Here is a 57,671-nt window from a genome sequence, read left to right as displayed (position 1 = left end):
ACTGTCGCGGCAGATGGGCAGGAGCGTTGCGACGACTAACGTGACCAGTGCGGCGCGAACAGTGAATCCCGGACCAGAAGCAGAACCCGAATCGTTGAGCGGGCAGGATGAGACAGAGAACACCACAGTGTCTGCAGTAACACTTCGTTAGAGAGTTTCTAACGCCATATTACTGCGGACATTGTGGCGTCTGACGGGGAGGTCTGGTGCATAATCGTGAATAGACACCACGATGTCCGCTGTTCTATTGGGGCAGTTGAGAAATCATGCGTCGAGTACTGCGGACATCGTGGTGTTATTTCGCTTGGACCACACCACGATGTCCGCTGTTCTGGTGGGGGTAGACACGAGAACAGCGGACACGGCGGTGTGTGCTTGAACAATAGAAACGCGATAAATTGTTCACAGAGGGTCTGAAGACCGTAAATTAGGCGAGCAATGGGAGAGAACACTCCCACCCCACATTGTCCGCTGTTCTTCGAAAGAGAGGGGAGGGGGGAAGGAAACAGCCACATTTGATTCGAAGGGTAGTCAATTTAGAACGGTCTGGATACTATCTGAACTTTATCTAGATAGAAACTAGACAGCTTAGATGTCACCTAATCTCAACTAGATTGTGTCTGCATACTACCTAGATCTTATCTAGGCTAGAGATAGCGTCAAGTATTGCTATAGCGTCTTTCTCTATAGCTATTAAACTGCACTACGGTCTAGCTCCCAGTACACCAATATAAACTTTTCCTTATTGAATAGCTCTCTGTGTCACCCCCACCTACCGTTTTCTAGTTACTGCGGACATAGTGGGGTGGGAGGGTCCCACCATTCTTTTATAAGCAGCAGAACAGCGGACACTCCGGACACTGCGGACAGGGGTGGTTTTATGTATGTTCCTTCCAATACATCAGGCAACGACTATGGGGATGTTCGAACGCGACACCGAGATCTACTTGGACCGGGATGCCCTCCGGGAAGACTATCAGCCTGAGAACCTCGTCGGGCGTGACACTGAACTAAACCGGTATCGAGCGGCTCTCCAACCCGTAATCAACGGTGAACAGCCCAACAACATCTTCTTGTACGGGAAAACGGGGGTCGGCAAGACTGCTGGTACGCGGTATCTAATTGACCATCTCGAAGAAGACGCAGCGAAATACGAGGATATCGATCTCACAGTGAAGATGCTAAACTGTGATGGCCTCTCCAGTAGTTATCAAATCGCGACCCGGCTCGTCAACGAATTCAGGGACGAAACGAGCCAGATCAGTACGACAGGGTATCCTCGTGCAACGGTGTATGACATGCTGTGGACCGAACTCGACTCCTGTGGCGGGACTATCTACATCGTGCTCGACGAAGTCGACCACATCGAAGACGATAGTATTCTCTATCAACTCCCGCGTGCGCGAGCGAACGACAACCTAAGTTCAGCGAAGATCGGTATCATCGGTATCTCGAACGATTTCTCTTTTCGCGATGACCTCTCCCCGAAAGTCAAGAGTTCCCTTTGTGAAGAGGAGATCCAGTTCCCCGCATACGACGCGAAGGAGCTGATCCAGATCCTGCAACAGCGGGCTGACGTAGCGTTTCACGACGGCGTCCTCGAAGACGGCGTCATCGAGCTGTGCGCTGCGTACGGAGCGAAAGACGCCGGTGACGCGCGGCAGTCTCTCGACTTGCTCATGAAAACGGGCGACCTGGCCCGCGACAAGGATACGGATACGATTTCGGAAGACCTCGTTAGAGAGGCCCGCGACGTTCTGGAACGAGGCCGGATTCAGGAAGGTATTTCGGGACTGACCCAACACGGTCATCTGGTCGTGTACGCAATGGTTACGCTCGACCAGGAAGGGAAGACGCCAGCCCGGACACGGGATATCAGACCTCGATACACGAACTTCGCCGAAAAGGCAGGGATCGATCCGCTTGTCCCACGCCGGATGCGTGATCACCTCGGCGAGCTGTCGATGTTAGGTATCATCTCGGCAATCGAGCGGAACGAGGGACGACGTGGGGGAACCTATCGCGAGTACTCTCTCGAAATGGACCCGGAGATGATTCTCGCAGCGCTTGAGAAGACTGTCGACGATGTTGGAATCCACAAATCCGTCACTAACCTCGTTGATAGCGAAGCGACGCTTTCGGACTTCCAGTCCACTTAGGAACGGCGGACATGGTGGTGTCGAAACCGATTGATACGTAGCGGTTTTCAGGAGATAGAACAGCGGACATGGTGGTGTTGCCGCCGGTGATTGGAAGCTTCCGTCTTCACTTCAAGAGCGTGTAGAACTACGGACACGGTGGTGTCTAATGGTACCGACGCTACCTTTGATGCCATAATAACTACCGCGGAAGCTACCGATATATCTTTTGAGAATCAAATTTGTAGAATATGTTTGCAGCTACCCCCCTCTTTCAGGAGAGCCATACTGGATACTAGTTTTCCGGGTCAAACGATAGCTTGTTCGAAAATCGGGGACTCTCTCGTCCATCACTGGGAACGAATCTCTCATTTAACCTATCTCGTAATCCCCTCCCGGCACAGCCCAATCGGACCGATTATTGTAGACTGTCGTGGTCTGGGCCTCCGGTGGTAAGAAGTATGCAATTCAGGCGGTGGACCTTTTGGGATATATCGGCAGTGGAGTGCATATGCAAGGAGGCTACCAACCCAGACGAGATGTCCTGTACCCCAGCGATTAGTTCTTTCTTGCACGGCTGGCGTCAGTGGCCGACAGCTGGATCACACCGTCAGCGCGAACTGTGACGATAATGTTGCGGTATCGAAAGGTGATGTTCTGGCTCGCTGAGCCGATTGACTGGTCTGGCTGTGTACCGAATAGTAGTGTCTCAATGGCATCGACATCGATGTAGTCGTGCAACGGCGACTCACGATATGGTTCTGTTCCCGACTGATCGGCAACGGCCTGAACAATGACCGTAGCAAGCTCCTGGTCGCTGGTTGGATCGTACTGAACTTCAGTTAGAGTGCCACTCGCTCCCGCAAATCGTCTCTCATCCCCATCAGCCTCGTCGCTCTGGCTGTCGTCAGTCATCTATCTAGTAAACAACTGGAACGTACATATAATACATGTATGAATATTCGGGCATAATCACAACTCTCTTCACTCCAATCTTGAACAAGCAAGTAGCTATTTTGCTGAGCTATGCGGTATAGCTATTTCGTACTGCATTGACCAGTCTATACGCATACGATGAATTCATTCGGGAGCAGAGTAGTATGTATATGATAACAATAGTCATGAAATGGTCGGTAGTATTTGCCCGTTGAGGGTATCCGCCTCCATGCATCAACTACCCAGACGGCAGTTACTCGGAGCCGTGTGTTCGGGATTGACCGTACTCGCCGGTTGCAGCAGCGATCAAAATAGTGGATCAGACGAAACAGAGAGTGGCGGCGGAGGCGAACCGTCTCCTGAATCAGGTGGGACAACCGGCACGGATGCATCGCCGGTCAGCGGAGCCGACGACAGGTCAGCACAGTTCGGACAGGTCACGCGGTTTCCGGAATCGTACGCGATGACAGCTACAATGCAGTCCGGGGGGCAGACCGTCGAGATGACTGGTCGTTTCTATCAAGGGGATATGTACTGGTCGTTTGACCAGCAGGGACAACAGATGGAAATGTACCGTATCGGGAACAGCACGTACACCGTTACTGGAGGGCAGTGTCTCCGGGGAACGATGCAACAGGGGATGGACCGTGACGAGGTTGATCCGGGTCAGTTCTCCGACCAGCCGGAGGAAAACCCAGACATCACGCCGGTCGGCCGGGATACCATCGATGGCGAGGAAGTGTTGGTGTATGAACTCTCTCAGGACGGCTCTCAGGAGCCGGTCACATACTACATCCTCGCGGACTCCGGGTATCCGCGACGCATCGAAGCCGAGTCAATGCGGTGGGACTTCCACTCGTGGGGTTCGGTCGAGCCGATCCGGAAACCCGGAGGAGAATGCCAGTCGATGCCCGGCGGCGGCATGACGGCTGACGGGGGCAGCTAATCTCTCAGCAGGACCTGACTTTGACCGGCTATTCAGAAAGTAAACAGTTCTCGACATACCGCCGAAACTCGGCTCTCACGTCGTCGATAGTCTCCTCGTCACTGGTAATCCGTTCCGCCTGAATGCCGACTAAAACCGTGTGGAACAGCGCGGCTGTCTGAGATGGGTCTTCGACATCAAATGCGCCTGCATCAACACCCGCTCGGATGACACGGGCGATTTGTTTTCGAATAAAGTCATCACTTCTGCGAAAGAGGCGGTTGTAATCGTCGTCGTGTGCCGCTTGCGCTCGCAGTTCAATTACAGCCTGCGAAAACTCGACATCACTGTTGCTGCTGGTGCCAAATATTTCGTCAACGATTATCTCGATATACTCTTCAGGGGACTGGTTGGGCAGCGGGACCTGATTCTCGACCTGTTCCAGCATATAATCTAGGAGGTCTACCAACAACTCGTCCTTATTGTCGTAATGATGGTATATGAGCGATTGGCTCTTCCCAAACTCGTCACCTATCTTTGAAATAGTAAGATCCGCGTACCCGTGCTGACGTAACGCATAGAATGTAGCTTCAAGTATCTCCTCGCGGGTTCCATCTGGGTTCTGGAAAAAGGATATCTCGTTAGTCATCTTTACCTCGACCGTTTCCTGCTTGTCTGCTACGGTTCAAATGGCTCACGGTTTCTCCACTCTCTCTGTAGAGTACTAGACCAATCTGGGTGGTATTTTCTATCATTGAACTGAGTAGCGGGTACGGTTACAGATAACTATATGATTGATTATACATTCAATAAACTTAAGCGTATTGTGGTCCGCTGTCTCAACGGAGCGCACTGGACTGTCTTCACGTTCACTGTACTCGTACATACATTCCTCTGCTGTCTCACCCTCTAATGTCCCACAAGATCTGTAGAACCTGTGTTGACATCGGTGGATAGCGAGGTAGCGGTAGCTTTGACTGGACACCAGTTTCTCTCTGGCCCCGAAAGATACGAAAGCACTATATGTGATTGAACGTTTAGTCAACACCACGAAATGGCTACTCACAAACGAAGAATTCCGAGACGGTTGATCGATAACGACGAGACGGAGCTTGGATGGGCGCTCAATTAACATGGTTTCTACAAAGTCTAAACTGCTACTTTTGGCTGTAATCGGGATTACCGTCACCAGCGGAACGGCAACCGCTGCGGTCGTTGGGAGCCCCGATATTGCGGCAACGCTTGAAGATGATACCGTCGCTCCGGGTGAACAAAAGACCATAGAAATTTCACTGGTCAACAGCGGGGAACTCGATAGCGGCTCCACTCGAAATCCGGCGTTGAACAACGAGGTAACAACGGCAAAGGGGCTTACTGTGTCACTCGGTTCTGGTGACGCTCCCATTTCAGTGAAAAACTCGAAACGAAGCCTCGGCACGCTACAGGCGGGGCCGAAGACGACAGTGCCGTTCGATATCAGCGTGGACGAAGACGCTAGTTCCGGTACGTACGACGCACAACTGAGGCTCAATTACAAACACACAAGCTACATTTCCGAGGGAACAGGGGCACGAGACGAAGACAGAAAAACTCGTTCCGTTGATATTGAAATCGACGTCACCGATGATGCCACCTTCAATGTGACTGATATTGACTCCAATGCACGCGTTGCCTCAACAGGTACGGTGGCAGTTAGCGTCGAAAATACCGGAGAGAGCGCCGCACGGGATGCCGCGGTAACGCTCCAATCACAGAATCAGGACCTCGCTGTCAGTGGCGGCGATGCCACCTCACGATTCGTTGATGAGTGGGAACCGGGAGAAGTCCGGACGTTCAACTACCGTGTGAGTTCTGCCGAAGCCGCGGAACCGGAGTCGTACGGATTTGAGCTGTCGGTTGCATTTGATAACGAGGATGGCCTCCGGACACAATCCGTGGGACAGTCCGTCGCAGTCACACCTGACCCGGAACAGCAGTTCTCGGTTGTCAATTCAAGCAGTTCTGTCGCCGTTAGTAACACAGGAACGTACGAGGTTCAACTCCGCAACACAGGCCCGTTGACCGTGAATGACTCCTCTGTTACGTTTGTCTCAGAGAACGCGGATATAACGTTTGGAAAGAGCTCCTCAACAACCGCCTATGTGGGGGAATGGGAACCCGGAGAAGTTCGGACTGTTCGCGTCGATACAACAGCGAGTCCCGATGCTGAGGAACGAAGCTACGCGCTGTCGGCTAACGTACAGTATGAGGATCAAGAGGGCGATACCAGTACCTATGACGATGTCCGGCTAAGCCTCAGTCCTGCGCCTGAGCAGAACTTCGACGTGTCTAACGTCGAAACGTCGCTCCAGGCCGGAGAGGACGGGTCACTGAGTGCAACCCTCACAAACACTGGAACGCGTGACGTCGAGAACGTCGTTATCGCATGGGAAAGCCAACAGTCGACACTGTCGCCAAAAGAATCACAGTACGCTGTTGGAGATCTCGATGCAGGCGAAACGGCCAACTTCAACTTCGGCGTTGACGTGTCCAACAGCGCGGAGGCAGGCGCTCGGCAGTTTGACTTCGGAGTGAGCTACCGCGACGATAACGGCGACAGGGTTGAAGCAGATACACTCGAAGTTCGCTCACAAGTGGCTGGCAGTCAGGACGAATTCGACATCGAAGTGGAAAATTCAACGCTCGGTGTGGGCCAAGACCGGTCAATTACGTTTACAATAACCAACACAAAGAACAAAACACTGACCAGCATTGAGGGGAAGGCGTTCGTCAATGATCCGCTCAGTAGCAGTGATGATGAAACGTTCATCGCTGAACTGGCCCCCGGAGCGTCAGAAACGGTCTCAGTCCAACTCTCGGCGGGAAGCGACGCGCTAGACAAGACCTATCCGCTCAATCTGGACTTCCAGTATGAGACGCCTGACGGCGAAAAACGGGTTTCGGATACCTACAGTCTCCCGATAGAAGTCACGGACCAATCCGGGGACGGTGGGACGCCACTGTGGCTGGTTGGTGGCATTGGACTCCTTGCCGTTGTTGGCGGCGTCGTCTGGTACAGGCGGCAGTAACCGTCTGAAGCTAACATCTATGTCACAATGCTAGAGTATCAGAAATACATCGACGTATTAGACGATTGGATTGTCAACCGTGACAAGACAGTCGTCGCTGTGTTCATCGTCACAACGCTCATTCTGTCGGCGGGGTTCGGCATGACTGCGACCGACTCAGGGACATCACAGTTCACTGACGGCGTTCCCGCACAGGAGGCGTTCGACGAGGTCAACGACAACTTCGAGCGTGAACCGTTCGGCGAAGGTACTGGCTCTACGACGCTTATCCAGAAGGATCAGAACGTCCTGTCGAAGCCAGCTATTCTCAATATGCTGAAAGCACAGAACCGGCTTACGCAGCGCGAATCACAGGACGTTGTCGGCACGACAAGCGTCGCACAGGCCGTCGCCCAGACGCTGAACCCGGGCGCAGAGACACTGCCCGAACAGATCGATACCGTAGAAGCAGCCTCACAGACGGAGATTAAGTCCGCGACCCGAACCACACTTGAGCGCCAGCCGGCAGTTGCAGGGCTACTCAGCAACGATCTAAACCGAGAGGAGCCGTCGGCATCTGCAACACTGACGACTGTCACACACGAGGTTTCAGGTGTTTCAAGCAGTGCTGGGACAGAAGGGTCATCACCACTGACGCCCATTCAGCAGGAAGCGGAGTTCATTGTCAGCTCGGTTGACGGTGATATCTCTGTCTTCGGCAGTGGACTCATCTCTGCGGAGCTGAGCAGTGTCATCTCCGACTCGTTGGGACTCGTCGTCCCAGCTGCCATTGTCCTGATACTGTTCTTCCTCATTATCGCATACAGGGACCCGTTTGATCTGCTGATTGGCCTTGTCTCCCTTGCGATGGCGATTATCTGGACATTCGGATTCATGGGATGGGCCAGTATCCCCTTCACGCAGATGCTGATCACGGTCCCGCCGTTGCTCCTTGCCATCGGGATTGACTTCGGGATTCACGCAGTGAACCGATACCGCGAAGAACGGATCGAGGACGTCGAACCAACACCCGCGATGCGGACCGCAACTGACCAGCTGCTCCCAGCGTTCTTCATCGTGACAGGAACGACAGTGCTGGGATTCGCCGCAAACGGGACCAGCCAGCTCGGTCCGATCCGTGACCTCGGGTTCGTGGCCAGCGTCGGGATCATATTCACCTTCCTCATTTTCGGTATCTTCCTCCCGTCGTTCAAGCACTTCATGGACCGGCAGCGTGTGCGATACGACCTCCCCGAATTCAGTATCGCACCGATCGGCTCTGAGGACTCCGCAGTCGGCAAGTCGCTAACTGTCGGCGTGACAATCGCCCGCCGTGCCCCGTACATATTCTTTGCCCTCGTCCTGGTGTCTACGGCGGCCATGGGGGCGTATGGAACTGGGATTGATACCCGGTTCACCACTGAAGATTTCCTCCCACCGGAAGAGAACCCCGGATACGTCGAGGTTCTGCCGGAAGCTGTGGCTCCGAGCGAGTACACAGTCACGAAGCAGATAAATTACCTTGAAGACACGTTCGAGAGCGGTGAGAGTGACACCGTAACGATATACGTCGAAGGGTCGTTACAGGACGGAACGGCGCTCGAGGAGATCCACCGGGCGAATCAGGACCCACCCGACTCCTTCGTTACAGCCGGCGGGAGTGCAGATACCACAAGCATACTTACGGTGATTAACCGGTACAAGCGTGCTTCACCCGAGTTCCGCCAGCTCGTCGAACAGAACGATCAAAACGGTAACGGTGTCCCCGACCAGAATCTCCCGACCATCTACAACGCACTGTATGATTCGCCGTACGGCGACCGGGCGGAGTCGTACATGACTGATGACTACGCGCGAACGCGCATCGTGTACTCCGTTGAGTCCGATGCGAGTCAACAGGAAGTGACGGACGATACGAGAGCCGTTGCGGATGAGTTCCGAATGGAAGCGACCGCAACCGGCAGTGTTGTAGTGTTGAAAGCGGTCTCGGACGTAATCGCTGAATCCGCGTACATAAGCCTGGCTCTCGCAATTCTCGCGTCCGCAGCGTTCCTGTTTTTCGCCTACTGGCTACTGGAACGGCGTCCCGGGCTGGGCGCTGCGAACCTCGTGCCGATACTGCTCACTATTGCCGCCTTGGCCGCGACAATGCGGTATCTGGATATCCCGTTCAACGTCCTCACCGGAACGACGTTATCAATCGGAATCGGGCTTGGTATCGATTACTCCGCTCACCTCGTGCATCGGTTCTCCGAGGAGTATCGTGGCGATACCGGCTTGCTTGAAGCACTCGACATTAGTGTTCGAGGAACAGGTGGTGCGCTGGCGGGTAGTATGGTCACCACCACATCTGGAACCGGCGTGCTCGTCCTCGCGGTTGTCCCGATCTTGGGCCAGTTTGGATTGTTAATTGCAGTCAGCGTTCTCTATTCGTTCGTGGCGTCCATACTGGTCCTCCCGACGTCAATCGTCATCTGGGACCACGGTCGTGGAACGCTTGAGACACTGCTCTCATCGCGCTCGACACGGAGTGTGAATTAATGCGGCCCGCTCGTTTCGGTTTCCGCCCACCTGTGACACATGATGATCAAAGTGGGCGGCTTGACCGGAAACGCTCCGAAGCAGAGCCTGAGGAATTGGCACTGTACTGTCAACCTATCCACAACCGGAGCGGAGGACTGTCTGTATGACTACAGATAGTGACGCTCTGGGTACAACTGAAAAGGAGATCATGCACGCAACCCATCGAGCGCTGGTAAACAGTGGATACGCTGAACTCTCCATCTCGCTTATTGCAGACGAACTCGACAAGGCCAAATCGACGATATACCACTATTACGACTCGAAAGACGACCTGCTAATTCGGTTTCTCAGATTCACTCTTGACCGATTCGAGGCGACAATCAACACGAGCATCGGTGACCACCCGAAAGAGGACCTCAATCACATCATTACGACACTCCTCCCGTGCCAGCTAACCGAGGAGAAACGGCAGCTTCACAGCGTTTTAGTTACGCTCTCCCCGCAAGCGCTGGATCAGGAGGTGTTTCGCGAACAGTTCACCGAGATTGATATTCGACTTACTGCAATCATCGAGAACACTGTTCGTCGAGGGATAGAGGCTGACGTGTTTCGCGACGTGGATCCGACACACATGGCCGAGCACATTCTAGCAATGATTAAAGGAACGATGTATAGCCGCCTCACGACCAATCGCGAAGCCGCAACAGGAGCAGCGAAAGCCTCCCTTTTTTCGTATATCGATTCGCATTTGATTTCGTAGCGCCTGTCGCCATGGTCGTCGCCGAATTTCCGCTCTCACACGGTTTGGACCAAGCCGGTCAATAGCTCTTTCCGGCGGAGTGCGGAGCACAGAAACGTACCCCGGGCCGCTAGTTCTTCGATACTGTGCTTAGATCGGCAACGCAAGGCGGCGGAACCGATTACCACCCTCTGTTGTACTGCAGTCAGTAGCCGAGGTGCTCGCGGATGAGGACAACGGTAGTGCGATCCTCTTCGAGCTCCTGGCGGAGGATGAGCTGTTTGGCAATCGCGGAGTCGACGCCGTAGGCCTCCTTCGCGCGCTCGTTTTCGAGTGGGTACGCGACGTTTTCCAGTCGGTCGAGCGCGTCTTCGAGTGTCGGCACGATCTTGTTCACGCCACTGACGATGACGACGTTACTGGCAGCGAACGGATACGCACCGATACGGCTCCCCGAGCGGTCTGCCGCGACGAGTTCGCCGGTCTGGGAAATGCCGTTGATGCCACCGAGGAAGTAGTCGGCCGTTTGCGACTTCCGGCGGGCGGCCTGCCGCTCTGCGTCGTCGTCGATACTCCAGATCTCGTCGGGGAGACTCTCCCACTCGTGGTCCCCGTCACTCAGGTACTCGACGAACCCGATCTCTTCGAGCGTCGTCGAGTGGCCGTTCATCACAGACGCCTCTGTAGGGATGAGTGACTGAAGTTCTGCGAGCGCATCATCAGTCGAGTCAACGACGATGACATCGAACCCGTTTGCCTCGAGGTTCTCGACGGTCTGCTCAATGGTCTCTTCCGAGGCCAGTTCGTCCAGTGATTGGTCAATATCGGCGTCGTCTGCGTACTCTGATTTCTGTTGAGACATATTGTTTCGCGGTAGGTGTATCAGCGTCAACATGAAGGCGTAGCTAGTACAAAAGTGCTCGCGGACACCGATGTCTGGTAGTTACATCGGTGATACCCCGATCACCTGACAGGGTGTGACACATGGCTGTACTTTGTCCGGAAACAGCACGAGGTCTCTGATTGCTGACTGCGATATCAAATGCTGAAAACCGGGGGGTAGCATATATTGCCCTCCATTCATCATGTTACGCTATCAATGCAAATGGCTCGTAAGGAAACTACAGACGCTATCGGGACACCCTCGAAAATGGTACTGTTCTGTCCGGACTGTGATTTTGAGAGTGGTATGATCGGGGGCGACTGGGACGTTTCGAGCACCGGATATACGACAAGCTATCACTGCCCGCAGTGCGAGCACTCGTTCAGCGTTTCCAATCGCCGGTGACGCCTGAGCAGAGTACGGACGACGCATAGCGGCTCGATATTTCACGGCCTGAACATCGTACACACCGTGTTACGTCGAAAGGGAGGAATCACTAATCTGTTTTAGGTCCACCTGAAAAGCGATGACACGTAGACGCGAAGTACTTGCAGGTAGTGTCGGATTGGTGGCTTCCCTCGCCGGTTGTTCCAGTGGGAGCTCCGATGATGGAGGAACCACCGGGGATGGGGCCGCGATTTCCCAAACAGACCAGGCCGAAGCCACGGCAGGTACCGAGCAATCGACTCCGGAAAATTCAACGCCGTACACCGTCGAAATTGAGCCCCACGGCGAGTTCACGTTCGAAGGAGTTCCCGAGTCGTACTCGGTCATTCCTAGCGTCTACCTCGATATCGGGATGGCGCTCGGCATCCAGCCTACCGCCGCGACCGACATGGCACGGGCGCCACGGAAGTTCTACGACATCCTCCCCGACGTTACGTTCAACGAGGACGACATCATGGCGCTGGCGGCCGGCTCCGAGTCCGGCTACGACAAGGAGAACTTCTACGCTGCCGGCCCCGCTGTCAATCTCATCGACCCTCGGGGATTACGACGTTTCACCGACTGGGCGGACTCCGATATTCAGGAGATCGAGGAGGCCACCGGTCCGTTCGTCGCGTCCTCGATCCGCTTCGGCCCCGAACATCCCTTTGGGTACAAGCAGGAAACCTACCACGAACTCTACGACGTTTTCGAGAAGATGGCGGCGGTCTTCCAGCGCCAGGCCCGGTATCGGGCCTGGGAGTCGCTGCACGACGAGTTCATGGCGAACATCAGGTCTGATCTCCCCCCTGAGGACGAACGCCCCTCCGTCATCGCGGTGTGGCGCGGCGTAGACCCGGCTTCCGGCCAATTCTATCTCTCTGATATCCACAAATACCACAACCAGACCAAGCCCCTCTCGCGGCTCGGGCTCAGGGACGGTTACGATGCTGAGATCCCCGGCGGTGGTACCGTCGGTTACGAGGAACTCCTCACCCACGATCCAGATTACATCGCTGCCGTGGGCCGGCTCACAACCGCAACTCACGAAGAGTTCGTGAACAACGTCGTCGAGCCGTTCGAGAACAACCCGAACGGTCAGGACCTCACCGCCGTTCAGGAAGGTAACATCATCCGCATCGGCGGCCAATACCAGGGTCCTATCGTCGATCTTTTCGCCACGGAGGCCGCCGCCAAGCAAGTCTGGCCCGATCGCTTCGGCGAGTGGCCAGGTCCTGTCCGCGACGTCCCCGACGAAGAGAAACTGTTCGACCGCCGGGCGGTCAGTGACATCATCAACGGAAACGTCTAACGCGATGGCGAAGGTATTCGACCGGCTCACGAACCTACGCGCAGGAACGACCGACAGGTACGAGGTCTCAAAGCTCGCCCTCATTATCGCCGGCAGCCTCGCCGTCCTGCTCGGGTCAACGATACTGCAGGTGAGCTTCGGCGCGTACCCGTTCACGCTGGTCGAGGCGTGGCAGACGGTCTTCGACCCGGCGGTATTGTCCAGCCTCGAAGTCTGGCGGTGGGCGTTTCTCGGTGCAGCGGTCCCGGAGTGGTTGACCCGCCAGCAACTCATCGTCTGGAACCTCAGGCTGCCCCGTATCCTCGTCGGCGTCCTGGTCGGCGCGAACCTCGCAGTATCGGGAGCGCTCTTTCAGATAATCACGCGCAACGAACTCGCGAGCCCGTACATCCTCGGTGTCAGCGACGGGGCTGGATTAGTCGTGTTGCTCACGCTAACACTCCTCTCCGGACTGGTGCCGTTCCTACCGATACTCGCGGCTGCCGGTGGCGGACTCGCGTTCCAGCTCATGTATGCTATCGCGTGGAAGAACGGCACCAGTCCCGTCCGACTGGTGCTTGCAGGTGTTGTGGTAGGCACCGTCTTCGGGTCCGTCCAGCGGGCGCTGTTTTTCTTCATCGACGACCTCGGCGTTGCGATGTCCGCGCAGGCGTGGCTCTCCGGGACTCTGATGAACGCTGGGTGGGCTGAGGTACGAATCGCGTTGCCGTTCACCGTCCTTGCGATGGCGCTCGCGTTCGCCGTTACGCAGGAACTGGATGTACTGGCACTCGGCGAGGACCGAGCGGACTCACTGGGGATGCCGGTCGAGAAAGTCCGGTTCGCTATCGCGGGGATCGGCGTTCTCTCGACGGCGGCTGCAATCGCTGTCGCCGGCCTCATCGGGTTCGTTGGGCTCATTGTTCCCCATATGGTCCGTAATCTCGTCGGTAGCGATTCGAAGCTGCTGCTTGCGGGGTGTCTGTTCCTCGGACCGGCGCTGCTGGTCAGTGCAGACGTGGGTGCACGGCTCGCCTTGAGCCCCGTCCAGTTGCCGGTGGGCGTCATCACCGGCATCGTGGGCGGCCCGTACTTCCTCTACCTGATGCGGAAGAAAACCGACCTGGGTGAAGTCTGATGGCTGACGGTCGGCCCTCACAGATGGACGGAGAGACAGTCGAACACGGGTCCGAGGCCGGAACACGAGCCGTCGATAGCGCCAGTGAAACGACATCGGAGTCGGCCGCAGAAATCGACGGGATCGATCTCGTTGTCGGGTACTCTGGACGGGACGAGCCTGTCATCGACGGCGAGTCGATCGCCGTCCCACCGGACGAAGTGACCGCGCTCATCGGCCCGAACGGGAGCGGGAAGAGCACGCTCCTGAAAGCGATGGCGGACAAGATTTCGCCCGACGACGGAACCGTCTTTGTCGATGGCCAGACGATCGACGAGTTCGGGTCCAAGGAACTCGCACGCAAACTCGGCCTGCTCTCCCAGGAGAACGTCGTTCCGACCGGTATCTCGGTGGGTGATCTGGTCGAGCGCGGACGGTACCCACATACTGGGTTCTTCGAGTCGCCGTCCGACGAGGACCGAGCCGCCGTCGACGACGCGATTCAACTTGCCGGCATTGAGAACCTCCGTGACCGCGATGTCGACAGCCTGAGCGGTGGCCAGAAGCAACTCGTCTGGATTGCGATGGCAATCGCGCAGGACACGGACGTGTTGCTGTTGGACGAGCCGACGACGTTCCTCGACCCACAGCACCAGCTGGAAGTGATGCAGATAGTGGAAACGCTCCGGGATGAGAGTCAGATAACGGTCGTCCTCGTGCTCCACGATATCGCACAGGCAGCGCGGTACGCCGACAACATCGTCGCACTCAAGGACGGCTCGATGTACGCCCGCGGCCCGCCAGAGGAGGTGGTCACGAAACAGTTGCTTGCTGACGTCTTCGAGATCGAAGCGGCGGTTCTGGAAACCGAGTACGGGCTTCAGGTAATTCCGATTGACCCGGTCACCGACGCGCAGGCGGCACACACCACTGTTGGTCCTGTTCCCGAGGACGTTCCGGATACTGATCGGGAACCGTGACCGGTGGCAGCACCACCCAGACATCCAGACTGCGTCAGAATCGACATCACTGATCTTGTCGTCAGACGGTTCGGGGGATACGATTACTCTGTTTGTTGAGATAGCCGAAGGGGTCCCCCGCTTCCTGGCTCCTCCATGTCCGTACGGCCTGGTCGCTCACCACTGGATGAGCGGATTTGATAACACCGAAAATCGGGTTACCGTGGGAAGCGAGCCTCAGTCGTCGCTTGGCACAGCCTCGACGGATTTCTGTCCGTCGTCCTGCCAGCTAAAGAAGCTTGCCAGTGCCGGCCCGGTGATGTTGTGCCAGACGCTGAACAGCGCCGGAATGAGTGCGGCTGCAGGCTCGAACAGCGTTGTCGCCAGCGCGACGGCTAAACCGCTGTTTTGCAGCCCCACCTCGAACGCACAGGTCCGAACGCGGTCTTTCGACATTCCAGTTGCCCGCCCGACACCGTATCCCGAGCCAAGCCCGATCGCGTTGTGGGCGACGACCGCCACGAGCACAAGCAGACCAGCCGTGAGGATGTTGTCCACGTTCGCGCCAACAACGCCAGCGACAATCGCAACAATCGCGGCGACACTGATAAGTGGGAACACGTCGGTGCCGATTTCAGCGGCTTTGGGCGAATAGCGGTCCAGCAAGTACCGGATTGTGAACCCGAGCAACACCGGAATGATGACGATCTGAATGATGCTCCGGAACATCTCCGCAAAGGTGACGTTGATCTGTTCGCCGAGGGTAAACACTACCCAGGCCGGCATCACGATCGGCGCTGCAAGGGTGGTAAGCGTCGTGATCGCGACGGACAGCGCCACGTCACCCCGACCGAGATACGCCATCACGTTCGACGCGGTCCCACCGGGAGCGGCACCGACCAGAATGAGACCGATTCCGACAGCGTCCGGAAGATCAAGGAGGACATACAGCCCGTACGCAGCGGCAGGCATCACCAGCCACTGCGTGACAGCGCCGATACCGATATCGACCGGTTCTTCGATTAGCCGGCGAAAGTCCGCCGGTTGGAGCGTCAACCCCATCCCGAGCATGATTAGCCCGAGCAGCGGGGACACGTAGTCCAACACTGGGACGAACGGGTCCGGCCTGACGAGAGCGATCCCTGCCAGAAGGATTACCCAGACAACGAAGTACTTGCTCGCAGCCCGACTCACCGCTCGAAGCGTCGATGTCGAAGTCACATCTCTGGATGATGAACAATGTAGAAAAAGCTTACTTTGGATCGCTGTACTGTCGGACGACGAACACACAATGTGGGACGGCCGCTGGTTCTCTGGACTATAGTACCAATTGAAAATCAATGGCTACTATCGCTATTGTTGGGTCGAGATTGATATCGACGCACAGTGAGTCTGTCCGAGAGCGAACAGGGCCTCCCGTGGTGAACTGCTCACGGAGTGGTATCCACCTGGCCATTGATAGTATCCCCCAACCCGTCTCCACTCAATCTATTCCATGGTCGCTTGCTCAGACAGCGCTTGGATAGATACGAAGATGTTCCGCACGTTTGGCTATACTCTCATCCACGACGAAGCCAAACCAAACTTACTTCGACTTTTGAAGATATTTAATATAGGGTAGGACTTTACTGTATAGTTCGCCGATATTCTACTGCAGCTATGCCGACTGATGCACAAAACCCAGGCAAGCAGCCTGACATAGAGTCCGTGAGGAACCGCTCTTTGATTACAAAACTAGCTACGCTGACGAGACCAGTCAGGAATATATTTCTCTACAGTTCCGTGTATCTCGCAGTTATTGCGATGGCGGAAGCAGTCCTTGTGAGTGAACTACTGGCGCTCCCACTAACGCCGGCTCCGATTGTGGCAGGATTGCTCACGTTCGCAGTGTATGGCAACGACCGGTTGGCAGACTTAGAAACTGATGCGAAAACGTCCCCCGCACGGACTGCCTTCGTGCGCCGATATCAGAACGGCTTCTACGTTCTGGCGGCTATCGCATACGGCCTTGCTGTGGCCCTGTCTGCATTGGGTGGGCCCATCAGCTTTGGTCTATCGCTGTTACCGGGTGTGTGCTGGATTCTCTACGCCTGTGACTGGATCCCTACCCTTCCGAGCGGTACCCAGCGACTGAAAGAGGTCTTCCTTCTCAATTCAACTCTCGTCGCTGTAGTCTGGGCGCTCGTCATTGTGTGTCTGCCGATAACGTACGTTGGTGCGCCCGCTTCTCCGGCGGTCGGTGTCGTGTTCCTGTTTTTCGTATTGGCGACGTTCGTCAATACAGAAATTCCGAATGTGCGCGATAAGGAGGGTGACAGCGAAATCGGTGTCCGGACGCTCCCGGTTGTGGTCGGTGTTCGCTGGACTAAGTATATCCTCTACGGAATCACGGGTCTGACAGCGGTTCTGCTCGGTGTTGCGTTTGTTGCAAATATCATCAATCTCAGGGAAGCAATCGTTCTCTTACTTAGTTTGCTCTTCCTGAATGGCGTCATCTTCTGTCTTAACCGAACCGAAAACGACAGTGCACTTGCGGTCGCAGCAGAGTGTACTCGCTTACCAGCGTTTGTTGTTGTGGTCTTCCCACTGCTCGGCCAGTAGCACTATCATATAAATTACCTTTATTTGTAAAGCACCCTCTCTTCCGCCAGTATTCGCCCCTCTGATGGCGGTTCTGTCAATCTTAGATACTTTCGAAGGCAAATAGGTTATAACGATGGCGCCCGATTAATCTTCAACATAGTTGTGTTCTCACTGACGCTGATGAAGATGGTGTTGGTCGCCACGATTGCGGTCGGCGTTACGGGCGGCCTCCTTGCCTGGAAAGAGCGCCCAGAACCCGGCGCTGACCCACTTATTCTGCTTTTGGCAGGCCAGTGCTGGTGGTCGGCCACGCTGATCTTCCGGATTGATGCAGCGACGCTGAGCTCGAAGGTTTTCTGGGTCGATGTCTCTTGGATCGGTGTTGCAATCATTCCGATAGCGTGGCTGCTTTTTTCGCTCGAATATGCCGGCTATACCGAGTATACGGCCCGCAAGCACATCCTGCTCTATTCGATCGTCCCTGCAATTACCGTCTTTCTGGGACTCACGAGCCACTCCCACCAGTTACTGTACACTAATTCGGTCATCATCCAGGAACACGGAATTGCGACGTTGAACAGAACGCCGGGTGTCTGGTTTTGGATTATAGCCGGCTATACGTATTTGCTGGGCCTTCTCGGGGCACTTCCGCTGTTGAAACTCGTTACGAGTCAAGTGGACCCGTTCCGCGGCCAGAGCTTAGCGCTCCTTCTCGGTCTGCTGGCACCCTGGGTGACGAACGTCCTCTTTTTGATGGGGTCACTCCCATCTGCCGGTGTCGATCCGACACCGATTGCCTTTGCCGTGTCCGGTCTCGCGTATCTAGGTGCACTCACCAGGTTCCAGCTCTTCGGTGCAAATCCGACGCCGATACGCCATGCTCGCAATTCGCTGTTTCAGCAGATGCAGCAAGGGGCTCTCGTGTTGGATACGCACGACCATATCGTCGATATGAACGACCAGGCTACCACTGCCCTGCAGACGACGCCGAACGAAGCCCTCGGCCGACCACTTGAACAAATCAGTCCGGATCTATCGGCGCTCGGTAGCGCAACACAGGCCGGGCAAACGATTTACCGTCCCCAGGGGGCGTCCCAGTCGTACGACGTCTCCGAAAGTCTCGTAACAGATATCCATGATCGGACTATCGGCCGGGTCATTACTTTACACGATGTGAGTAACCTTCTCCGTGACCAGCAACGGCTAGAGGTTCTCCACCGGGTCTTCCGGCACAACATCCGAACGAACGTGCAAGTCATCCTCGGTAACGCTGCGTATCTAGCCACGCACAATAGTGAGTCGAAGGCCGCAACCCTGCAAGAACACGCCGTCGAAATCAATGAACTCGGGGAAAAAGTCCGTTCGGTTATCGATATCTTTGAACAAAGCCGAGAGGAACGAGATACTCTCAGCCTGAACTCTATTCTCGACGAGTGTCTCGATTCGACCAGCGAAGCGTATCCCGAGGTCACGTTCGAGTATGCTCCCGAGCAGACAGATTTCGCGGTGGATTGCCTGTTTGATGTCGTCTGTCTGAATATCATTCAAAACGCCGCTCAACACAATACCTCTCCCGACCCTGTTGTGTCAATCAAGGTCGAACGGGACGGCGAATACGTTCAGGTCACTGTCCGGGACAACGGGCCCGGTATTGACTCCAACGAGCTCGCTCTCGTAGAACATGGCTCGGAAACGCCGCTAAAGCACGGGAGCGGATTCGGGCTGGCACTGGTTGTGTGGGGAACTGATATCGCAGGTGGGACAGTCGATATCGAGTCGAGTGAGACGACGGGAACGACTGTCTCCCTACGGATTCCGATTCTCTCATCAGGATAAGTCACCGAGACGTTGAGAAGGTGGACGATTCTCCCTCTGTGCCTGAGTGAGTACCGTCCCATAGTATTCAGGATTTAGTCCATTATTACGCAATTTAAACCCTCTAAAACTCCAAAACCTATCCCGATTTACCCTCCAAGAATGCTTGTATGTGGCCTATCGCCTTCTGGGACACTACCGTTGTGCTTTTATATGTGGCTACAGTATTGATAGTAGAGAACAATACTATGGCCAACCACGACCTACTCAGATGCTGGGTGTCACAGGGGAGAACTGTCCGATGCCGGTCGTCAAGGCGAAACAAACCATTGACGAGCTATCGTCGGGGGAAAAAACGGGCACGGACGTTCTCAAGCACTACGTCCGCACAACGGAGTAACACGATGACTACGGGACCTCAACAGGTGGCTACTGCAGATATACCCCCTGACTACGACAGGAGCGACTCCGACAATAGTGTCGACTCGGCGATAGCCGCTCAGCACACGACCGAGTCGAATCTCCAGCCGCTCATCTTCCACTCATGACACGGGTCTCAAACAAGGACGTCGACGCGGGCGACTCGACACATCGGGAAGTCGGTGAGGGCCTGCTAGAGGAGGATATGGGTCCGAGTTCAGCCATGGCCCATCTTTACCGCGGCGAGATCCACCGGATGAAGTTCTGGCGCGAGCGCCTCGACCGGACAACCAACTGGGCAGTGTTGGTAATCTCTGCGATCCTCACATGGGCCTTTTCGCGGCCGGACATTCCTCATTACATCCTCTTGATCGGAACGGCCACGCTTGCAGTGTTTCTGTTCATCGAGGCCAGGCGATATCGAGGTTACGACATCTGGCGAAGCCGAGTCAGAACACTACAGGCAAACGTCTTCGCCTACGGTTTAGACCCCGCTGCAGGCGTGGCCGACCCGGACTGGCGCAAGTCACTGAGTGCCGATTACCGCCAGCCGACAATCAAAATCAGCACCGAAGAAGCTATCGCACACCGACTCCGGCGAGTGTACCTGCCGCTTTTCACTGTCTTACTAACCGCCTGGCTCATACGAATTACCGTGTTCAGTTCGGGTTCGTGGACAGATAGCGCTGCTATCGGTATGCTTCCCGGCGTCGTCGTCATCGGCACTGTCGGACTACTATACGCCGCTGCAATCGTCGTCGCCGTCCGCCCCAGAACATGGCACGCAAAAGGAGAGCTTCGGTCCGAAGATCTCCGCCAATAGGGTATTCTGGAATTCACCGAAGTCCCACGGAAATTATGTGACAGTGGTGTATGCTGTGGGTAACGCCGATCACGGACACGAAATAATCGGTCAGTTCATCTAGGTTCTACACCAGTGTCGATGCCCTATTGGAGATTCATCGCTATCCAAATGTAACCAACTGGGAACTACGATTAGTAGCACATACCAATCAGGCAGGGACATGATGACTCAACCTTCGGTACTGTTGCACCGGGACAGGCGCCAGTACAATACTCAGGCTACAGCAGAGGAGTATCACCGGTGACCACGCTTGCACGCAATATCAGTTCCTGGCTACTCGTCGCTACTGTGGTGGCCACCAGTGGGACAGTCGGGACAACAGTTGCATTTCAGGATTCTGCACAGGACATACAAACAGAGAACGAAGCCCTCCACGCTGAAAACGAGGAATTGCGTGAACAACTGAACGAGACCCGGGAAGACCGAAAGGCGGAAAAATCCCGTGCTGAAAACCTCAACAAACAGTTAGAAACACGCAACGAGGACGTAGACACACTTCTTTCGGAACTAGAAAGGAAAGAAAAAATGTTAAATGCCAGCCAAGCCCGGCTCGCGGAGTCCCGTGAAAACCAAGCGGGCATGTCACGGTCCGAAATGGAAAAACGGCTCGATTATCTCTGTGCACAGCCAGAGAACATTGACCGATTTGGTTGCCAGGAGTTCGGTCCCGATGAGTGACAACTGAGAGTTTGGCCCTTGAGTAAGCCACATTTCAGAACCGCTGAGTCTGTTCTATACTGTTGGCTTGGCTATTACACGACATCCCATCCTGTGTGGTTGAATTCTTCACAGATGGCCGGCGATGACAGTTACGGGAGCTACCGCACGCCCGGAATACCCTATCCTGTAGTCGGTCTTACCTGCTCATTGGTACTTTTGGAAGAGGGATGAAGGGGCTGGTCTCAGCACAGACGAGAAATCTGTGCTTGACTCCGCTACAGAGTATACGGAATTTGAATGGAGATGAGCCCTAACCGGATAAAAACTGCAGTGGAACACTTCCACGGGGCCTGTACAACACAGAATTTGATATAGCGTTATATAATTTATGTGCTGTGGTAATCCGACCGTCTGTATTTGTCTTGTTATGGGTTTCTGCATGAGAAAACAATACAAGACAAACTATTAGTCGTACGATGGAAATACGCTACATACGAAAACTCGGTGATTCAGACGAACCAGATAGAACAGTTCGTCAGTTACTGCAGTTCACACCCAAAATCCAATGACTGAAACTCGCTACTCAACGATGGACTTAGCCGACTGTGAGTCTTTCTATCACGAAACCGTCGTACCGACGATGGAAACCGACGGGCTGGACCCGACCGCTGAAGCCCCCACGTACACCTGGCTGAACGGACAGTTCCCGGGATTCGTAAAGCATCTCCAACGGCGATTTGACCTGTCCCCGGGGCAGTTCTACGACGAGATCGGAGTCCCAGAAGCCACGACGACATCGGGATCATTTGACTTCCTCTCTGTCAACACCCAGCGGGCCATCGAGGGGTACCTCGACGAACTTTCGACTCGACGTGGGCGTGCTGACGCCACAATCGATACACGGCGGTCGATTCTACGACGCTACGCGAAAGTATATACCAATATCCACGATACAAAAGATTTGCTCGTACCGCTGGAGAATCCCGACGAACGCGTTGCAGAGATGGATCGGGTGGCGGCGACGTTTGATGCGCTGGACCAACTGGACGATGCCCTGACGACGCTTGCGTCACGGCGTAAATACGTTCAGGACACGCGGCAGTTCTACAAACACCTGGTGATGTTCGGAAACGCCGCGTACAATCCACTCGCTGACCTCGAAATCCGGTTTGGATGGGATAGAACCCCGTCCTGGGACAACAAAGCACTCGATAGAAGCGCCGTCCAACGCTTGTATGGAGCAGCGAGTGAGCTACGGGATCGATTCATCGTGGTCGCGTGCTGCGGTTGGGGGCTTCGCCCGAGTGAAGTCGCATCGCTACATATTCGACAGCTCAACCTCGATCCGGACGATGACTCGCATCCGTACATAGAGTTCGGTGACGGCGAGCGGAAAAACGGTCCTGGGACCGTGGCTCTCTTGGCCGGTCTGGAGACGGTAGAACGCCGTATAGAGACGCTTTCCGATCCAGAGTGGAGTGGCTACCTCTTGCCTTCCCCGTCCGCAGCCACTGGCCATCTAACCGCCGAAACCGTCCGACGACGGTTCAAATCAGTGGCTGAGGCCGCAGATGTCACTGTCGACGGCGACACGCCAACGCCAAAAACCGGCCGTCGATTCTGGTACACTACGTACGGTGCTGCTGTTAGGCGGGTTGCGGAACGGTTCGAAGACGTCGCAGCGGAGCAGGGCTCGGCGTCTGCACAAGTCGTACTCGATAACTACCTCTCGGAGTCTGAAGCCCGGTCTCACCGGCGGGCGGAGATGCGCGAGACGCTCGCAGGGCTGTTCGTCGAGTAGTCCGCGTTTTGCAAGACCGCTTTAGAGATACCAGCCGGCTATACCGTATAGCTATACCGTCTGACTAATCTTTATATCTGTGCGGTGAATGCGATACGGTATGCTGACCTACACCGTGTACAGCGAGGCCGGCGGTGTCGGCAAGACAACGATGGCGGCGAACCTCGCCGTCGCCGACGCCCGTGCTGGTCACGACGTACTGGCTATCGATATGGATCCACAGGAGGGGAGCCTCTCGTTCCTGTTCGACGTCGCGGACCGCCGAACGGACTCGGAGGCCGACAGTTTAGTACGACACCTCGTCGAACGGCCACGCGGCCCGTTCGCTGACCTCATTGAGACCTCAGAGGGTGTCGATGTCCTTCCCGCACACAACTCTCTGGAGGTCCTTTCGAAACATCTGCGGCGTCGTGAGGAGGAAGCGGCGGACTTCGGTGAGAACTGGAACCCGAACGTCCAGCTCCTTCGTGTGCTAAAGGACGCGGGCGTTCCGTCCGAGTACGACACTGTCATCATCGACCCGCCTGCGACCGCGGACGTGAAACTGTACAACGCATTGCACGCGACGCGGAACCTCGTTATCCCGTTTGAACCCAGCGGCAAAGGCCAACAGTCTGTCGAGGGCCTCGCAGACCTCGTGACCGGGCTTGAAGACACGCTAGATATCAATGTGGGCGTATTAGCTGCTGTACCGAATCGGTTCAAGGGGACCAACGATCAAGAGGAGATGCTCAAACGGCTTCGTGCGGAGTCGTACGATATACCTGTCGTGTTCCGGGAGCGGACGTCCTTGCTTGAAGGCTGTTGGCGCAAACAGTGTTCGGCGTTCAAATACATTGAAGACCACCGGAGTCGGGAACGTGACTACGAAATCGAAACGCTGGAGCAGTTCGAAGAGCTAGCTGCGCATCTCCGACAGACTCGCGAACAGGAGGCAACAGCATGAAATCCGGCTCCGGCGACGATCCGTTTGCGGAGACCGATTCGGATCCAGAGCCAGAACCGGACGAGCAGCAGGATGAGGTGATGGATGTTGAAACTGAACCCGCCGACGTAGAAACGGCGGCCCAACCGGATATCCCATACAAATTCCGGCGTGACTCAGTCAAGCAAGACCGCAAGCAACGGCCGATCTTCATACGCCCCGAGGTCGAGGAGCGCGAATCCACTTTCCTCCGTCATCTAGAAGACGCGGTCGGTGAGGATGTATACAAGACCGACGCGCTGGAAGCCGCTCTCGTCGTTGCTATGGACAATCCGGACCTTGTCGCCGAAAAGCTCCGTGAGTGGGGGTACGACTGGGAGCAATCGGCCACGTCCCGCTAAGTACACAACAGTATTGAGCGCGCCCTCGCGCTCCGCCCGTGGTTTTGTCTTTTTGTGCTTGCAGTCCTCTCCCGATACCTAGCCGAACGAAACTGGAACTGTTAACTGTGTCAACTGCCTACCTTCATCCGCTAGCACATATAGCTATCTCGTCCAACTATCTCTTTTGAATATGTGGATGGGCTATACCGTATAGCTATACCGACCAGCCATATTATGTGGTTATACAGTATGGCCAATTCGATTAGCCATGCGGAATGGCTATGGGATGTCGATAGGTCGAATAGCTGACGAGCTCGATTAGCCGCTGTACGTGCTGAGACGAGCTAATACGTATAGTTCTCTCTTCGAGATATCTCGACTGTTCCGACGACAACAATCGCTGTGGCCGATACCTGTTGGACGGTTCACCCTCTCCCCGAAGACGATTACAGATCTGCCGGTGGCGGGTGTCGAGTGCTTTCGAGAGTCACCACCGATAGGTCAAACCGGCACTAGCGTTTTCCGAATCGAACAGGTGTGGCCACCCAGATGCGCCAATAACTGGCTCAATACGCCAAATAAAGGCCCGAACAGCGCTTACAATATCTCCGAGCTGGTGCGGTCCGAAGCTCTCCTGATACTCGATGTCCCCCTTCGATAGACTGGCTATTCCCTCCAGTCCGATGCTGTCATGAATAGGTGAGACCACACCAGTGACAGCTTTCGTCCAGAAGTTCTGGCCCAACGACCTGCGTCTATACGACTTCTGCTGTACGAAGGCGCTCACAGCCGCTCGGCCGGACCGTGCCGCGTGCCCCATTCCGGAGCCAGTCAGGCGGTTCGCCAGTACGATAGCATCACCGGCGATGTGGACCGGACCTGACCCTATATTGGTGATTCACCGTCGTCTTTCCGATTACTCTAAGCAGATTAAACAGATATTGTTTAAGAAGCGATGTTCTATCTATAGAAAAGGGCTGATCTAGATACTCAAGTCAATTCTCTCCATCAAGTTTGAAAAAGCCTTTCTACGCTCTTCAAAGTATTTATATAATCGCGAACTTTGACCTTCGATCTGCTAATCCACTCTTGAATTGGTGTTCGAATATCTAAGATACTGCTAATGAGTGTTATCTAATCACAAGGGTATCGAACCCCGCAAATCGAATTCCGCCTGTCGCGTGAGAATATATAACGATTGTACCCGTGTTATTGTACTCTGGAACGGGTACCTCTGACCGTTCCGACTGCTTGGCCACGCATCACAGTCACATCTATCAATTTGACCGCATACATCGGCTACCCTGAGTCAGAGGTGTTGCTGTTGATGAGTAGGATTGGGACTGCTGACAACGATGACGATCTCGACGTGTGAGTAGCGGTTGACCAATCAGGGCATGACTGTCTGACCCGCTGGCTGGGAATGGAAGTGAATATACAGCCCACGCAGCAGATCTGGTTACCTCCTGAGCCCTGGCGATACTTTGACTATACCGAATGAGATTTCAGTTGCCTTGCTCTCCCGCTGCATTAGTTGATGCGTGACCGAAGCGTACACACAGAGGAGACAAAGTTAGTCGACGGCGATATAGCGCCTCTGGCGTCAGCAAGCAGATTTAGTTCGGAATAAACAAATAAGACTGGAATTCAAGCCGACTAAAACGGCCCAAGACGGTACAACAGCGATTGAAACTGAGCGTATAGTTCACAAGCGGAGATGAGTCGCTGATCGAAGGGGCCTCAAACCGATGCATTAGCCACTCTAACAACGGAATCTGATAGGCGAACTCGACACGAGCGTCAAGCTATCCAGCCATTCAGATTGCTACAGAAGGGAGCGTTTCACAGGGTGTCCCTGAGAAGGACTGGATGCCCGTCACCGCTCGAGTATTCAGATAGAGCGCATCTGAACTACAGTTCCGTATTAATGGGCTTTTTGTGCCATTTCTAGGCTAAACCATATCTCCACAACGTAGTGCAGCAGCGATAGTAGCCTTCGATATATGTGAACACTATTTACTCCGGGCGGCCGCAGACTCTAAATTGACCTCGATGATGTTTGCTGCCTCCATCACTAACTCCGGAAGGTCACTGTTGAGGTATTCACCGGACAGCCGCATTTTCGGTGCGGTTACACTGATCGCACCACAAACTGCTCCGTCCACGTCCTGTATCGGAGCGCCCACGGAGCGCATACCCCGGATTTCCTCCTCATCGTTTATCGCGTACCCCTTCCTTCGAATTTCTGCGAGTCTCTCGCGCAGTTCGTCTGGATCAGTAATCGTTTTTTCTGTCTGCTGAACGAGTTCTTCACTGGCCAGTATATCAGTGACTTGGGCTTCATCGAAATGTGCCAGCAGCGCTTTTCCCGTCGCAGTACAGTGGAGATATTGTGGGGACTCTCTGGTCCGCCGTTGATAATCCATGGCTACCGTTTCTCCTCCATTATGCTCGTACAGTGTTACCTCCCTGTTCCGGTACGCAACTGTGAGGTGGACCCATTCACTGGTCTCTTCGGCTAACCGTTCTACTTCCTCCTTTCCGATTTGATAGAGGTCAACCCGATTCCGGACGCTCTCACTGAGTGGGACGAACCGCAGTCCCAACCGATATACGCCGTCTGATTTGTCAATAAAACCCTCTGCAACAAGTGTCTGTAGATACGTATGCAATGTACTTTTGGCAACGTCTACGTCATCACAGAGGTCCGCAAGTGTCACTTCAGACTGAGACTGAATCTCGCGCAGGATATCGCTCGCAGTCTGAATCGACTTGATCTGTCGAGTTGCAGTCGGCGGTTCGCGTTCAGTCATATGTTGAGTCTCGTTTATCAGGTTATATGATTTTGGTATATCGAACGTACCGTTTGTCGGTGCGACCGCTTTCGACAGCACATACTGATCCGACCGGTATGATCGCTCAGTAAGGTGGACTCCGCAGTCCAGCGCAATCTGACCCAGAAACAGTTTCGCGACCGCTCTCTACATGAACTTTTATTAATGACGCTGTCAATGGAGCAAACGATATGCGCTGTTGGACAAGTCGGCATAGTCGCCAAGCTAGCCGTATACCGACTGAGAAGTCGCTTCAAAGCATACACGTCGGAAAACTGAATGCACACGCACACTGCTGGGAAGAAAACGATACAGACAATAAGTAATCGACTCAATAAGAATGAGCTCCGAATTCGACATCAAGTTGTACGACGATATTGATCCCGAAGACCGACCCTCTCTGGGAGAGGCGCTGATACCGATTATCGGGATGCTAACCGCGCTGGGCATTGGTATCGGCATCTATGGACTTGACCCGCAGTTCCCACTCCTCTGGGGCATTGCATTCACTGGGCTGTTCAGTTACTACCGGTTCGATATATCCTGGGACGAGATGTACTCCGGGATTACACATACGCTGCTAATGGGCATTCAGGTCGTGTTTATCCTGTTTATCGTCTACGCTCTCATCTCGACCTGGATACAGGCCGGAACGATTCCGACGCTCATGTACTACGGGCTTGACCTGCTGCACCCGATAGTGTTCCTGCCGCTCACGGCGATCATTACTGCAGCGATAACGTTTGCCATCGGCTCATCATGGACCGCAGCGGGGACGCTCGGTGTTGCCTTCATAGGCATCGGATCGGGACTCGGACTCCCTGAACCGATGACCGCGGGCGCAATCCTCACAGGTGCATACACGGGAGACAAACAGTCACCACTCTCGGACACGACAAACCTCGCTTCGGCGGTGACAAACACTGACCTGTACGACCATATCAATGCCATGCGGGCAGGGACTTTCCTGGCCTTCTCTATTGCCGTCGTCCTGTACGCCGGTCTCGGCATCCGCGCGTCAGGAGCGATTCCCGTGGACCGCATCGCCGAGATACAGACGGCGCTCACGGGCTCGTTCACGATCTCTCCGCTCGCTTTCTTCCCGCTTCTCGTCACATTTGGGCTGGCGATATACGGTATCTCCGCGATTCCAGCTCTTGGTGCTGGTGTCTTTGCCGGTGCGATTACATCGGCCGTGCTTCAGGGGAACTCGTTCACATCGGTCTGGACCGTCGCACAGAGCGGAACAAGCCCGGAAACAGGGATGGAGCTCGTGAACGGCCTCCTCGCAAGCGGTGGGATGGTCGGCGGTGCATGGGCCGTAACAATTGCCATCGCCGCACTCGCACTGGGTGGCCTGTTCGAATGCACTGGGATTATCGCTGTCCTGGCACATCACCTCGGCCAGCTCAGTGACAGCGTCGGTAGCCTCACCGGAATCACGGTCCTGTCATCAGTCTCGATGAATGTCCTTGCGGCAGAACAGTATATCAGTATCGTTGTTCCCGGCGTGACGCTCGGGAGCCTCTACGAAGAGAAGGGCCTCAAGACCGAAAATCTCTCCCGGGCAATTGAGTCCTCTGGCACCGTCACGAGCGCGCTCATTCCGTGGAATAGCGGCGCGGTGTTCATGGCCGGAACGCTTGGCGTCAGTACGTTCCAGTACGCCCCCTACTACTTCTTGGGCTTCCTTTCGCCGCTTATCCTCATTCTCATGGGAGTTACCGGCTGGCAAATCACGTATACCGAGACCGAGGCTGACAGCCAGACACCGAGTAATATGGCTGCGCCGGCAGATAGTGACTGAGCGCACCGCCCGGCGATAGCGGGTAAGTACCCCGGACCTCACTGCGATTCGGAATCACAGGCACCATTCGAGTCCACCGAACCAGATATACTCACTCATTGGTGACAAGGCCCGACGCCCTCGAATATCTAAACCGAAATAGGTAAGAAATACCTTTAAAAGCCCGGGCACAAATATAAAAATAGCTATTTATATACGTATACTACAAAACTATAAAAAATAACTATCGATACAAGGTTATTCAGCCCAATTCTGGGTGCATACTCTTGCCGACGCTGGGAGACATGGATGCGAAAATCCCTGCATGGGGGCGTACGACTGTCACATCGAAACGGCTGAACACCCGGAATTGGGGGGCGATTGACCACTGAAGCGCAGTTCACGATGTTCTGTAACGCTAGGTCCTCTCGTTAGGTGAGCTCAGACCACTCCCACACGGTCGGTCTGCCAGCAGCCTCGGAACTCGCCGACGGACTGCACTGATAGACCGAACTCGTACGTGGTCGTTCGTCCATCCGGCCCCGTAATCGTCACCCGCTGTTCAGCGTAGTTTTCGTTTCGCTCGACAGGCCCTTGCACAGCCTCTCCGAAGTCGATTATCGGGCGGTACTGCGGTGACTCGACCATGGCTATAAATCGGTCCAGTGGCCCAGTCGAGCGGCGGTTGGCTGGGGAGGCGAAGTTGTACGCCGTCATAATACCCGCGTTCTCAAACGGGTCGTCGTTCGTTTTTAGCGCATCGACTTGGAGGGCAACAGCATCACCAGGGCTGTATGTCTCGCTGGACGTTGGAAGGCCAGTCACCGGATGCTCGTCTTCAGACATTGATATCGTAGGTGCCGTGTGTCTCTGAAACAGGGGCTATACCAGCATGAATGGCACGGCTGATCGGCTACAAACCCGGATATCGACGGGCGTTTGTGTTCCCGGCAGCTAGAACTGGCGACTGCGATCATGGCCGAACTGAGGGACGTACTTATCGAAACCATGTTGCTCGACGAGGAGCGGTTTCGCCAGCGGCTTCCGGGCCTTGTCGAAACACACCAGCTCCGGACTGTCGATCCACACCCTGCCGACGAGTCGCCGGCAGACATTCTTCAGAACCTCGATACGCTCAAGCTCGGCTCTGTGACGCCCTTCGAGCGAGAGATTATCGCGAAAATGGTGCGACTTGGGACGGCACCGATGGGCCTGACACTCACCGGGCCTGCATACCAAGATAATCCGCTCAGATATGCGACACAGACGTTCAGAGAAATGTCGGGCTACTCGCTGACCGCACTCCGCGGCGAGAATCTCCGCCTCCTGCAAGGGCCGGCAACGGACCCAGAGTCGGTCGCGACACTTCAGGAGGGGATCGACATCTGGGAACAGCGGACCGTCGAACTATGGAACTACCGGGCGGATGGCACACGCTTCAAAAACCGAGTGACGATAATTCCACTCACCGGTCCCGACGGCTCCATCACGAACTGGCTCGGTGTACAGAAAGCCATCGGCACGGCAGATAGCTAACCGTCGGTGGCACGACTCGGCGATACGTCCGACCTCGGGTGCCTATTCAGCTTGCAGTGTAGAGGAGATACGCCAGCGTCGCCGTCATCCCGGCAACAATCAGTAACACCCATCCAGTCAGCCGGACACGGTGTCCGTACTCACCCAAATCACCGTCGTCGGTTCCGAGTATCGTGACAAGCCGACTCGGGTGTCTGAACGGACTCGGTGGTTTTGGGTCAGGAAGTCGCCGGCGGAGCTGCCGGTACTCGGTGAACGACCAGACGCCGTACAGACACAGTGAGATGATCATCCCGACCCAGAAGCTGAACCCCACGAGCATCGGGAGCCCGACCGGTCCCAGAAGTTCTGCCTGAATCGCCTGTGGCGAGCCGCCGAAGTCACCGGTGGTGTTCAACAGGCCGAAAACTAACACGACCAGCGAGAGCCAGAAACCGATGAAACAGACACCGAGTCCCTGTTTCGATAGCCGGTGGATTGTCTCGCCGTGGCTGTCAACCCACGTCTCGCGTGGCGCTGGCTGCACCTCGCTTGCCGGACGGAGCTCCTGTTGGCCCGGGTTCTTCGCCCCCAGCCCGGCCAGCACCCCGATAACGGAGAGGAAACCGCCGGCGGCGATGGCTTGCAGCGGCCACGGCGTCCGCTCTCGAATCAGGAACGCGTCGTCCGGGTCGGCTGGTGAAACGTACGCGCGGGCCGTCGTACCCGGCTCGTAGGACTCGACCACCGACTCCGCCCTCGACCGGTCGGAGTAGGTCCGTACGCCCGTACTCGGGAACACCTGCTCGCTGGTGTACGTCTCCCCCTGATACTGGTACGTGTAGCGTATCTCCGGCTCGTAGTCGATTCCACGTCCGCCGTCCATTCGATCGACACTGGAGTCGGTGATGGTTGCCTGCACGGGGACGGCGTTGTCGACCGCCTGTAACTGCTGGACGTAGTCGTACCCTCCGAAGCCGAGAAGCCCAACGGCGAGGAGCAACAGAAGCGCACTCCTCTGTGAGAGGTGGAGGGTCGTGATTCCGAGCGGGACCTTCATCTCAGTACACAGTATCGTGTTGCCCTCGTATGAGAGTCACGCTCGAAACAGAACGCTTCATGGCTCGGTCGCACTTTATCTGGGGCAACCGAACCCGCACGTCATCAGTCGTCTACCTTTCCGTCGCGTCGGTCACGGTCCCTGGCTTCCGGGTCCCGCTCTGCCGGCTCACCGTGCCCGCCACCACCGGGCGTTCGGACGGAGACGGTCGTCCCGGCCGCGACGTCAACGGAGGCCTTCGCGGGGACCGGCTCGCCGTCGACCAGATTCTCCCCTGTCGCGCCGTCTTCGCCGCCGTCGATTCCAGCGGGGGCCGTCCGCCGGCGCTCCGTCAGCAGTGACACGGTAGCATCTGTCTCGACGGTGACGGTGCGTTCGAGTCCCAACCCTCCGCGGTATCGGCCGTCGCCGCCGCTTGACGGACGGAGTGCATACTGCTCGACCCGGAGCGGATACTCGGTTTCCATCGCTTCGACGGGCGTGTTGAGCGTGTTCGTCATTCCGACCTGCACGCCATCCATCCCGTCCTTTTCGGGCCGGGCACCGAACCCACCGCCGATCGTCTCGTAATACGTGAAATCGCCGGTCCGGTCGCCGATGATGAGGTTGTTCATCGTTCCCTGTCCACCGGCGGGAACCCTGTCGGGGACGGCCGTGGCGAGCGCCGCCAGCGTGACATCCATGACGCGCTGGCTCGTCTCGACGTTGCCACCGACGACCGCGGCTGGCGCGTCCGGGTTGAGCACTGACCCTTCGGGTGCGGACACGGACACCGGCTCGTAACAGCCGTGGTTCGGCGGAATCTCCGGGTCGGTTATCGCTCGGACGACGAAGTAGACCGCGCTCTTCGCGACCGAGAGCGGCGCGTTCAGGTTGCCTGTCACCTGCTCGGCAGTCCCGGCGAAGTCGACAGCTATCGAGGCCCCATCGATGGTGACGGCCACCTCGATCGGGATGTTATCGTCGGTCACGCCGTCGCCTTCGAGGATATCCTGCGCTCGATACGTCCCGTCCGGGAGCGCGTCGAGTTCAGCCTCGACCCGCTCGCGGGAGTACTCGATGACGGCATCGAACGCGTCGAGCAGGGTCGGCCCGTGTTCCGCCAGGAGGTCACCGATCCGTTCCTCGGCCCGTTCGTTCGCGGCGCGCTGGGCCCGGAGGTCCGCCTCGCGTTCGTCCGGTGTCCGGACGTTGGCACGGATGAGGTCGTGGACCGCATCGTTGGGCTCGCCGCCGTCGACGAGTCGAACCGCCGGCAATCGGAGGCCTTCCTCGTAAATCTCCTGTGCGCCCGGTGGCATGCTCCCCGGTGAACTCCCGCCCACGTCGGCGTGGTGGGCTCGCGAGACTGCGTACCCGATGATCTCGTCGTTGGGCGCAATCGTCGAGACGAGCGTGATGTCCGGGAGGTGTGTCCCGCCCGCGAACGGGTCGTTGACGATGAACACGTCGCCCGGCTTCGGGTCCTTCTGGAGGACGATATCCACCGCATCGGGCATCGCGCCGAGGTGGACCGGGATGTGTTCGGCCTGCGCGACCATCCGACCGGACGCGTCAAAGAGCGCCGTCGAACAGTCCTGTCGCTCCTTGATGTTCGGGGAGTACGCCCCGCGGATGAGCACATGTCCCATCTCGGTTGCAACGCTCTCCAGTTGGTTCCTGAGGATCTCCAGCGTTACGGGGTCGATCACCTCCTGTTCGTCACTCGGTGTGGTAGCTTCGTCGTTCATTCGTCGCTCACCTCTGCTGTCAGCGTCCCGTCATCGCGAACCCGGACGTTCCAGGCCGGTGGGATGACGATTGTGCTCTCATCGCCCTCGACAATCGCGGGGCCGTCGATTTCGTCCTGTGGTGGCAGTTTCGTTCGCTCGTAAACCGGGGTTTCGCGGACATCGCCGGCGAACACCGCCTCGCGAGACCCCTTCCGTGGGTCGCCACCGGCATCGTACTCGACCGGCGGCGCGTTCCGTTCGACGGTCGTCGTCACGCGACAGTTCACCAGTTCGACGGACTCGTCCGCTCGATAGCCGTACGCGGACTCGTGGGCTGCGCCGAAGCGCTCGCGGGCGTCCGCGGTGTCGAACGGCCGGTCGACGTCCACGGTGAGTTCGAAGCTCTGGCCGGCGTACCGGAGGTCGGCTGAGTGTCGCACTGTCGCCGCCTCGCGGTCGCTGACTTCAGCCAGTAGCTCTTCGGACAACCCCTCGTAGACGGCGTCGACATCGTCGGGGTCGACCGCGTCGAGCGAACGCTGATACGTCCGTACTGCGTCGCGCTTCTCGTCGGCTGCGAGCAGGCCGTAAGCCGATAACACGCCTGAAGCGCGTGGAATCACCACCCGGTCGATATCGAGGCTGTCCGCGATGGACGCCGCGTGCATCGGCCCGGCACCCCCGAACGCAGCGAGCCCGAACTTCCGCGGGTCGTACCCGCGCTCGACGGTCACAGAGCGGATCGCCCTGGTCATGTTCGCGTTCGCGACGCGATAGACGCCACGGGCGGCTTCCAGTGGGCTGTCGAGACCCGCCTCGTCGGCGAGGTTCGCAAGCGTGTTGTACGCCGCATCCGCATCGAGCGACAGTTCGCCACCCAGACTGGTGCTTTCTCCGATGTAGCCCAGCACGAGGTTCGCGTCGGTGACGGTCGGCTCAGTGCCGCCCTTCCCGTAGCAGGCCGGGCCGGGGTTCGCTCCGGCGGAGCGTGGCCCGATGCGGAGTGCGCCCCCGGCGTCGACCCAGGCGATGGACCCGCCACCTGCGCCGACTGTCTCGACGTCGACCATCGGCGTCTTGATCGGCCGCTCGTTGATGACGCCCTCCGTGGTCCGTTCGGCCTCGCCGTCGCGGACGAGACTCACGTCGCTAGAGGTCCCGCCCATATCGAACGTGACCAGCCCGTCCTGTTCGTCGGCCGCCATCGACCCTGCCCCCACGACGCCGGCGGCAGGGCCCGAGAGAACCGTCGTCACGGCGTTCCGCCTGACGGTATCGGCGTCGGTGATGCCGCCGTTGGCCTGCATGATACGGGGCTGTGGGACTCCAAGCTCCCGAGCACGGTCGGTGAGGTGACTGACGTAGTGGTCGATCGCCGGCCGTACGTACGCGTCGACGGCCGTCGTCGAGGTTCGTTCGTACTCGCGGAACTCGGCGAGGACTTCGTGGGAAGCCGAGACGGGAACGTCGAGTTCGTCCCGCAGGATGTCTGCGACGTGCTGTTCGTTTTCAGGGTGCGCGTACGCGTGCAAGAGCGAGACGGCGACGGATTCGACATCTATCTCGCGTAACTGCGCGGCGATTGCCCGGACTTCGGCCTCGTCGACGGGCTGTTCGATACCGTCGGTGGTCGTCCGTTCGGACACTTCGAAGCGTCGGCGTCTGGGAACCAGCAGTGTCGGCTTTTCCGCGGACAGGTCGTACAGCGACGGGCGGTCCTGACGGCCGATTTCCAGCACGTCCCGGAACCCTTCGGTCGTGACGAGCGCGGTCTTTGCGCCGTCCTCTTCGAGAAGTGCGTTGACCGAGACGGTCATCGCGTGAGAGAACTCGCTGACGGTCTCCGGGTCGATGTCGGCCGCCGCGCAGGCCTTCTCGATCCCGGCGATCACGCCCTCGCTCTGGTCTTCAGTGCTCGGGACCTTCGCGGTCACGAGGTCGCCATCGAGCGACAGCGTCACATCAGTGAAAGTTCCACCGACGTCCACACCGATCCGCCTGTCCCCCATCTACAGCACCCCCGCAACGCTGAGAAGTGTTCGAACCCCGAGCCACACGACGATGAGCGTCACGATAGCGCCGAGGGCGTTCGCTATCGACCCGTTCGTGTACTCACCGAGGAGGTCCCGCTGGTTCATCGCGTATATCAGGAACACCGCGACGATCGGCAATAAAATCCCGTTGACCACCTGTGCGAACACGATGATCTGGACGGGACTGCCACCCAGCAACACCGAAAGCACTCCGACACCGAGGATGGTCCCCCAGACGGCACGGAACTGTGTGCTCTGCATATCTGAATCCCAGCCTAACGCACCTGTGGTCGCCCACGCGCCCGCAAGCGGTGCTGTCGTTGCGCTCGTGAACCCAGCGGCGAAGATGCCGATGCTGAAGAACAGTTCGGCGTACGGCCCGGCAATGGGTCGGAGCTGTTCGGCCATCCGGCCGATATCGCTGATCTGTGTTCCGGGCTCGAATGCTGCGGCCGCGGTCACCATGATCGTAATCGTGATGACGCCGCCTGCGACGATAGACAGCACCGTGTCGATACGCGAGTGGCCGATATCCTCGGGACCGCTCCACCGCTCCTGAACGTTACTCGCGTGCAGGAACAGGTTGTACCCGACGATGGTCGTCCCGATGAGGCCGGTGATGAGGTACAGTGACCCCGAGGGGATACCGGGGACGAACCCCATCGCAATCGCACCGGGATCGGGACCGATGAGGATCGCCGACGCCACGAACGAGACCGCCATCACGGCGACCAGCCCAATGAGCGCTCGTTCGATCAGCTTATAGCGCCCAGTGTAGAGCAGGAGTCCGGCGACGAGTCCCATCACGACGCCCCACACCGTCGAGTCGATACCCGTGATTGTCGCGAGCCCTGCGGCACCGCCGAGGATGTTTCCGGCCTCGTAGGCGGCGGTCCCGACGCCGATCGCGCCGACAACGAGGAACATACTCACGTATTCGACGATCTGATTGTCGAACCGCTCCCGGAGTGCTTCACCGAGTCCTTCGCCCGAGACGAGGCCCAGTCGGGCACTCATCTCCTGGAGAACGATCGTCGCAACGATCGAGAAGACCATTGTCCACAGAAGCGCGTAGCCGAACTCCGCCCCGGTGACGCTCGCAGTCGTGACCGTGCCTGGGCCGATGAACGCGGCGGCGACCATCGCTCCCGGGCCGACGGCTTTGAGTCGTTTTGTAATGCTCATGATTGTTGGTTTTGATAGCCACTGTCACGGTCCCAGCAGGTAATCAAAAACATTGTTAAGACCTGTGTGTGACCGGAACATCGGTCGTATGAACTCTGTGTACGCGTCACTAGATGTGTGAACAAGTATGCAACACTCCACCACCGGATTCGAGTCGGTTTGCGTCCCGGGCGGGGGGTATTCACGGTTCCCGCTCTCGCAACAGTACTTTCGAAACGCTCTCTTCGATTTCGATTTCGAACGGGAGGTCGGTGATGCTACCGCGGATGAACCGGATCATCAACCATCGCACCGACTCGGATGGGAAAACAACGTGGAAACTCCCTTTTTCGTCCCGTCGAACGGTCAGGAACCCACACAGCGAGAGCCATTCGAGAACGTCTTCGAGCGAATCGAACCGCTCGGCGTACTCCTGGGCGTGGTATTGGGCTACCTGATCGATCATTTCGAGAACCCCCTCGTCACGTTGTGCTGGATCACTAAACTGGCTCAGGAGTGCGTGCAGCAAGTCGATGTCCAGAAGCACATGTTCGCCCGTCGAGAGCATCTCGTAGTACGTCTGGAGGTGGTCGCTGTCGCTTGCGTGCGCCGAGTCGAAGTTCGCCGCGTAGAACGCGATTGCCTCGCGGATCAGTTGGCTTTGACTTTCCCCAGTTCGGTCGGTCAGCCCCTCTAACGTCTCCTTGGTCTCCTCGTCGAGAGAGACGGTGACGCGGTCGGTTGGCATAGTGCCCCTCGTCGCTGGACGGCCTTAATATCGTGTCGTTTGGTGACAGAGCGCTCTCGGACCCGTCAGCGACGCGTGACTGGCCGTGGTCTGGGACTCGCCTATGGCCAGGTGCCGCTCTGCTCGCCGGCGTTCATGACCCGCTGGAGTGCGACGACGTACGCGGCGGTCCGGAGCGACGGGAGGTTCCGTTCCTCGTAGGCGTCGACGAGGTTCCCGAACTGCTCGACGATGATCGAATCCAGTTCCTCGTTCACGCGCTCTTCGGACCAGTAGAAGCGCTGTCGGTTCTGGACCCACTCGAAGTACGACACGATGACGCCGCCTGCGTTCGCGAGGATATCTGGAATGACCAGCGTCTCGCGGTCGCTGAGAACGTCGTCCGCTGCGGGGGTAATCGGGCCGTTGGCGGCCTCAGAGATGACATCGGCGGAGATGTCATGTGCCAGGGACTCGTCGATGGCGTTCTCGAGTGCGGCCGGGATCAACAGGTCGACGTCGAGCGTGAGCAGTTCCTCGTTCGTGAGTTCCTCCGCTGCGTCCGGATAGCCGACGACGCTCCCGGTTTCGCGTTTGTAGTCCTTGACTGCGACGGGGTCGAACGACGCTTCGCTGTAGATAGCCCCGCTCGAATCGGACACGGCGACGACGTTGGCACCCATCTGGTGAATGAGTTTCGCCGCGATCCAGCCGGCGTTCCCGTAGCCCTGGACCGCGACCGTCGCGCCTTCGAGGTCCTTGTCGAGATACTCGAAGGCTTCACGCGCTGCGACGACCGTCGAACGCCCGGTCGCTTCGACGCGGCCTTCGCTGCCACCGCTTGCGAGGTCCTTCCCGGTGATGACGCCGGGTTCGGTCGTGTTTTCGAGTGTCTCGTAGGTGTCCTTGATCCAGTTCATCTCGCGCTGGCCCGTGTTGACGTCGGGTGCGGGCACGTCGCGGTCGGCCCCAATCAGTGGCGTCAGTTCCTTCGCGAACGAGCGCGTGACCCGTTCGAGTTCGCTCTCGGAATAGTTGCTCGGGTCGATGACGATGCCGCCTTTCCCGCCGCCGAGCGGGATATCGCCCGTCGCCGTCTTGTAGACCATCCACCCGGAGAGCGCCTTGACCTCGTCCCGGTCCACCTGCGGGTGATAGCGGATTCCGCCCTTGTACGGGCCGCGGTCACCGTTGAACTGTGACCGGTACGCACGGAACACCTCGACCGACCCGTCGTCCATCTCGACAGACAGGTTCGTTTCCAGTATCCGCTCGGGAGTTTTCAGCCGTTCCAGCTGTCCCTCTGAAATGTCTAAATATTGTGCTGCTGCATCTATCTGTGTCCGTAGACTCTGGTACGGATTTACATCAGACATATATCCACGGGATTCATCGAGATACCAAAAGCTATCTATTTCTACCAGGAAAATTACTATATCATTCGATATAGTAGGAACTAAAAGAGGGGCTTACAACCGCGCTTGAATCCGAATCTCTTATCCTATCTTCACATTCTTATCAAATTCTGACACAACTACGTTTCCTGTATTGTCCGTCACCCGAACAGCGGTGTTCGTATCGAGTGCCACAGCGTCCGCAACCTGTTCCGTTCCACGTACTGGAACGTCGACCCGGTCGACGTCCGGGATCAGACAGTCACGACGTTCGGCACGTTCGAGCAGGACGTCTCCGCTGGGGAAGTGCCAGACTCGCGTCACGGAACGGAACACTGGCATCGACGTCGGCGCTTCGACGTGCCTGATAGCTCTCTTCTCCGTCAAGCGACGTTGTACGTCCATCATAGCTGAGCTGAATCGGCGGGAGCTATTGTCTCGCGACTGCCCGAACGACGGGCAGGGACCGACCGTGTCGGCGTCTGTGTGATGTCCGTCATGTGTCTCCTCGAGTACCGGCCGTCGACCGATGGCACTCTATCGGAACGACCGCGGGAATAAGCAAATACTAAATTGTTTAGCAACGAAGTCCACCAGACACCAGGTGTTTACTATTGAACCCTCCATACAGAACACGGCAACCGAAACACCCCGTTCCCGACGGGTGGCGACAACTCGAACGAGCGTCCACGCATAGCGCCAGTGGTCTCAGTGATAGCTCTGTGCCCGGGAGAATCAGATGAGCGACGCCGGGAGTCCACTCGACACGGCCCAGGTTCTCGTCGTCGGTTCGGCGAATTGGACCGAGCCGTTCTCAGACGCTCTCAGCGCGAGCACCGAGGCCGCTGTTCGCACCGTTGCGACGACATCGGAAGCCCTGGATACCGTTCGGGAGCGCTCGGTCGACTGTCTCGTCACGGGCGAGACACTCGACGACGGGAGTGGCACTGATCTGGTCCGACAGCTCCGGGATTCGGCTCCGGACCTCCCGGTTGTCCTCGGAACCGCGGACGGCAACGAGGCCCTGGCAAGCGAGGCAATCCAGGCCGGCGTTTCCGACTACGTTCCCCTCACAGGGCCGGAGGGTCTGCAGATAGACGAGTTGATCCAGCGAACCGGGAGCGCGCTTCAGTCCACTCGCCGAGCGATCACACAGCGCGAACGGGCGCGGCAGTTCGACGCCGTCTTTCACGACACACAGACGGCCACCTGGGTCCTCGACCCGGATGGCTCGCTCGCCCGTGTGAATCAGACGGGACGGGCGATGATCGACGAGGACGTGGACGCGGTCATCGGTGACCTGTTCTGGACGCTGCCGTGGTGGGCACAGTCCGAGGCGACCGAACGCGACATCCGGCAGCTCGTGGAGGCCGCACGCGACGGGCAGTTCGGTAACGCAGTCGTTCACCGGCCGACCACGGCCACGGACCGCGTTATCGAGCTTTCGGTTCGGCCGGTCGAGAACGACTTCGGCGACGTCACCTCGATCGTGATCGAAGGGATAGACATCACGGAGCAGGTCACCCTCGACCGTGACCTCCGCCAGTCCGAGGAACTCCACCGGGTCACGCTCAGCAACATGACCGACACCGTCCTCATGACGAACGAGGACGGGGAGTACACCTACGTCTGCCCGAACGTCCACTTCATCTTCGGCTACACCGACGACGAGATCCGCGAGCAGGAAACTATCGACACGCTCCTCGGCGAGGACCTGTTCGACCGTGCTGAACTCGCCGAGAAGGGCGTGCTCAAGAACATCGAGTGTACCGTCACCGACAAAGCCGGCCACGAGCACACGCTGCTGGTCAACGTCCGCGAAGTCGCGATTCAGGGCGGGACACTGCTGTACAGCTGCCGGGACATCACGAAACGGAAACAGCGCGAGGAAGCGCTGGCGACGCTGCAGGAAACCGCACGGAAGTTCCTCTACACGGAGACCGATCAGGAGATCGCCCACCACATCGTCGACGACGTGCTCAGTGTGTTCGACGTCTCCGCGAGTGCCATCTACCTGCACGACGTCGAGACGAACGAGCTCCAGCCTGTCACACAGTCACAGGCGATGACCGACCACCACGGGCCGCTGCCGGCCGTCCGCACGAACGACGACACGCTTCCGAGCCACAGCTTCGTCAACGATGAGACACTCGTGTTCGACGACGTCCACACGTCGGACCGACTGGAAAACCGGGCGACCGACCTCCGGAGCGTCATGTTCATTCCGCTGGGCAACCACGGCGTGTTCGTCAGCGGCTCGACAGCCGTCGGGGTGTTCGACGACGTGACACAGGAACTCACCGACCTGCTCGCAGCGACCGCCGAGGCTGCTCTCGACCGAGTCGTCCGAGAATCTCAGCTCCGGGAACAGGACCGTGAACTCCAGCGACAGAACGAGCAACTGACCGCCCTGAATCACATCAACAACACGATTCGGGAGATAGACCAGACGATCGTCAGCGCCGAAACTCAGGAAGAGATCAACCACACTGTCTGCGAACGGCTGACTGACACGGACCGATTCAAGTTCGCGTGGATCGGGAGCGTCGATCCGGGCGGTAATACCGTCGAACCGCGAGCGTGGGCCGGCAACGAACAGGGGTATCTCGACAGTCAATCAATCGCCGTCGCGGACTCCGAGACCGAGCCCGCCGGCCAGACGGCTGCGACCGGTGAAGTGACGATGATCCCTAACGTCGCCGCCGACCTCCGGAACGCGCCGTGGCGGTCGGACGCGCTCACGCGCGACTTCCTCTCGGTGTTGAGCATCCCGCTGGTGTACAACGATCTCAGGCACGGCATTCTCACCATCTACGCGGACACGAAAGACGCGTTCGACGAGACAACGCGCACAGTGTTGCGCGAACTCGGCGAGACGATCGCCTCGGCACTCAGCGCCATCGAACGGAAACACGCGTTGCTCACGACGTCGGTGACCCGCGTCGAGTTTGGCATCGATGACGAGCGGTTCCTCCTGTCGCGACTCGCCCGGTCGGCGGGGTGTACCCTCTCCTACGAGGGCGGCATCCAGCACGCGCCGGCTGGTAACAGCGTGTTCGTCACGGTCGAAGACGCTGACGTGGAAACGGTCGCGGCGGCTGCGGCGGAGATGACGTCGATTGACGACGTGACACAGATCAGTGACGACGACACCGAGCGCGGCGTCCTGCGGCTGGAGTTGTCACAGCCGTTCCTCGCCTTAGAACTGGCCGACCACGGTGCTATCTTCCGGGAAGCGACCGCCGATCCGGACGGGACGACACTCGTCGTCGATGTGCCACAGAGCGTCGACGTTCGAAACATCGCGCAGTTGGTCGACAGCACGTTCTCCGGTGTCGAACTCAAGCGCAAGGAGACGCTCGAACGGGGTATCGAGCAGGACCGGAGTTCGGAGTTCCTCATGGACCTCACGGAGCGCCAGCTAGAAGTGATTCAGACCGCCTATTACAGCGGCTACTTCGAGTCACCGCGCACGAAGTCCGGCGAGGACATCGCGACGATGCTTGAAATCTCTCCGCCGGCGTTCTACCAGCACGTCCGGACTGTCCAGCGGAAGCTGTTCACCACATTGTTCGAAGACCGGAGTGTCTCGGGTCTGGAGTCGTGAACGGGGTTCAATAATAAACAACCTAATCAACTCCTGCTTCTTTGTTTAACCTCTGAATATTCCTTTGATGTCCTTCTATTCCTTAATCGAGTACTGACGGTCGGACACCGTCACTCGTGAATACACATGAGAGATGTAGAGCAAGACCACGACGAGGAGACACCGTACGAGTGCTTTGCGTGTGGCAAAGTCATCACTGCAGAGAGCCAACCGGAGAACTGTCAGGACTGTGGCGGTGAAATGCGAAACCGACTGACACCGCTGGAATAACGATGGGATCGGAACTGAGCTCCGCTTCTCCTTCGGAAGACTCGCCGACGCCGCCCGAGCCAGAATCAGCGCTCGAAACAGCCCGTCTACAACTCCACCGAGCCGCGGACCACCTCGATATCGACCCGAACATCGTCGAGCGACTGAACCACCCGCGAAACGTCCACGAAGTCACCGTTCCGATTGAGCGCGACGATGGCACAGTCGACGTGTTCACTGGATATCGAGCCCAGCACGATAGCGTCAGGGGACCGTACAAAGGCGGGCTTCGCTATCACCCCGACGTGACGAGGGACGAATGCGTCGGCCTCGGGATCTGGATGACCTGGAAATGCGCGGTGATGGACCTCCCCTTCGGCGGCGCGAAAGGCGGTATCGCGGTCAATCCGAAAACGCTGAGCCGAGACGAAAAAGAACGGCTCACCCGCCGGTTCGCACAGGAACTCCGCAAAGTCATCGGCCCGAATCTGGACATTCCCGCCCCGGACATGGGAACGGACCCACAGACGATGGCCTGGCTGATGGACGCCTACTCCATGCAGGAAGGCGAGACAATTCCCGGTGTTGTCACTGGGAAGCCCCCGATTGTCGGTGGGAGCGAAGGGCGTGAAGACGCGCCCGGTCGGAGCGTCGCGATTATCACACAGTTGGTCTGTGAGTACTACGACCAGCCGCTGTCAGAGACCACGGTCGCAGTACAGGGCTACGGCAGTGTCGGTGCGAACGCAGCACGGTTACTCGACGAACGGGGCGCGACTGTCGTCGCGATCAGCGACGTGAACGGAGCAATGTACGACCCCGCCGGAATCGATACGGCGTCAGTACCGTCACACGACGAGGAACCGGAAGCAGTCACCGAGTACGCCGACACCGTGATTTCCAACGACGAGCTGCTGACGCTGGACGTCGACGTCCTCATCCCGGCCGCACTCGGGAACGTCATCACCGAGGCCAACGCGGACGACATCGCCGCGGATTTCGTCGTGGAAGGGGCAAACGGCCCGACCACGTCCACCGCTGACTCCATCCTCGCTGACCGAGATGTCATGGTGATTCCGGATATCCTGGCGAACGCCGGTGGCGTCACGGTGAGCTACTTCGAGTGGCTACAGGACATCAACCGTCGGTCGTGGTCACTCGAGCGCGTGAACGACGAACTCGACGAAGAGATGCGGGCGGCCTGGGACGCCGTCCGGACGGAGTTCGAAAACCGCGACATTACGTGGCGCGATGCGGCGTACATCGTCGCCCTGTCCCGTATCGCGGAGGCCCACGAAGCGCGTGGGCTCTGGCCGTAGCACTGGTTCTGTCGGTTCCATCACGGGTTCCACCACTGTCGATGCCGAGAAACCACGACCACCGCTTCCCTCAGTAGCGGAACTCGAACTGTGCCCCGCCAGCAGTGCTCTCCGTCACACGGACGGTCCAGCCGTGCGCTTTGGCGATGTCCTCTACGATAGAGAGTCCGAAGCCAGTGCCTCCTTTGGTAGACGTCACGCCGTGTTCCAGTACTTCCTCACGCTTTGCCGGCGGAATCCCGTCGCCGTCGTCCGCGACGTAGAACCCGTCACTGCCGTCTAACTGCCCGACGGTGACGGTGACGGCGTCCCCACCATGCTCGATAGCGTTCCTGAAGAGGTTCTCGAACAGTTGTGTCAACCGGCCGGCGTCACCAGCCACTGTCGGGACCGCTTCAGCAACTGTCAGCGTTGCGTCAGCGGTGTCGACGTATCCCCACGCCTCCGTGGTCACGGTTTTGAGATCGATTTGCTTCGTGTCCGTAACTGTGCTCTCGCCCCGTGCCAGCGTCAGGAGGTCGTCGATCAACTGCTCCATGCGGTCGTGTGCCGCCTCGATACGCTCTAGGTAACTGAGGTCGCCTGTCTCCTCGACGATGTCGAGAAACCCGATGGCGATGGACAGCGGGTTCCGGAGGTCGTGGGCGACGACACTGGCAAATTCGTCGAGCCGCTCGTTCTGCCGCTGCAGTTCGGTTTCCCGGCTTGCGCGTGTGAATGCCGCCTCGACAGTCGCACCCAGTATCTGGAACAGGTCCACGTCTGTATCAGAGAACGTCTGTTCCTGGGTCGTTCCGACGCCGATAAGCCCAAACTCGCCCAGAGGCACGAACAGGCCGCTCCTGAGTTGTGCGTCGGCCTTGCCGAGTGTTACTTCGGACTGGAGATCGTCGTATTTACGCAACTCCGACGCCTCGAACGCCTCCCACGCAAGCGCCTCTCCGGACTCCAACCGCGGGAGGTCACCGAGCAGTTCTCTCGTGGCCGCACTCGTCGTCAGCGGGACGAGCTCGTCGGCTTGGTCGGCATACTCCCAGATCCCAGTGAGCTCAAACCCGAGAATATCGACGGCAGCCTCGACAGCGATGTCGCCGATTTCGGCACTCGACTGTGCGCCACTGAGCCGCTGCGCAGTCGCCTGCAATGAACGGAGCTTCGACTCTAACTGCTTCTGTTCAGTGATATCCTCCAGAACGGCCAGTATGCTCGTTATCTCTCCATCCGGAGCAGTGATCGGGGCAACCGACAGGAGTAGATCTAGTTCCTCGCCGCCTTTCGTTTCCCGCCGTATCTCTTTGCCGCAAATCGGTTCGCCGCTCAGTGCGCGCTGGCGGTGGGAGGCGAACTCAGCCTGCCGCTCGTCCGGGACCATCGGATTGAACTCGCCAAGCACCTCCTCCCGCGACCAGCCGAACATGTTCTCGGCTCCGTCGTTCCAGCGGATGACGGTCCCGTCGGTGTCGATTTCCATGACGGTGAGTGGCGTCGCCTCGATGAGTGATTCGAGTCGCTGGTTCGTCGTTTCGAGTTCGCGTTCCCGCTCGACCTGTTCGGTTACGTTGCGGGCGATGCCGACGATTCGGACGATTTCGTCTTCGAGGATGACCGGCGCGAGGCTCGTATCCCAGAACCGTGCGTCGTCAGCGATGTCCAACTCTTCCTGATACGAGATTGGCTCACGCTGTTCGACACAGCGAGTGTAGTTCGCTGCGAGTTCGGCCCCGCGCTCGGCACCGAATACTTCCCGTGGTGTCTGGCCACGAACTTCGTCGGTAGTGAGTCCGGTCTGTGACTCGTAGCCGGGACTGAGTCGAGCAAACTCGAACGCTAGCTCGTCACCGGCTGTATCGACATCGAGCATGAATATGGCGTCACCGGAGGTGTTGAGCAGTGCCTCGTACTCTTCGGCAAGCTCTCGATGTGCGCGTTCCTGGGCTTTTCGCTCCGTGATATCCTGAAATACGCCCCGCAACACAGGCTCGTCTTCCTCTGTGTCGTCGACGCGCTCCCCCCACGCCCGAACATCGCGCACGTCACCGTCAGCCCGAACGATTCGGAGATCGAGATCGTACGGTTCTCGGTTCGCAATTGCCCGCTCGACGGCCGTCGTAATCGTCTCTCTGTCGTCAGGATGGTAGAACTCGATCGCGTCGTCGAGCACCGGGTCGTAATCGTCGTCAACACCGTGAATCCGGCGGACCCCGTCAGACCAGTCGAGGGTGCCAGTCGACGGGAAGTACTCCCAGACTCCGATGTCTGCGATGTCCTGCACGCGTTCGAACAGGAACTCCTGACGTTGGAGGTCTGTCCGGTCCTGACCCCGAGATATCTCGGCGCTCGCGAGTTCCGAGAGTAGCTCGACGAACGTTCGCTCGAGTGCTCCGAAAGGAGCGACTCGCGTCGTCGGACTCGAAAAATTGACCGTCCCGTTCCGGGTCCCGTCGACGACGAGTGGGACGCCGATATATGATTCCAACTCGAATTCGCGATACGCGGGGTGGGTTTCTCTCCCATCAGCGACTGCGTCTGCGAACGAACAGACCGAGTCTGTCCCGACAACTTCCTCGCAGTACGTCGATTCGAGATCGAACTGATCTCCGGGTTCGATTTCGGCGTCCGGTGCGTGCGCTGCCGTAACGGTGTAATCGTCGCCCTGAACGCGTGAGACAATTCCGATTTCGAGACCGAGGGTTTGACACCCCAATTCGAGAAGTTCGTGGAGGCGAGTTTCGGCCGAAACATCGCTCTTTGCCATGATGTTCTGGAGCTCTCGGAGCGCGTCGCGCTCTCGCTCCAACTGTCGCTTGACCTCGCTTTGTTCAGTGATGTCCCGAGCAACGACGAGCGCTTGATTGCTCTTGTTGCTCTGAAACGGTGTGACCCGAACATCAAACGTCCGCTTGTCGCCCCCGGTAGTGATATCGAGTTGCAGGTCCGCGTCGTACAATCCCGTGACGCCACCATCGCCTTCTATGTCGTTGAGCATCGAGCGGACCGCAGATGTAAACTGCTCTGCATCAGACGTAGAAATACGGTTGCCCACAACTGTCTCCAACTGCTGCCCTGCGATCTGCGTTGACTGTTCCCCGGCGATCAGCCGTTTCGAAGCCGCGTTGGCGAATTCGATCGTCCCCTCATCGTCGAGGACGAACACGGCGTCGTGGATGGTTTCGAGGATTGTCTCACTGCGCTCCAGTTCCAACTCTCGCTCCCGCTCGGCCGTTGTTTCGCGTGAAAAGACGGTGAGACCGTCATCGTCCGGGAACACTCGAACTTCGACCCAGTAATCGAACGGCTCGCCAAGGTACTGTTCGAACGACACCGGTTCCCCGGTCTCCATCGCGGTTCGGTATTTGTCTTCGAGTTCCGTCCCAACAATCGAGGGGAACTCTTCCCAGATACTGGCACCGATGATAGCATCGGGGTCGCGGTCGACACGCCTGGCCATCTTCTCGTTTATGTATTCAATACGCCACTCGTCGTCGACGGCGTAGATCCCGTCAGTTGCCCGTTCCAGCGTCCGCTCGAAGCGGTCGGACAGTCGTTCGGCGACCGCTTGTTTGCGAGCGGCCTCGACGAGCGTCTGTATGCGGCGCCCGAGCAACTCGAAATTGTCCTGGCCCGAATGGGTCGGGATGTAATCGGAGACGCCCGCCTGCGTTGCCTCGCTTGCGATTCGCTCGCTCCCCCGGCCAGTAAATAGTATTGTCGGTATTTTGTACTGTTCAGCTTGTAGCTGCTCTAAGAGATCAATCCCCGTCCCGTCCGGCAGGGAGTACGACGTGACTACACAATCGACAGTCGAAGTTACAAGCAAGTCGAGCGCAGCCTCCACAGTCCCGACAGCTGTGACTTCAAATCCCGATGAGATATTCACGAGTTTCGTCTCCGCCAACTCAGCAAAGTCACTATCGTCGTTTACATACAGAACGTGAATAAAATCGGAAGTCTCACTACCTGTATAACTCATTGTTACACCTACGCAGCGCGCTTTTATGAATCGAGCGCACCATTTTCATCTGTGAGATCCTGAGTGGGGTCCAGCCGGCTTTCTGATGCAGATCCCAATCAGATTTTAGGTGGCACAGATGCCATCTATTCATCTATCGCCACTCACAAATCAGACACCGCCGGTATCGGAGTATATAATCTGAGATTTGGGTCAGCAAGTTTATGCTCCGAAATTAGGTACATTCGATATTGTGCCAGAGATGTCGAGTATTGCTGTGCTTCATGTCGATGATGAACCGAATTTTTTAGATGTGGCAACCGAAATACTCGAACAGCAATCCAGTAAACTCAACGTTATAACTGCCGCAAGTGCTGCTGAAGCGCTCGACCGACTTGCTACAACTCCCGTTGACTGTCTTATCAGCGACTACCGAATGCCCGGGAAAGACGGTATTGAACTCCTCAAAGCTGTCCGTGAGGAGTTCCCTGATCTCCCGTTTATCCTCTTCACCGGGGAGGGAAGCGAAGCGGTCGCTAGCGACGCCATCGCCGCCGGTGCAACCGATTATCTCCGGAAAGGGCACGGTACGGAACGATACGAACTCCTCGCAAACCGTATCGAAAACGCCGTCGAACAGTACCGCACCAATCAGCGTGCTGCTGAACTTGAGCGGGTTCGCGCGCTCGTCAGTAGCATCGACCAGGCGCTCATCCGAGCGAGTTCGCTATCGGAAATCAAAACCCGTGTCTGTGAGATCATTAGCGACTCCGAACCCTACCGTTTCGCATGGATCGGCGAGCGGGATCCTGACACAGACCGAATCGAGCCACAGGCCTGGGCCGGCGTCGAGGACGAGTCCCTCGATACTATTGTTGTCACTGCGGACGACTCCCCCACCGGACGAGGTCCCGCGGGCACGGCCGTTCGAGAACGACGTATTGCGACGTCACAGAATATTCAAGATGATCCGGCGTTCGAGGTCTGGCGAGAGGAGGCACTCGACCGCGGCTATCGAAGCACCGCTGCGGTTCCGCTGGAATACAATAGCACTCTGTACGGTCTCCTGTGCGTCTATTCGTCCCGTTCGTTTGCCTTTAGTGAGGACGAACAGGCGTTACTCGACGAACTCGGGGATAGCATCTCGCACGCCATGCACTCGCTGAAGATTCGAGACGAACTGCGCGCAGAGCGGACCTTTATCGACCAGGCACTCGATTCACTTACCGACATATTCTACGTGCTCGATTCTGCGGGCAAAATCCAGCGCTGTAATGAACAATTCGCAACGGTGTCCGGACACACTGACGAGCAAATCACGAATCTCGACGCGAGCAGTCTTTTTCCGGAAGACGAACGGGACGCAGTCGCCGAGGCAATCGAGGAGGCGCTCACAACGGGGCACTCAACCATCGAAGCGGACTTCCTTACTGGATCGGGGAAGCGTATTCCCCACGAGTTCACCGGTGACCGCTTGACTGATCAGGACGGTAACCTGATAGGGCTTGTCGGTACCGGTCGAAATATATCCGAACGGAAAAAGCGTGAACGGGAACTGCAGGATCAAAAAGAACAGCTAGAGCAGTTTGCCGCTACTGTCAGCCACGACCTGCGGAACCCGCTAAACGTCATCCGAGGTCGGCTGGATCTCGTTCAGGAAACGCATTCGAGCGATCACCTTGCTGTGATCGAGACAGCGACTGAACGGATGGAACGCATTGTAGAGGACCTCCTCTGGCTAGCGCGGGAGCAACGGGAAATCGGGTCACTGGAACCTGTTGCCATCGAAGCCGCCGCAGAGGCGGCGTGGCAGCTTGTATCTGATCCGGCAGATGAGGCCGAACTGCACTGCGATTGCGAGGCCGATACCCAGCCACTGATAAAAGCGGATACCGACCAATTCCAGCACCTGCTGGAAAATCTGTTCAGGAATACGATCGATCACGCTGGCCTGGATGTCACTGTCGTTGTCGGCGGTATCTTCGATGACACCAACGGATTCTACATCGAAGACGACGGCCCCGGAATCCCCGTCGAGGACCGCGAAAAGGTGTTTGAGGCTGGCTACTCGACTTCCGAATCGGGGACTGGTCTGGGCCTCAACATCGTCAGACGAGTCGCTGACGCACATGGCTGGGATATTCGCGTAACCGAGAGCTCGATGGGTGGGACACGATTTGAGATTACTGGCCTCGAAATCATCGAATGACTCACTGTTTCGAATCGGCACCGGTCTCCTTGCAGTCTGGACGACTCCCATCGACTATGTCTCTTGCCTCGGTAAAGCTGGATCTGGTTTATTACTTCACGCCCACTGATGCTGAGACGATTTGCCTTCGGGTTATTTGGAATCTGGAAAACCACAGGAATTAGCACAGATGCAAGTATCCAATCGCATATGTCCTCCAGTCCCTCCCGACAAAGCTGGATACACCCCGAGTACGTCGCGACCGTAGTCGGTGTCCTCGCTACCGCCGCATTAGTGTTCTATAGCGCAATCGCTCAATCCGGTCCGACAGTCGAGGAAATCATATTCGTAGTGCTTACGATCACAGTGCCGACTACTGCTGCATACGAACTCGCTCGTCGATGGCAGTGAGTGTCCCTGATACTGTCGATTGTAACTATTTCAAGATATTTGCCACCCCGAGGTGGCGAAATGCTTCACAGACTTACAGCCGACAGTATGAATGCCAGCCCGACTAGCAGTGGGTTACCTGTCGGGTCCGATCTGTACTTGACCCCACGACACATGGGCAGTGGGTAGTTTCCGTCGTGTGATCTCCGTTAACACGGCCAGTGCCGTGGTCCTCCGCAACGCCACAGCCAGCAACCGCCGGTCGCTATCGGTGATTGTAACGGCTCCTCCCTGGCTGTGTGTGGGGTATCGTCCACCTCTCGATGCCGCGATTGCGGAAGCTCAGTCATCGCAGAGCTAATGAAATGGGATAAAACGTCACAACGATTTTTTATACCAAGTACATGCCATTCGATAGGGTTCTGGTCCCCGCATCCGCTCCCCCATTGAATCCGATCACGTTCGTCAAACGGTCCGGGTCTAGAACCCGTCGTCGTGGTTGACGACTCCAAATGGTGCCGTTGCACGCCACTCCCCCGGCTGCCCACCATTCCTATGCTGCTGGAACGCAGATGTGTCTCGCGCGTGGTTGAATAGTTAGTGAGAAATGAGTGGCTTGCGATAAAACCAACAGACGGCGTGGGGATTTCACAAACGCTTTATATACACTCGTATCGGTGCTAGGTGGGTTCTGGGCCCTGTCCAATCGCGTTGGATTCGCCCACACGATTGCTTCGGGCTGGAATCCGTTGTCGAAACCGACGACTTCCAATGGTACGTTGCACCCCATTTCTCCCACCCCCATAGCAACGTACCATTCTTTCGTGTGATTGACTGAGTTGTGCGTCCCGTGGACGACTGTATTGCGTGGAATTCCCACTCTGTTAGGAGTTACCACAAAAATATGCTGAACGGCGCATTACACCGACACGGGTTCTGGTCCCCGTTTTGGGCCCCTTCCTCCTTTGAGCCACTTCCCCCAACCCATACCTCGGGTCCAGAACCCACCGTGCCTCTGACTGCAGTGGGTGGCACACAAGGTGCCCATTGCCACCCGCCGTCAGCTTTCCCGCAGGAGCCCAAAACCCGTTTGGCCGTACTTGCGTACGAAAGCGTGAAACTGCTATCTCTGTCGTGGCCGCTACCGATGGTAGGTAACTGCTCGCAGAAGCGTGTGCCGCGTCAGTCAGCGCACTGTTTCAGCACCGCTGAGCAGGTTGTGACAGCCTCAACAGGAACGTCCCGCTCGTCAGTTGCGTACCCGTGATCACTGTTTTTGAGCAGCGACAGCAACGGTGCAACACGTTACTCCGTCACTGTGAGTCGGTACCTCCGCTCGATTCGGCGAGGATGTCGGCGAGTTCATCGCGGTCGAACAGCTGTTCGCCCTCGGGAATGGCCGGGAGCTCGCCGGCGGTGATCTCGCCCGGCCACTCCCCGAACTCGTCGGGATAGAGCTGTTTTCCAAGCATCTCCGTCTGGAAGAGATTGATGATCGGGCCCTGATAGGCTGATCCGCCGACGTACAGTTCGTCCTCCTGGACGGCGGTGAGTTCCTGCCCTAGCGAACTGTCGCGCATCCCCTCGACCGTCTTTCTCAGCGCATCCTCGCCGTTCCAGTCGCGGTAATTGACGCCGAAGTGGAACACCAGCACGTCGGGATCGATGTCGAGGAGCGCCTCGTAGTCGACCTGAATCCCGGACTGACCACCGTACTTGCCCTCGAACGCGTCGACAACGCCGAGATCTCTGTACTGTTTTTTCCCGTATGCCTTGTCGATCTCAGTTCTGGGGTTGTAGGCACGGAAGAACCCCTCGTTGCCGGGGTTTATCTGTGCGTTGAGCAATCCGACGGTCGGACGGTCGGACACCGGCGGAACGCGCGACCGCATCTCCTGTAGGGCCTGCTCGTAGAGAGTGTTGATAGCAGCGGCTGTCTCGGACTTTCCGAGCAGTGCCCCGTACCTGCTGACGAATTCGGGGATATCGTAGTAGGGATAGGACTCACCACCGGGCCAGGTGGGCCAGTCGTCGCCGCGCTTGCGGCGGCTGGCGTTCCCAAAGAACGGCCCAATCGAATCGTTGATTTCGGAGATATCGCCCTCGTCAGCACCGTAGTACGAAATGAACCGGTTCGGGTCAGTAGCGAACAGGTCCGGGTCGAGTTCGTAGAGCACCTCCGTTCGGAGCGACCAGTCGTCTGTCCGGACCAACTCCAGTGAGTCGGGATCAGGTACGTCTACGCCGGGAAGCTGGTCGTAAAACCCGGTAAACCAGAACTGGTTCCCTTCGGCGGCGATGAGTTTGTCGGCCTCCCCCAGTGCAGTCAGGATGTCCTCCTCGAATCCCCACCCGCCGACGATAGTTTCCGGGCTCGACTCGAGTCTGAGTTCGCCGACCGGTGCCATCGTCCCTGAAAAAGACCGGTCGGGTCCTGCCTTGGTTTCCCCCGACTCGGTGGCCTCACTCGAAACCCCAGAACAACCCGCGAGCGAGCCAGCGGTCAGCAGCGTGGCCCCGTACTTTACGCACTCTCTCCGCGTCGGCCACGTTTCGTCCGGATCTGTCTTCGCCATGGATTTTAGCCCAGCCTAAAGTAACAAATAGCCTTCGATTTTTAGCCCGTCCTAAAAACCACAGCAACCGAGCCACGCGGAACGAGTCGTGGCCGCGCACCCGGTGGGGCATCTCTAATCCGAGTTGCTTTTGTGCTAGGAGGGGCTCGATTAGCGGGGTATGAACGACTTACGCACTGGGTTGAGTTACGGCGACGTTCTTCTCGTCCCGAAGCGGTCACCGGTCGACAGTCGGAGCGACATCGACCTCTCGACACCCCTTACTCCGACCGTTGAACTGAACACACCGCTCGTCTCCGCCGCGATGGACACCGTCACGGAGGCAGACCTGGCAATCGAACTCGCGCGTTCGGGCGGGTTCGGGGTCCTGCACCGGTTCCTTACGCCCGAAGAACAGGCCGAGCAGGTAAAGCAGGTGAAAGCAGCGGACGAACAGGTCGGTGCGGCCGTCGGCATCAACGAAGATTACGTCGCACGGAGCGCTTCCGTGATTGGGGCCGGTGTCGATGCGCTCGTCGTCGACGTGGCCCACGGTCACCTCGACCGGACGCTCGATGCCGTCGAAACCCTCGCCGACGAATTCCCCGACACCGACATCATCGCCGGCAACGTCGCGACGCCCGCGGGCGTCGAAGACCTCGCCGCCGCCGGGGCCGACTGTGTCAAAGTCGGCATCGGGCCCGGATCACACTGCACCACCCGGAAAGTGGCGGGTGCCGGCGTCCCCCAGCTAACCGCCGTCGATGACTGTGCCACAGCCGCCGAGGACCTCGATGTCACTATCTGCGCGGACGGCGGGATTCGCACGTCCGGTGACGCGGTGAAGGCTTTGATGGCCGGGGCAGATACCGTGATGCTCGGGAGCCTCTTTGCCGGCACGGAGGAGGCCCCTGGTGCGGTCGTCGAAGTCGATGGCACGCGGTACAAGCGATCACGAGGGATGGCGACCACCGCCGCGGCCGAGGACCGTGATGACAAACAGAACAACGTCAGCGCCGACGAAGGAGTCGAAGCGCTGACACCGTACAAAGGCTCTGTCGGTGCCGTGGCCGAGGAGTTCTGTGCCGGCATCCGTTCCGGGCTCTCCTACTGTGGCGGGCACACCATCGCTGCGGCCCGCGACAAGGCGGAGTTCATCCGTGTCGCCCAGAGCGCGAAAGAACGCGAGGGGTTCCACACAGACCACGACTGGGAAGGGGTCAACGTGGAGAGTGAAGCGACGCAGGTCCGCGACGCCGGCACCGAAGCAACTGTCGACAGCGACGACTGAACTGATAGCAACGACTGGACAGGCTAGCTGCCTATCGAGGGCATCAAAAAGAGACGGTAAATCACTCCGTATCGCGTTCGAGTGTCGCCCGTCGCTGTTCGTATTCCTCGTCAGTCAGCTCTCCGCGGGCGTAGGCGAGCTTGAGTTCTTCGAACGCTTGGTCCGTGTCATTCTCACTGCCGACTACGGCCCTGTAAACGAGGTAACCACCGCCGATAATGGCGGCTAGGAACAGGAGTCGCATCACGATTCCGACGACGAACATCCAGCCCGGCATCGTTCCGCCGCCCCACATTCCACTTCCCCACATACCGCCCATCATCGGCCCGAACCCCATCATCCCGAAGCCCATGAAGACCATCGGAACGATGACGAAGGCACCAATGATGAGGAGCAGGATCGTGACCAGCCGTGTGTCGTCCGTAGTTTCAGGCATATATGTTCACTCCGTGGGTTCGCCTCTACTGTTACGTACGTGGTCATAGTTCAATGCGGTTGCGCCTTAGATTCATATGAATTCGCACCCCCATATTTTTGTTTCCACAGCTGAAGCCGGCTATAGGCACGATATCTTAAGGGAAACTGCAAAAGACGACCCCTACGATAGTACCGTTATGCAGGCCACGATGATCGACGGGGTGGTTGAAGCCCTCCGTATCGGTGTCGGATTCCTCTGGACAGCCGCGTGGGCGATCATCATGGGCCTCACGATTACGAGTCTCGTTCAGGTCTACGTCTCGAAAGAGCGAATGGCAGACGTGCTGGGCGACGGTGATCTGGCCGGCCTCACCAAAGCGACCGCGTTCGGGGCAGCGAGCAGTGGGTGCAGTTTCGGGGCCGTCGCCATCGGGAAGGGGTTGTTCAAGAAAGGTGCTCACGCGGTGAACTTCCTGGCGTTCATGTTCGCGTCGACGAACCTCATCGTCGAACTCGGGTTGATGATACTGATTCTGCTGGGCTGGGAGTTCCTCGTCGCCGAACTGCTCGGCGGCCTCATCCTCATCGCTGTCATGGCCGTCATCGTCCACTTCACACTCCCCGAGACCCTGTTCGACGAAGTGCGTACGACGCTCAACGAGCGTGACCGAGCGTCGGGCGCAACTGAGGACCCCACATGCGGGATGGAGGGCACAGACGAGTACACACTCACGACCGACGGCGGGGAGACGCTGCAGTTCTGCTCGGAGGGCTGTATGGAGACCTACCTGCAGACCACGTCCAGTCGCGGCGGGTGGCGCGAGGAGTTGCTGTCCTGGGGCGGCTGGTACAAGATCGGGAACCAGTACCGCAAGGAGTGGTCGATGATCTGGAAGGACGTCATCGCGGGCTTTCTCGTCTCCGGGTTCGTCATCGTCTTCGTCCCGCAGTGGGTGTGGAACACGCTGTTCGTCCAGGGTGATGGCCTGCTCGTAACCGCCGAGAACGCGATCATGGGCGTCGCCATCGCCGTCGTCAGCTTCGTCGGCAGTATGGGTAACGTCCCATTCGCCGTCGCACTCTGGGGCGGCGGCATCAGCTTCGCCGGCGTCATCGCGTTCGTCTACGCCGACCTCATCACGATCCCCGTGTTGAACGTCTACCGGAAGTACTACGGCTGGACGGTGATGCTGTACATCCTCGCCGTCTTCTTCGTGACGATGGCGTTCACCGGCTTCCTCATGGAACTGGTCTTCGACGCCCTCGGCGTCGTCCCGGACCTGGCCGGCGGGGAGACGGCGACCGAACAGACGTACTTCGAACTCAACTACACGTTTTACCTCAACCTCGTCGCCTTCGCGCTCTCTGGGTTTCTCCTGTACGTGTACCGCCGCGGCCTCGGTTCGCCCGGGCAGTACCGCGACCCGGTGTGTGGGATGCGGACCGACGAGGCGAAATCGAGCGCGTCCCACGAGGGGACGACGTATTATTTCTGCTCACAGACCTGCAGAGACGCCTTCGATTCGAACCCGGGCGCGTACGCCACCGGACACCCGATGGTGATGGAGGGACACGACCACTGACGGCTGTTTCGTCACAGCCGCCAACACCTGCTTCGGCGACGGCCAGTGTGTACACAGCAGTACCTTTAGACAGAAGTTGCGAGGCCTGGCTGTGTGGCGGATTTGAATTGCTGTCTTTAGGACCGCGACTACCCAGATTTAACCGTATTGTTGACCGTGTTACTCGTCGCCCCCGTCAGCTGCGGGGAGGTCGTCGTCTGTCTCCCCAGCACTCTGCAACAGGAGATCCGTACCGGCTGCGGCGACCATACCAACGCCAACCGCGCGCAACTGCCGGCGATACGCTGGCTTCACCTGCAACTCGGACGCATTGTCGAAGTTCTTCCCGATCATGGCTTTGATGAATTTGACACTTATCTGCGGGAAGAGCGCAGTCACGACGCCGTGGAAAAGTACGACTGCTGCACTGAGTTTGCGACTGTTTCGACTATCCAACATACGATTACCTACCCATCCGACAAGAATGACTATTGCGACTAATCCACCGCATTGAGAAACGTAGAAACTGTTTTATTGGTGAGTAGAGCGCGTCGACAACGCTTCACATGCCGTTCGAATTGGCCACCTGTACGACCGGTCTCCCACTGGTTCTACCCTGCCTTTCGCACTGTCACCGCCGAATGCTTGTACTCGGGAATCTCGGCGACGGGGTCGAGCGCATCGCCGGTCAGGGCGTTTGCGAGCGGGTCCAGATAGTGGAACGTACAGAACACGACCCCGGGTCGAATGGCCGCCGTCACGGCCGCCGGCACTGTCACGCTGCCGCGTTCGCTCTCGACGACGACAGTATCGCCGTCCTCGATATTCCGAGCGGCGGCATCGTCCGGGTGGATTTCGAGGACGTCTTCCCCGCGCATCCGCATGAGTGTCTCCGACCGCCGAGTGAGCGCGCCGCTGTTGAAGTGCTGGAGTGCGCGCCCGGTCGTGAGAACGAGTTGTTTCTCGGCAACGGCATCGGCCGGTGGCGACGGCGAGACTGGGACCAGCGGAGCGGTTTGCTCGCCAGAGGCGAACGTCTCCGTATGGAGCACGTCGGTGCCGGAATCGGCGTCCGCCGGGAACGGCCACCGCTGGTAGCTGTCACCGATACCGTCGTAACTCATGCCGGCGTACAGTGGGTTGACCCGCGTCAGCTCCTCGAACACCGCTTCCGGGCCGTCGTAGTCGAACGCATCCGACTGGCCGACCAGCCGCCGGCCGAGGTCCGTGAGGATATCTAGGTCACGGCGGGCGTTCTCGGGCAGGTCAGCGTTCGGTCGCATCCGCATCACTCGCCGGTCCGTGTTGGTCACGGTCCCCGCTTTCTCCGCCCAACTGCTCCCCGGAAGCACGACGTCGGCGTGGTCGACGGTCGCTGTTTCGAAGAGGTCGATGACGACACAGAAATCGAGCTCGTCGAAACCGGCCCTGACAGAACTGGCGTTCGGTTCCGTGACGGCCGGGTTCTCGCCGAACACGACCG

The 57,671-nt window shown here is 57.8% G+C and carries 41 protein-coding genes (1 of these 41 only partly in view); 23 read left to right on the top strand and 18 right to left on the bottom strand.

The features are described from left to right. Positions 1-914: 914 nt before the first annotated feature. Complete coding sequence (locus tag VI234_RS12390) at positions 915-2,159, top strand: Cdc6/Cdc18 family protein (RefSeq protein WP_004594978.1); 1,245 nt, start codon at positions 915-917, stop codon at positions 2,157-2,159. A 537-nt stretch (positions 2,160-2,696) separates the two neighbouring features. Here the strand turns inward: VI234_RS12390 and VI234_RS12385 are convergent. Beyond that, on the bottom strand, positions 2,697-3,053 hold the full coding sequence (locus VI234_RS12385; protein ID WP_336330177.1) for a HalOD1 output domain-containing protein: 357 nt from the start codon (positions 3,051-3,053) through the stop codon (positions 2,697-2,699). 496 nt (positions 3,054-3,549) lie between these two features. On the opposite strand from VI234_RS12385, the gene VI234_RS12380 reads away from it, so the two are divergent. Further along, positions 3,550-4,020, top strand: a complete 471-nt coding sequence (locus tag VI234_RS12380) for a hypothetical protein (protein WP_336330176.1) — start codon at positions 3,550-3,552, stop codon at positions 4,018-4,020. A 28-nt stretch (positions 4,021-4,048) separates the two neighbouring features. Here the strand turns inward: VI234_RS12380 and VI234_RS12375 are convergent, their stop codons facing one another. After that, entirely contained in the window at positions 4,049-4,648 is a 600-nt protein-coding gene (locus VI234_RS12375) for a TetR/AcrR family transcriptional regulator (RefSeq protein ID WP_008311719.1), read from the bottom strand. A gap of 484 nt (positions 4,649-5,132) precedes the next feature. Here VI234_RS12375 and VI234_RS12370 point away from each other — a divergent pair, with 484 nt between their 5' ends. The 3 genes from VI234_RS12370 (at position 5,133) to VI234_RS12360 (ending at position 10,329) form a co-directional block, all read left to right on the top strand. Continuing rightward, a complete protein-coding gene (locus tag VI234_RS12370) occupies positions 5,133-7,067 on the top strand; it encodes a COG1361 S-layer family protein (protein ID WP_336330175.1) in 1,935 nt (644 codons plus the stop codon). Between the two features lie 27 nt (positions 7,068-7,094). Continuing rightward, positions 7,095-9,587: an efflux RND transporter permease subunit gene (locus VI234_RS12365; protein WP_336330174.1), complete on the top strand. Its 2,493-nt coding sequence runs from the start codon at positions 7,095-7,097 to the stop codon at positions 9,585-9,587. A gap of 145 nt (positions 9,588-9,732) precedes the next feature. Further along, positions 9,733-10,329: a TetR/AcrR family transcriptional regulator gene (locus VI234_RS12360; RefSeq protein ID WP_008311725.1), complete on the top strand. Its 597-nt coding sequence runs from the start codon at positions 9,733-9,735 to the stop codon at positions 10,327-10,329. Between the two features lie 184 nt (positions 10,330-10,513). On the opposite strand, the gene VI234_RS12355 is transcribed toward VI234_RS12360, so the two are convergent. After that, the gene (locus VI234_RS12355; protein WP_336330173.1) at positions 10,514-11,170 is read right to left on the bottom strand and encodes a lactate utilization protein; all 657 of its coding nucleotides are present in this window, start codon (positions 11,168-11,170) and stop codon (positions 10,514-10,516) included. 547 nt (positions 11,171-11,717) lie between these two features. Here VI234_RS12355 and VI234_RS12350 point away from each other — a divergent pair. Genes VI234_RS12350 through VI234_RS12340 form a run of 3 tightly spaced genes read left to right on the top strand, consistent with a single transcriptional unit; the run spans position 11,718 to position 15,005 of the window. Next, positions 11,718-12,929 carry an ABC transporter substrate-binding protein gene (locus VI234_RS12350; protein WP_336330172.1) on the top strand — a complete coding sequence of 404 codons (1,212 nt, stop codon included), beginning with the start codon at positions 11,718-11,720 and terminating at the stop codon, positions 12,927-12,929. A gap of 4 nt (positions 12,930-12,933) precedes the next feature. Then, a complete protein-coding gene (locus VI234_RS12345) occupies positions 12,934-14,046 on the top strand; it encodes a FecCD family ABC transporter permease (RefSeq protein ID WP_336330171.1) in 1,113 nt (370 codons plus the stop codon). Beyond that, positions 14,046-15,005, top strand: coding sequence for an ABC transporter ATP-binding protein (locus VI234_RS12340; protein ID WP_336330170.1), 960 nt, complete (start codon positions 14,046-14,048; stop codon positions 15,003-15,005). The genes VI234_RS12345 and VI234_RS12340 overlap by 1 nt, the downstream gene beginning before the upstream one ends. 216 nt (positions 15,006-15,221) lie before the next feature. Here VI234_RS12340 and VI234_RS12335 read toward each other — a convergent pair whose 3' ends face one another. Beyond that, positions 15,222-16,178 carry a bile acid:sodium symporter family protein gene (locus tag VI234_RS12335; protein WP_008311731.1) on the bottom strand — a complete coding sequence of 319 codons (957 nt, stop codon included), beginning with the start codon at positions 16,176-16,178 and terminating at the stop codon, positions 15,222-15,224. A 465-nt stretch (positions 16,179-16,643) separates the two neighbouring features. On the opposite strand from VI234_RS12335, the gene VI234_RS12330 reads away from it, so the two are divergent. The 7 genes from VI234_RS12330 (at position 16,644) to VI234_RS12300 (ending at position 24,454) form a co-directional block, all read left to right on the top strand. After that, complete coding sequence (locus tag VI234_RS12330; RefSeq protein ID WP_336330169.1) at positions 16,644-17,585, top strand: UbiA family prenyltransferase; 942 nt, start codon at positions 16,644-16,646, stop codon at positions 17,583-17,585. A 144-nt stretch (positions 17,586-17,729) separates the two neighbouring features. Next, positions 17,730-19,403 carry a histidine kinase N-terminal 7TM domain-containing protein gene (locus tag VI234_RS12325; RefSeq protein WP_336330168.1) on the top strand — a complete coding sequence of 558 codons (1,674 nt, stop codon included), beginning with the start codon at positions 17,730-17,732 and terminating at the stop codon, positions 19,401-19,403. Positions 19,404-19,926: 523 nt separating this feature from the next. Continuing rightward, entirely contained in the window at positions 19,927-20,625 is a 699-nt protein-coding gene (locus VI234_RS12320) for a DUF2270 domain-containing protein (protein WP_008311735.1), read from the top strand. A gap of 282 nt (positions 20,626-20,907) precedes the next feature. Beyond that, positions 20,908-21,345: a chromosome partition protein gene (locus VI234_RS12315; RefSeq protein ID WP_023842983.1), complete on the top strand. Its 438-nt coding sequence runs from the start codon at positions 20,908-20,910 to the stop codon at positions 21,343-21,345. A 547-nt stretch (positions 21,346-21,892) separates the two neighbouring features. After that, complete coding sequence (locus tag VI234_RS12310) at positions 21,893-23,128, top strand: tyrosine-type recombinase/integrase (protein WP_336330167.1); 1,236 nt, start codon at positions 21,893-21,895, stop codon at positions 23,126-23,128. 100 nt (positions 23,129-23,228) lie between these two features. Further along, complete coding sequence (locus VI234_RS12305) at positions 23,229-24,074, top strand: ParA family protein (RefSeq protein WP_336330166.1); 846 nt, start codon at positions 23,229-23,231, stop codon at positions 24,072-24,074. Then, a complete protein-coding gene (locus VI234_RS12300) occupies positions 24,071-24,454 on the top strand; it encodes a hypothetical protein (protein ID WP_008311743.1) in 384 nt (127 codons plus the stop codon). The genes VI234_RS12305 and VI234_RS12300 overlap by 4 nt, the downstream gene beginning before the upstream one ends. 1,994 nt (positions 24,455-26,448) lie before the next feature. Here VI234_RS12300 and VI234_RS12295 read toward each other — a convergent pair. Continuing rightward, on the bottom strand, positions 26,449-27,249 hold the full coding sequence (locus VI234_RS12295) for an IclR family transcriptional regulator (protein ID WP_336330165.1): 801 nt from the start codon (positions 27,247-27,249) through the stop codon (positions 26,449-26,451). 361 nt (positions 27,250-27,610) lie between these two features. On the opposite strand from VI234_RS12295, the gene arcD reads away from it, so the two are divergent. Next, complete coding sequence (arcD, locus tag VI234_RS12290; RefSeq protein WP_008311748.1) at positions 27,611-29,077, top strand: arginine/ornithine antiporter ArcD; 1,467 nt, start codon at positions 27,611-27,613, stop codon at positions 29,075-29,077. A 420-nt stretch (positions 29,078-29,497) separates the two neighbouring features. On the opposite strand, the gene VI234_RS12285 is transcribed toward arcD, so the two are convergent. Further along, on the bottom strand, positions 29,498-29,902 hold the full coding sequence (locus tag VI234_RS12285) for a DUF4864 domain-containing protein (protein WP_336330164.1): 405 nt from the start codon (positions 29,900-29,902) through the stop codon (positions 29,498-29,500). Between the two features lie 129 nt (positions 29,903-30,031). Between VI234_RS12285 and VI234_RS12280 the strand changes: the two genes are divergently transcribed. Then, on the top strand, positions 30,032-30,592 hold the full coding sequence (locus VI234_RS12280; RefSeq protein WP_336330163.1) for a PAS domain-containing protein: 561 nt from the start codon (positions 30,032-30,034) through the stop codon (positions 30,590-30,592). Between the two features lie 46 nt (positions 30,593-30,638). Here VI234_RS12280 and VI234_RS12275 read toward each other — a convergent pair whose 3' ends face one another. From VI234_RS12275 to VI234_RS12245, 7 genes are all read right to left on the bottom strand, one after another. Continuing rightward, the gene (locus VI234_RS12275) at positions 30,639-31,631 is read right to left on the bottom strand and encodes a DUF3592 domain-containing protein (protein WP_336330162.1); all 993 of its coding nucleotides are present in this window, start codon (positions 31,629-31,631) and stop codon (positions 30,639-30,641) included. 104 nt (positions 31,632-31,735) lie between these two features. Next, positions 31,736-33,361 carry a hydantoinase B/oxoprolinase family protein gene (locus tag VI234_RS12270; RefSeq protein ID WP_336330161.1) on the bottom strand — a complete coding sequence of 542 codons (1,626 nt, stop codon included), beginning with the start codon at positions 33,359-33,361 and terminating at the stop codon, positions 31,736-31,738. Then, a complete protein-coding gene (locus tag VI234_RS12265) occupies positions 33,358-35,352 on the bottom strand; it encodes a hydantoinase/oxoprolinase family protein (protein WP_336330160.1) in 1,995 nt (664 codons plus the stop codon). Before VI234_RS12265 ends, VI234_RS12270 begins: the two co-directional genes overlap by 4 nt. After that, the gene (locus tag VI234_RS12260) at positions 35,353-36,561 is read right to left on the bottom strand and encodes an Nramp family divalent metal transporter (protein WP_008311755.1); all 1,209 of its coding nucleotides are present in this window, start codon (positions 36,559-36,561) and stop codon (positions 35,353-35,355) included. It abuts the gene before it with no gap. A 181-nt stretch (positions 36,562-36,742) separates the two neighbouring features. Continuing rightward, complete coding sequence (locus VI234_RS12255; protein ID WP_008311757.1) at positions 36,743-37,288, bottom strand: ribbon-helix-helix protein, CopG family; 546 nt, start codon at positions 37,286-37,288, stop codon at positions 36,743-36,745. A 101-nt stretch (positions 37,289-37,389) separates the two neighbouring features. Then, on the bottom strand, positions 37,390-38,643 hold the full coding sequence (locus tag VI234_RS12250; protein WP_049943018.1) for a Glu/Leu/Phe/Val family dehydrogenase: 1,254 nt from the start codon (positions 38,641-38,643) through the stop codon (positions 37,390-37,392). A 120-nt stretch (positions 38,644-38,763) separates the two neighbouring features. Continuing rightward, entirely contained in the window at positions 38,764-39,066 is a 303-nt protein-coding gene (locus VI234_RS12245) for a hypothetical protein (RefSeq protein ID WP_336330159.1), read from the bottom strand. A gap of 334 nt (positions 39,067-39,400) precedes the next feature. Here VI234_RS12245 and VI234_RS12240 point away from each other — a divergent pair, with 334 nt between their 5' ends. The 3 genes from VI234_RS12240 (at position 39,401) to gdhB (ending at position 43,836) form a co-directional block, all read left to right on the top strand. Beyond that, positions 39,401-42,268 carry a bacterio-opsin activator domain-containing protein gene (locus VI234_RS12240; RefSeq protein ID WP_336330158.1) on the top strand — a complete coding sequence of 956 codons (2,868 nt, stop codon included), beginning with the start codon at positions 39,401-39,403 and terminating at the stop codon, positions 42,266-42,268. A 126-nt stretch (positions 42,269-42,394) separates the two neighbouring features. Continuing rightward, positions 42,395-42,538, top strand: coding sequence for a rubrerythrin-like domain-containing protein (locus VI234_RS12235; RefSeq protein ID WP_005533309.1), 144 nt, complete (start codon positions 42,395-42,397; stop codon positions 42,536-42,538). A gap of 2 nt (positions 42,539-42,540) precedes the next feature. Continuing rightward, positions 42,541-43,836: a glutamate dehydrogenase GdhB gene (gene gdhB / locus VI234_RS12230; protein WP_008311769.1), complete on the top strand. Its 1,296-nt coding sequence runs from the start codon at positions 42,541-42,543 to the stop codon at positions 43,834-43,836. Positions 43,837-43,906: 70 nt separating this feature from the next. Here gdhB and VI234_RS12225 read toward each other — a convergent pair whose 3' ends face one another. Continuing rightward, entirely contained in the window at positions 43,907-47,806 is a 3,900-nt protein-coding gene (locus VI234_RS12225; protein WP_336330157.1) for a PAS domain-containing protein, read from the bottom strand. Between the two features lie 241 nt (positions 47,807-48,047). Between VI234_RS12225 and VI234_RS12220 the strand changes: the two genes are divergently transcribed. After that, positions 48,048-49,994 carry a hybrid sensor histidine kinase/response regulator gene (locus VI234_RS12220; RefSeq protein ID WP_336330195.1) on the top strand — a complete coding sequence of 649 codons (1,947 nt, stop codon included), beginning with the start codon at positions 48,048-48,050 and terminating at the stop codon, positions 49,992-49,994. Between the two features lie 1,682 nt (positions 49,995-51,676). Here the strand turns inward: VI234_RS12220 and VI234_RS12215 are convergent. Next, positions 51,677-52,939, bottom strand: a complete 1,263-nt coding sequence (locus VI234_RS12215) for an ABC transporter substrate-binding protein (RefSeq protein ID WP_336330156.1) — start codon at positions 52,937-52,939, stop codon at positions 51,677-51,679. A 160-nt stretch (positions 52,940-53,099) separates the two neighbouring features. Here VI234_RS12215 and VI234_RS12210 point away from each other — a divergent pair, with 160 nt between their 5' ends. Further along, positions 53,100-54,209, top strand: coding sequence for a guanosine monophosphate reductase (locus VI234_RS12210; RefSeq protein WP_336330155.1), 1,110 nt, complete (start codon positions 53,100-53,102; stop codon positions 54,207-54,209). A gap of 61 nt (positions 54,210-54,270) precedes the next feature. Here the strand turns inward: VI234_RS12210 and VI234_RS12205 are convergent, their stop codons facing one another. Continuing rightward, positions 54,271-54,645, bottom strand: a complete 375-nt coding sequence (locus VI234_RS12205; RefSeq protein WP_008311777.1) for an SHOCT domain-containing protein — start codon at positions 54,643-54,645, stop codon at positions 54,271-54,273. A gap of 178 nt (positions 54,646-54,823) precedes the next feature. Here VI234_RS12205 and VI234_RS12200 point away from each other — a divergent pair, with 178 nt between their 5' ends. Further along, on the top strand, positions 54,824-56,209 hold the full coding sequence (locus VI234_RS12200; protein WP_336330154.1) for a permease: 1,386 nt from the start codon (positions 54,824-54,826) through the stop codon (positions 56,207-56,209). Between the two features lie 159 nt (positions 56,210-56,368). On the opposite strand, the gene VI234_RS12195 is transcribed toward VI234_RS12200, so the two are convergent. Further along, positions 56,369-56,647 (bottom strand): hypothetical protein, encoded by a 279-nt coding sequence (locus VI234_RS12195; protein ID WP_008311780.1) that lies wholly within the window; start codon positions 56,645-56,647, stop codon positions 56,369-56,371. A 152-nt stretch (positions 56,648-56,799) separates the two neighbouring features. Next, positions 56,800-57,671, bottom strand: the end of a protein-coding gene (gene fdhF, locus VI234_RS12190; protein ID WP_336330153.1) for a formate dehydrogenase subunit alpha. The gene runs 1,180 nt beyond the window's last position; the window shows 872 of its 2,052 coding nt (coding positions 1,181-2,052); the start codon falls outside the window, past its right edge; the stop codon is at positions 56,800-56,802.

The sequence above is a fragment of the Haloarcula sp. CGMCC 1.2071 genome (assembly GCF_037078445.1).
Taxonomy (GTDB): Archaea; Halobacteriota; Halobacteria; order Halobacteriales; family Haloarculaceae; genus Haloarcula; species Haloarcula amylolytica.
This window is presented reverse-complemented; position numbering and strand designations above follow the sequence as displayed.

What these genes read in the sequence shown, in the direction of transcription:
- VI234_RS12390 (WP_004594978.1), top strand. Translation starts at nt 915, where the DNA reads ATGGGGATGTTCGAACGCGACACCGAGATCTACTTGGACCGGGATGCC.
- VI234_RS12385 (WP_336330177.1), bottom strand. Translation starts at nt 3,053, where the DNA reads ATGACTGACGACAGCCAGAGCGACGAGGCTGATGGGGATGAGAGACGA.
- VI234_RS12380 (WP_336330176.1), top strand. Translation starts at nt 3,550, where the DNA reads ATGCAGTCCGGGGGGCAGACCGTCGAGATGACTGGTCGTTTCTATCAA.
- VI234_RS12375 (WP_008311719.1), bottom strand. Translation starts at nt 4,648, where the DNA reads ATGACTAACGAGATATCCTTTTTCCAGAACCCAGATGGAACCCGCGAG.
- VI234_RS12370 (WP_336330175.1), top strand. Translation starts at nt 5,133, where the DNA reads ATGGTTTCTACAAAGTCTAAACTGCTACTTTTGGCTGTAATCGGGATT.
- VI234_RS12365 (WP_336330174.1), top strand. Translation starts at nt 7,095, where the DNA reads ATGCTAGAGTATCAGAAATACATCGACGTATTAGACGATTGGATTGTC.
- VI234_RS12360 (WP_008311725.1), top strand. Translation starts at nt 9,733, where the DNA reads ATGACTACAGATAGTGACGCTCTGGGTACAACTGAAAAGGAGATCATG.
- VI234_RS12355 (WP_336330173.1), bottom strand. Translation starts at nt 11,170, where the DNA reads ATGTCTCAACAGAAATCAGAGTACGCAGACGACGCCGATATTGACCAA.
- VI234_RS12350 (WP_336330172.1), top strand. Translation starts at nt 11,718, where the DNA reads ATGACACGTAGACGCGAAGTACTTGCAGGTAGTGTCGGATTGGTGGCT.
- VI234_RS12345 (WP_336330171.1), top strand. Translation starts at nt 12,934, where the DNA reads ATGGCGAAGGTATTCGACCGGCTCACGAACCTACGCGCAGGAACGACC.
- VI234_RS12340 (WP_336330170.1), top strand. Translation starts at nt 14,046, where the DNA reads ATGGCTGACGGTCGGCCCTCACAGATGGACGGAGAGACAGTCGAACAC.
- VI234_RS12330 (WP_336330169.1), top strand. Translation starts at nt 16,644, where the DNA reads ATGCCGACTGATGCACAAAACCCAGGCAAGCAGCCTGACATAGAGTCC.
- VI234_RS12320 (WP_008311735.1), top strand. Translation starts at nt 19,927, where the DNA reads ATGACACGGGTCTCAAACAAGGACGTCGACGCGGGCGACTCGACACAT.
- VI234_RS12310 (WP_336330167.1), top strand. Translation starts at nt 21,893, where the DNA reads ATGACTGAAACTCGCTACTCAACGATGGACTTAGCCGACTGTGAGTCT.
- VI234_RS12305 (WP_336330166.1), top strand. Translation starts at nt 23,229, where the DNA reads ATGCTGACCTACACCGTGTACAGCGAGGCCGGCGGTGTCGGCAAGACA.
- VI234_RS12300 (WP_008311743.1), top strand. Translation starts at nt 24,071, where the DNA reads ATGAAATCCGGCTCCGGCGACGATCCGTTTGCGGAGACCGATTCGGAT.
- VI234_RS12295 (WP_336330165.1), bottom strand. Translation starts at nt 27,249, where the DNA reads ATGACTGAACGCGAACCGCCGACTGCAACTCGACAGATCAAGTCGATT.
- arcD (WP_008311748.1), top strand. Translation starts at nt 27,611, where the DNA reads ATGAGCTCCGAATTCGACATCAAGTTGTACGACGATATTGATCCCGAA.
- VI234_RS12285 (WP_336330164.1), bottom strand. Translation starts at nt 29,902, where the DNA reads ATGTCTGAAGACGAGCATCCGGTGACTGGCCTTCCAACGTCCAGCGAG.
- VI234_RS12280 (WP_336330163.1), top strand. Translation starts at nt 30,032, where the DNA reads ATGGCCGAACTGAGGGACGTACTTATCGAAACCATGTTGCTCGACGAG.
- VI234_RS12275 (WP_336330162.1), bottom strand. Translation starts at nt 31,631, where the DNA reads ATGAAGGTCCCGCTCGGAATCACGACCCTCCACCTCTCACAGAGGAGT.
- VI234_RS12270 (WP_336330161.1), bottom strand. Translation starts at nt 33,361, where the DNA reads ATGAACGACGAAGCTACCACACCGAGTGACGAACAGGAGGTGATCGAC.
- VI234_RS12265 (WP_336330160.1), bottom strand. Translation starts at nt 35,352, where the DNA reads ATGGGGGACAGGCGGATCGGTGTGGACGTCGGTGGAACTTTCACTGAT.
- VI234_RS12260 (WP_008311755.1), bottom strand. Translation starts at nt 36,561, where the DNA reads ATGAGCATTACAAAACGACTCAAAGCCGTCGGCCCGGGAGCGATGGTC.
- VI234_RS12255 (WP_008311757.1), bottom strand. Translation starts at nt 37,288, where the DNA reads ATGCCAACCGACCGCGTCACCGTCTCTCTCGACGAGGAGACCAAGGAG.
- VI234_RS12250 (WP_049943018.1), bottom strand. Translation starts at nt 38,643, where the DNA reads ATGTCTGATGTAAATCCGTACCAGAGTCTACGGACACAGATAGATGCA.
- VI234_RS12245 (WP_336330159.1), bottom strand. Translation starts at nt 39,066, where the DNA reads ATGGACGTACAACGTCGCTTGACGGAGAAGAGAGCTATCAGGCACGTC.
- VI234_RS12240 (WP_336330158.1), top strand. Translation starts at nt 39,401, where the DNA reads ATGAGCGACGCCGGGAGTCCACTCGACACGGCCCAGGTTCTCGTCGTC.
- VI234_RS12235 (WP_005533309.1), top strand. Translation starts at nt 42,395, where the DNA reads ATGAGAGATGTAGAGCAAGACCACGACGAGGAGACACCGTACGAGTGC.
- gdhB (WP_008311769.1), top strand. Translation starts at nt 42,541, where the DNA reads ATGGGATCGGAACTGAGCTCCGCTTCTCCTTCGGAAGACTCGCCGACG.
- VI234_RS12225 (WP_336330157.1), bottom strand. Translation starts at nt 47,806, where the DNA reads ATGAGTTATACAGGTAGTGAGACTTCCGATTTTATTCACGTTCTGTAT.
- VI234_RS12220 (WP_336330195.1), top strand. Translation starts at nt 48,048, where the DNA reads ATGTCGAGTATTGCTGTGCTTCATGTCGATGATGAACCGAATTTTTTA.
- VI234_RS12215 (WP_336330156.1), bottom strand. Translation starts at nt 52,939, where the DNA reads ATGGCGAAGACAGATCCGGACGAAACGTGGCCGACGCGGAGAGAGTGC.
- VI234_RS12210 (WP_336330155.1), top strand. Translation starts at nt 53,100, where the DNA reads ATGAACGACTTACGCACTGGGTTGAGTTACGGCGACGTTCTTCTCGTC.
- VI234_RS12205 (WP_008311777.1), bottom strand. Translation starts at nt 54,645, where the DNA reads ATGCCTGAAACTACGGACGACACACGGCTGGTCACGATCCTGCTCCTC.
- VI234_RS12200 (WP_336330154.1), top strand. Translation starts at nt 54,824, where the DNA reads ATGCAGGCCACGATGATCGACGGGGTGGTTGAAGCCCTCCGTATCGGT.
- VI234_RS12195 (WP_008311780.1), bottom strand. Translation starts at nt 56,647, where the DNA reads ATGTTGGATAGTCGAAACAGTCGCAAACTCAGTGCAGCAGTCGTACTT.